The sequence below is a fragment of the Limibacillus halophilus genome (assembly GCF_014191775.1).
GTDB classification, from domain to species: domain Bacteria; phylum Pseudomonadota; class Alphaproteobacteria; order Kiloniellales; family CECT-8803; genus Limibacillus; species Limibacillus halophilus.
Window position 1 is genome coordinate 1 of record NZ_JACHXA010000009.1, and the last position, 56388, is coordinate 56388.

The following is a 56388-nucleotide window of genomic DNA, read 5'->3' on the forward strand; positions in this document are numbered from 1 at the left end:
GTTCGAGAAGAAAGGGCGCGTTCTGAGTTGAAGAGGTTGTAGACGGAGGCATGAACGGCGGCGAATTGCTGCAAACTTCGCATCTGCCTGAAGCGCAGCATAGCTTGCTCCCGTCGTCGGAATCGCAGATGCGAATTCTCAGCGCGATTGCTCAGCCAGCGGCTACATTCCTGTCTGTAGGCATTGCCAATGATCTTCACGATCATCTCGTCCAGGTGCCATCGCCAGAGGCTTGACCGCATGCTCTGGATCCGTCGCTTACGGATCTCGGCTGCGAACATTGGACCGAACCGCTGCCACCAAAAGCGCACGGTCTCGTGGCTGATATTGATGCCGCGCTCGCGCAGAAGATCCTCTACCTTCTGAAGTGAGAGAGGAAACCGAATGCACATCATGACCCGCCAGGCGAATGATCTCGGGGCTGGTCTTGAAGTATCGGAATGGGCTGCGTTTGCTCATGATTTGGCGCTAGAACGTCGCCTTGGGCGCCGCGGTGCTTATTGCTCTGACATCTTCGCGCGTGTGAAAAAAAGTAAAAAAGACCCCAATAGGCCATGAAAGCTGGTACTCCAGTGGGACGAAACGCTTCTTGATTTAGGTTGGTTGTAGAAAATATGTTTAAAAATGCCGCGCTATACTCATTATTAGCTGCTTTGATTTGCGCCTCCCTGGTGTATGTCACGACCAGCGCGATAACCGAAGAGCGATCTTTGGATCGGCAGCGCCAACTCACCAATCAGTTATCGGCGACGCGCGCCAGGATCGAGTTAAGCCTCTTCAACAAGCTCAGCCTGCCGATAGCCCTTGCCAGTTTCGTAAAATCAAACCGCGATTTCACTGAAGCGGAGTTTGAGCGCTTCGCCACCGCTCTAGAGGAGCGTGTCCCAGGCGTTTTGAGCTTGCAGCTGGCGCCTGATGCTGTGGTTACGTACATCACCAACAAGGAACAGAACGCAAAGGCTATCGGACATGATCTGGTTGCCGACCCAAATCGTGTAAAAGAAGTATTGGATTCCATTAGCCGGAACGAGTTCATCGTCGCCGGACCGTTAACGTTGATTCAGGGCGGCAGCGCCATTATCGCCCGGTTGCCAATCTTCCTTGAGGGTGTGACATCACGTACGGGCATAGAGAATTTTTGGGGGTTTGCCACTGTTCTCGTCTCGGCCGATGCTGTTCTAGGCCCGGACCTGCTTGGACGTTTCGAGACAGAGAAATCCGATCCGTTTCGCATCTCTGTTCGCGGCAAGCATGGGCGAGGCGAAAGCGGTGATATGGTGTTTGGCACCGAGGAGGATTGGGATCGCCGCGACGGTTCGCTGGAAATTCTACTGCCGAACGGTTCTTGGGTGATTGGGGGCACATTCCTCGCCCACCCTTCGAACTGGCTCTTACTGATTTTGGCGCCAATGGTTACTGGTGTTGCGGTGTTTATCGGCTTCTACATGACCTTGTCCGCGCAGGAGCGGTTAATTCAAGCCACCAAGGACAACGCGAAACTACAGGCGGAAATGCTGGATCGTGAGAAATCCTTGGCGCTGTCAATGATTTCAAGCGGGGTGGCCCATGAGTTCAATAATCTGTTAATGGCTATCTCCAGCACTGTGGATGTCATCAAGCTGGATGATACCTTGAGCGAGCAAACCCTCGAAGATGTATCGTTGCTAAAAGGCGAGACCAAGCGAGGTCAAAGGCTAACACAGCAGTTGCTGGCCTATAGCCGCGAGATGGAACTCAGCCCGCAAACGGTGAAGCTGAGCCAGCTCATAGCACAAACCCTCATAATGGCGCGCCCAATGGTCGGTGCGAGCATTACGATAGAATTGAAAAGCGATGACGTTTCCGATGACGAAGTCAGGCTTGACGTAGCAGAGTTTAAAGGGGCGCTTCTAAACCTCGTCCGTAATGCTCAGGACGCGATGCCAACGGGTGGTACGATAGCCTTCTCCGTCGCGGGCGCGACTAGGCGCACGACTTCAGGTGATGAGAAGAACGAGAATTGGGTCGAGCTGCTAGTGGTCGATACCGGTGTTGGGATGTCTCAGGAGGTCCTTTCAAACGTTCTCGTGCCTTTCTACACAACAAAAGAGGTAGGAAAGGGTACGGGCCTTGGGCTGCCTATGGTAGCGGGGGTGGTTGAAGCATCGAAGGGTGAGTTGTCGATCAGCAGTATCGAGGGAAAGGGAACAACGATCCGGATTCTATTGCCCGCTGCAACCGCCACCCTGTCATAATCTCCGGGCGCTATGTCAGAGGTGCAATGAACGGGAGCGATTTGAGCCGTTCAAGTGGCACACTGAAGAAGGCTTGTGGTCCGGTGCCCGTGCCGGACGAGGCACAAGAGCAAGCGCAGCCTTAGTTTGAGACGGGTAAATATATGCTCGCGCGCGTGCCTCTGCCGGACTTGCTTTCGATTGTGATAGCACCGTTGTTTGCCTCGGCAATTCGCGACACGATCCCCAAGCCAAGCCCTGCGCCTCTTCCCGCAGCTTTCGTTGTGTAGAAGCTCTCGCGGCAATGTGCCAGCACTTCGGGCGTCATTCCCGTTCCGTTGTCCGACACCGATAGTACAAAATAGTTCGCCTCGGTAAGACCAAGGGATTTCGCGGCGGTCCGACGAAGGGATATCGAGCTGCCTGCCAAAGTGATGTTGCCGTTGTTTGTAGCATCTTCGGCATTGCTGATGAGATAGCTTACTGCCGTTGTCAAACCACTAACATCGACCCGCAACCTCAGGTCACTCCCGGTTGGCTTCGCGTCAAAGGAGTTGCGCTTGATAATAGTCTCCGCGGCGGCGGTGCACGCCTCGAAGAGTTCCTTTGCCGGCAAAGACCGAACATCCGTCGGAGCGTGCCCGATAAATCGCAACAGGCGTTGCGTCAAATCTACTCCGCGCCGTGATTCTTCATGGATCGCTTCGAGATCCTGGAGTGCCTGCTCCCGGTTCCCATCGAGGGTCTCAAGACGAGCCATTTCGACGGTCGAGCGAATTGCCATCAGCAGATTATTGAATTCGTGCGCGGTACCGCTGGACATACTGATTATGGCGTTTTGCTGGCTTTCTATTTTCTTGCGGGCTTGCTCTCTCGCACGCGATGAACTGATTACGAAGACAATCAGCGTGGCGATGGCGCCGAACAGTACGAAACCCAGACCGAGAATGTACTGAAACTTCCTTTTTAGGCCCGAATACAGGGACGTCATTACCTGGCTTTCGAGGAACAAACCGCCAAGCGCCACATTCCGTACCTTCAAGCCCCAGGGCTCCAATTGCGCCCTGAGAGGTTGGAGTTCGGCTATTTTGGGATTTTTTGAGATCGCGACCCGCTCGTTTGAGAGCAGCAGCGCTTCCAAGCCTGAAACAAGGTCGTTGCCGCTCTCGATCTGGCCAATCATCGCAGCGGGTTGGCCCTCATTGAAAATATCAATCCGGCTCCAGAATATGGCGTATCGCTGATAAAGCATACTGCCGGCGCCGCCTTCCACAAGGCGCCCCTTTTCGATCTGACGGATCGTCGAATCGATGGCGCCGACAAGGCGATATAGTTCGATTTCGAGCTGGAACAGGTGGTAGTCGATCCGCTCGTGAGGCGCTTGATTCAACGATCTTTGCGCGCTTGTGATTCCCACACTGATCCAGGCGCCCAGCGAGATGCAAACCACAATGATGATCGCGACTAACGTGTATGTCACTTTTGGCAGTGGCAATGCGGATAGGAGCGCTTGCTTCGTCAAGGAATGACTCTTTCTTTCTAGGTAGACACGAGCCGGCGGATCGGTTGTTTTTTTAGCTCAGGCGTTGCATACAAGCCTGGGTGCGACGCTAAAACCTCGGCACCTGAACGCCATCTTAAAAACAATTAATAAGCTGCTTAGCAGGTAACCTGTCGGTCTTATGTGGCGATGCGACGCACTATGTCGACATCCTCACCACCTCCAATTTTACCTAGATGAAAGGCGCCAGTTTGATGAGTAGTTTTCCTATAGCAGTCCTGCAGCGCCGCCGGGCCTCGAAATCGCCGGCGTTGGCTTTTGCCTTTCTACCCCTTATCGCGTTCCTCGCTGTTGCAGCGTTCACGGTCTCAGCTTCGGCGGAGCAGGTTCTCCTGGAAATTTCGACTGATGAGTCCGGCGACAACCTACGCCGTTACGATAGAGCCGATCTTGCCGCGTTAGAACAGCAGACCATCCGAACGTCGACTGCTTGGACCGATGGTGTGAAGGTGTTCAAAGGGCCCCTCGTCCGTGACCTGCTGACCGCCGAAGAAGAGCAGGCTTTTGAAACTGTTGAGGCGGTTGCAGCCAACGACTATCGGGTTTCTATCCCGATGTCGGATTTTGTTTCCTATGACGTGATTCTTGCTACCGAAATGGACGGCCAAGAATTAACGCTTCGCGACAAAGGGCCTTTGTGGATCGTCTACCCAAGAGACGATTACACTGATTTGAATCAATCCGCTGTCGATGCCCGTTGGGTCTGGCAGCTTGTCCGGCTTGAAATGAACTAGACGCGCTTCATCTGAAGCGAATGGACGGCGTCCGGCTTGGCCCCCCACCATGGCCGGACGCCGTACCGACGCTAGCCTCTTCCAAAAGCGCTCCTGCAAAAGTCAGATGCACCAAATGCCATCTCAGGCTTGCTGGCACCCCGGCCTAGTATTGCGGCTACGCGCCGTCGCGCGGAGTAACTGCAACCCGGGAGCCATGTCTGGCCTATTCGTTGGTCAGAAAAACATATCCCTCGCCGCGCACCGTTCGTACACGCTCGTTGTTGGGATCGAGGATCTTCAACGCCTTGCGAATCCGGTGAATATAAACGTCCAGGGATCGATCATCCGGGTCCAGAATTCTCCCGCGTGCGAACTCATAGAGATGTTCACGACTAACGACTTTGTTGGGGCTGGACATCAGGTAATGCAAAAGTTTGACTTCCCAGTCTGTTAGATCAATGACCGCCCCGTTCTTGCGCGATAACTTTCCTGCAGTTCGATCCAAAGTAATGTCGTCGACCACGATTTCACCGGTCCGCCATTCGCCGGTTGAACCGCTGCGTGAGATGTTTCGACGCAAACGGGCGGCCAATTCCTCCAGATCGAATGGCTTCAGGATGTAGTCGTCGGCACCGGCATCAAGCCCTTTAATCCGGTCTTCTAGATCCGCCCGACCGGTTATCAGCAGGATCGGCTTGTCAGTGAGCTCCCGAAGTACTTGGGTGAGGGCGACACCGTTGCCGTCGGGTAGGTTGATATCCAAAATGAAGGCATCAGGCAGTTCGTCCGAGATTGAGGCGCGGAGCTTGGCTACTTTGTCAAAAGTCGACACCAAATAGCCTTCGCGTTCAAGGTAGCGTTTGACCGACCGAGCGATCTGCTCTTCATCTTCCAGCACCCAAATATACTTCTGCATCCCTGTTTCCTGTCCATCTTGTGATGATCTTGCCAACCTACTTCCCATTATCGATTTTTGCTCATTAGAGCAAACTTCGGCAGATTTGACCCCAGAAAATCCGAGATCGGCCGTGTTGGGAACTGCAATCATCCTATGGTCTTCCATTTTTCTCATGTCTTTGCTTCCGTCGGGTCGACCTTTGCCTGCAAAGGCTTAAACGGTGCTGAACCGTGTGTTTCCACCAGTATTTCCAGGCTTGAAAGTTCGAATGGCTTATCGATCCAAGCGGTGAACGGATCGTCGTAGGCGCAACCATTCCCCAGGTTGTCCGGGCGAGCGCCGGTCATACATATGATAGCCGGCCGGTTGGCGGCGAGATGTTGCTCATGAATGTTCTGCGTCAGGTCTGCGCCCGACATCTGCGGCAGGTCGTAATCTACGAGGATTACGTCAAACGTATCCCGCTGCAGAGTTTGAATCGCAATTGAGGGGGTCTCCGCTTCGGCAACGCGGTACCCGGCACGGGTCAGCCACAGATTGACCGATCGGCGGGTAAGTGGATTGTCGTCGACAATCAACACCGCCGCTTTTTGGTTCGTTTTCACAAAGTGCTCATTTCCAAACATTCTTTGGCCTCTCCAGCTGCGACCCTATGATTCATTTGTCCAGAAGATCGTAAAAAATAGAAAACAAGTAACCTGATTAAGTGTTTTTAATATTCAGATGTTTTTTAATAATAAATCTATAATTCCGCAGGTCTTAGAAAATTATCTACGCGGAGCGATAGAAATAGAGTGGCTAATATTTAAAACAGTTAAAAATTTTCTTCTTATTCCAATGAATGGTCCTTTCTGCGAGCCAAATGGCTGTCGTATCAGAGGAGTAAGAAAATGAATGCAAACTACAAATTCGCAGTTGTCGGAGCCGTTGGGTTTCTGGCTGCTGTAGGTAACGCCGAGGCCGCAGGCGAATTGCGCGGCAACATGGATGTCCTTTTGGACATCGGCACGGGTTGTGCCGTCAACGTCGACACTTCCGGCGGCGAAAACCAGTGGGGCACGGTCGATTTCGGGTCGCAAGCGAGCCTCAGCAATATCATTGATGCGGAATCTTCGGGGACCACATCGGCGAACCAGCTGGAGATGACGTGTAACACGGGTCTTCCCTACGCGATTGGGATCGACTTGGGCCAGAACCAGTCCGGGGCCAACACGCGCCGCATGTCGGGCGTGGTTTCTGGAGAGTTCGTTGCCTACGAGCTTTATCAGGATGCAGCGCATACACAGGTTTGGGGCCAAATTGGCACCGCCGGTGAGCTGCAGTCCACCGGCACAGGCGCAGCGCAAGAGTACGTAGTTCATGGACGTATTCCAAGCGGCCAGACCACGCCGTCAGCGGGATCTTACAAAGATACGGTCCGCGTGACCGTCCGCTGGTAAGCGAAACCGCTCCTATCGAGATCTCGGGTTCGTCACTGGGCGGCCCGAGATTCTCTCCCTTGAGACAAAAATCCCAAACGATGGCTTGAAGTCAAAGCCAGTACGGAGGTTAGGCATGCCGCATGCATTGCACAAAATTCGAAACCTGGCAGTGAAGGTCGCTGGCCTGGGCTTCGGCTGTGTGCTGGCGATGTCAACAGGCTCTCCGGTTGGTCCGGCCTGGGCGCAAACGGCGATGTCGGCGATCGACCTAAAGGCGGAAGTGGTGTCGAGCTGCGCGGTTGCCGGCCCCATCCTTACCGATGGTCAGATTGATTTCGGCCAACTGCACTTCGGCGATCAAAGCGATCTTTCAAACTCGGTAACCACCCAAGGTGGTGGGCAGGACGGTGTGATCACGGTTACCTGTTCGCAGGGACAGGCCTACACGATCCTAATGGACGGCGGGAATAACGCCAATGCGGGGCGCCGGAACATGGTCTTGGACGGCACCTCTGTTGCCTACGATCTCTACACGGATTCAGCGCACAGCAACCTATGGAACGATAGCACGGGAAAGCAGGCTATCGGTAGCGGTGCGCCTGACGATCACGTTGTTTTTGCAAAGACTTATCCGACAACCGCACTGGTTGCCCCTGGTCGTTACAGCGACCGGGTTGGCATCACGGTCAAATGGTGAACGCTATGAAGCAGAATTCAAGCACGGCTTTCAGCGCCCTCTTCTTTGTATCCGCGTTGCTTGCATCGGTCATGGTCTTGATTGGTCGGAGCTCCGCTCAGTCATTGACCGAAACCAAAGAGGTCGTATTCCGGATTCAAGTCGTAGAGGGCTGCGCGTTGGGTGTAGGTGCTACCGATCCCACAAGCCTTGGCCTGATCGACTTTGGACAAGTCAGCGATCTGTCCAATCCGATCGACGCGACCGGTGGGGCAGGAGCAGGTGGTGTTGTCGTCACCTGCACACCAGGCACGGCCTTCACGATGGCGATTGATGCCGGCCTCAATGGGCCGTCGACGGTAGACCGCAAGCTGTTGAACGCCGACATCGGGCAAACGCTTGACTACCAACTGTATTGGGATGCCGGCCGGACGACCGTCTGGGGTGACACACCCGGTCAAAGTGCCGTTGCCGATGGCTCTGAGCAGGTTTTCCCGGTCCATGCGCGCCTAGTGACCTCGGTCACATTGCCGGCGCCCGGAATCTACACCGACAGGGTCCTAGTGACCGTTACATTTTAAGGGGTACGCGATATGTTTGGAATGAATGGAAGTGTGAAGTTTCGGATCAGGATGTTCGTCATCATGGTCCTTACAATGATCACCTTTTGCTATGCCATCTCCCTTGGCAATGCAGCATCCGTGATGATTTCGCCCATCAGCCTGAACATTGGTTCAGAAAAGCCGGCCACGCTGCTGACGCTCAACAACCTTGGCGACAGTGACATTGCAATCCAAGTTCGCATAAAGCGTTGGGTTAGCGGTGGGTTCCAGGACACTCTGGTCGACCAAAGTGAGATCATTGCCAGCCCCCCCTATGTTGTGATCCCGGCCGGCGGTAGGCAGATCGTTCGCCTCGTCGACACCAATCGTGGTCAATCAAGCGATGGTGAGATGCCTTACCGGGTTTTGGTAGATGAGATTCCGCGAAGCGGGGTCGGCGAAGGTTCCGCAGGCAACGTATCCTTTCAAATGCGGTATTCGGTTCCTCTGTTTGTGGGTGGACCGGAGCTCAACGCCGCCGATCCCGAACAGCGTCAGGTTCTGGCAAACGACTTGAGTCGGAATCTGAAAACGACTGTGGTCACCTCAAGCGACGGTCAGCCAGCGTTGAAAGTGTTTAACGGTGGTTCCTATCACGCCCGGATAACAAAGCTCCGTGTTCGGGGTGTGGATGGTCGTGCCGTACCAGTTGCAGAGGGGCTCCTTGGCTACGTGTTGGCGGGTGAAGAAGTTCAGTTCCCTATGCCCTCGGCGATCTCTGCGCTCCGCCCCGGCGCCAGTCTCGTAGCGGAAGTCAATTCCGTCGAACTTCTCCTCATCAATTGATCTGACAACCCAGTTTTTCGGAGGCTTGTGTCTGATGCGTCATTTCTGCCAGGCGATAATCGCGCGGCTCCTCGTGGCTTCCATAACCACAGGAATGGCGTCGCTCAACCATGCACAGGCTTCTGAGGCACCTCAAGCCGCTGAAGCAGCCACGCTCCTTTACCTTGAGTTGGTGGTGAATGAAGTGTCGCTACGAGACCTCGTGGAAGTCAGACGGGACGGCGAAAGCTTGATCGTGACCCTGGGCGACCTGATGCAGGCTGGACTGCTTCTTGAAGGGTCTCCGGATTCCCAGGTAGACGCCAACTCCTTGCCGGGCGTAACGGCCTCCTACGATGTCGAAGGGCAGCGTTTGATGATCCAGGCGGACCCGGACCTTTTGCCAAGACAGACACTCAACAGCCGGAACCGCGTTCAACCGATGCGGGCCGAGCGCGATGCCGGTGGTGTTCTGAGCTATGATCTCTATATGACCGGAGGAACCGAACAGGCCTCCTCCGCAAGCCTTTGGAACGAGGTGCGCGGTTTCAACGACTTCGGTTCGATCTCAACTACGGGAGTGTTTCGTTTTTTCGAGGACTACAAGGGCGAACTGAATCAGGAGTATCTGCGGTACGACACTTACTGGGCCTTGGAAGACCAGGAAAGCATGCTGCAATTCCGGGCTGGTGACCTGGTGACGGGGTCGCAGGTCTGGTCACGGTCACTTCGCTTGGGTGGGTTCCAGATTTCCAAGGACTTCAGTCTGCAACCAAGCCTTATCACCTATCCTTTGCCCGACTTTTCCGGTCAGGCTGTTGTTCCCTCGTCGGTCGATGTCTTCATCAACAGCTCTCAGGTCTATTCCGGGGAGGTCGTTCCGGGACCTTTCGATATTCCATCCAACACGGTGATCAACGGTTTGGGTGACGCCGAAATCGTCGTGACAGACGCTCTCGGTCGTCAGGTCTCCAAAACCATTTCATTCTATGTGTCCAACGAGTTGCTGAGCGAGGGCCTCTTCGATTTCAGCGTCGAAGGTGGGTTTTTGCGTGAGGAGTATGGTCTGAGCTCCTTCACTTATGACACGACGCCTGTTGGTAGCGCGACAATGCGCTACGGGTTGACTGACTGGTTAACCGCCGAGGCACACGTCGAGGGTTCGGAGGATGTGCAGAACGCCGGTGTGGGAGGTGTCGTCAAGCTTGGCAATATGGGCATCATCAACACCTCAATTGCAGCCGGGCGCGGGGACGACCAAGGGCTGCAGCTCGGGTTGGGGTACCAGTTCTCCAGCCGGAACTTCTCAATCGGCGTGCAGCATATTGAGCGGAGCGCTGGTTACTTCGACCTTGGACGGCAGAGCGGGTCTCCCTTGGGTAAACGGTCGACGCAGGTAACGGGCTCGCTCAATTTAGGTAATTTTGGAACGTTTGGCGCGGGTTACTTCCGCGTCGAAGATAACGAGCGTGATCTCTCAGAGATCGTGAATGTTTCGTACAGCCCACGGCTTTGGGAAGGGGTCAACCTCTACGCCTCTGCAAATGCCGACTTGCATGATAGTGAAAGCATGAACGTGTCGGTCGGACTCTCAATTCCACTGGGATCGTACGGCAATAGCTCGGTACGGACCCGATACGCGCGTGACGGCGATTTGTCCTCCACTCTGGCGTACTCGAAATCCGCACCCATCACCGGTGGCCTGGGCGGTGGACTTGCCGGCACATGGGGCGATGAGAAATTCTTTCAAGGTAACCTGAACTGGAAGAGCCGCTTTATCGACACCTACGTAGGAGCCTATGGGGAGCCGTCCGAGCCCGTTGTTTGGGGTGAAGCCCGGGGTTCGCTGGTATTTATGGATGGCGCTGTATTCCCAACCAACCAGATCAGCGATTCCTTCGCTTTGGTTAGCACCAACGGCTATGAGGACGTGCCGGTCTTGTTGGAGAACCAGCTCGTCGGCACCACCGATGACAACGGCCATCTCTTGGTTCCCTGGGTCCAATCCTACAACCGTACAAATCTGTCGATCGACCCGGTTGACCTCCCTGCCGATGTTTCGGTCGAGGAGACTCGCAAGACCATTATGGCGGCCAGACGGAGCGGCGTTCGGACAGAGTTCAACGTGGCGCTTTCACAATCGGCTGTCGTCATCCTGCAGGATTCGACAGGCAAGCCGCTTGATGTCGGAACGGTCGTGAACATGGATGGTGGGGAAGCAAACCTTTACGTCGGCTGGGAGGGGCGCTTGTTCCTGGAACGGGTCGAAGAAGAAACCACACTCTTGGTGCGGCGCAACGACGCTGCCGACTGCAAAGTGGTCATTTCCTATAAGGCTGCGCCCGGAACCATTCCCACCCTTGGGCCTTTTAGTTGTAGCGAATGAGGGAACAGAGATGTCCATTTTTTACCCACGTCTTTTGAAACACCTCTTCCCCTCGCTTCTGATAGCCGTCCTTTGCGGTTTACCGATTGCAGGCTGGATGCTCAATGTCGCTCGTGCTCAGACCGAGGGGGGCGTGCTCGATCTAAATCCGCAGCAACTTCCCGGCCAAACAAGCAGTTTGCGGACGGTTGGCATGTTGGGAGTAGAATTCAAGATCACCCCAACCTGTATCGTCGAACGATTAGAGGAACTGGCATTACCTAAGTTCAGTGCCGAGGTTTCCAGCTATCGTAAGCGACATTCTTTCATCGACGGCTCTCTTTTCGTGGGCTGCACGGACCCCAATTCCTTCCATCTCGTACGCCCGCCTCGCACTGATTCCGGCCAGGGAGCCACCATATCATGGTAAGAAATCCAATCAGCAATCCAGGCCTTGGCGCGATAGTCGCCCTTGTGTTGCTTCTGTTTTCTGCTGGCGCGCGGGCTGAATGTTCTGTGTCCAGTTCGACCCAGGATATCGGCGCGATCCCCTCGGATCAGCTGCAGAACACACAGGTCGATTTTACGCTTTCGACCGGGTTTTCCTGCAACGTCCTGGCAAGTGTGGGCTCGGAGGATCGCATCGAGGCCACGCTTCTGGGATCGACAAACAATCTGGCATTGAACAACGGATCCGGTGGAAGCCTTCCATTCGCGCTGTTTCTCGATTCTGCGCGCAGCCAGCCTTTTAACGTGAACGACACCGTAGCGTTTGGCGGCTCAGAGCTTCTTAGTCTTTTCTCGGCAGCCGGTGGAGCGATTCCAATATATCTGACGACCGCGTTGGGGAACGTGCCCGCCGGCAGCTATAGCGACAGCCTGTCATTGCGTTGGGTGTGGGATGTTTGTGATCTGGGGGGGGCAGGTGATACCTGCGTCACGCGAAGCAGCGGTGACCAAGTTGTCAGCTTGACCATCACGCTGGTTGTATCGCCAGTCTGCGGGATAACCGCCGCCGAGCTTTATGATTTTGGCACGGCAACGCTCATGAGTGCAGTCGACCCCCTGAACGTGCCCATTTCAATCGATTGCACCTTGCAACAGAGCTACAAGCTATATCTTGACGGCGGCGACAATCAGTCCGGAGGCCGGCGGAGAATGGTCGGTGCCGGCGGCAGCGTGAAGTATAATATTTTTGCGCAAGATGGCGTCACACCGGTCGGCCCAAAGGCGAAGGATTCCCTCAGTGGCTTGGGCAGCGGATTCGTTCAGTCCTTCAATCTGCTGGCAAAAGTAGACGCGTCTCAAGGTTCCCTGGCGGCAGGCCTCTATGAAGACAGAGTGCGAATAGTGGTGGAATACTGACTATGTGGGCGGGGACGGTCGCTCTTGGTCGGATACTTTTTCCCAAAGATTAATGTGGGTGGTGTCATGGCTGGACGCTACGAAATCGCCCGACCTTGCTCAAGGTGATTTCTCTGACAGCGCCAACCGTCTCAAAGAGCCTACTGAGACTCGGGCTATATTTTCGGCAGATCTGGGGTCCGCGGTGCGTCTCTGATAGGCCAACCCCTAGGTAACCCGCTGAAAACACGCGGTAATTCAGAGCAATTCCGAAACCTTCGAGAGAGACGGGGGTGAGTGGCGGAGGGGGAGGGATTCGAACCCTCGGTACGCTTTCGCGCACAACGGTTTTCGAGACCGCCCCGTTCAACCGCTCCGGCACCCCTCCGCTGAGATAGGTTGCATTCGAAGAGCGATACCAGGTAATCATCATGCCCTGGCCGAAGCGCCGCGGACACTACCCCAAGCCTTCACCGGCTGCAAGCCGTTGAAAGGGTCATCGGACATCATGAAGATTCTTCGCCAAAATCCGTTGACAGCCTCGGGTCCATGGCTATAGTGCGACGGCCTCACGGGCACTGAGGATTTGGATTTCCTGGTGATGCCCGCGAAAACGGTTTTCTGCACTAATTGAAGAATGATGAACGCCATGTTCGCTGTAGTTAAAACGGGCGGCAAGCAATATAAGGTCGCCAAGAATGATATCGTGGTCGTGGAGAAGCTGGCGGGTGACGCCGGTGCCACGGTCGAACTCGACCAGGTTTTGATGTTGGGTGACGGCGGTAAAGCCACGGTCGGTGCGCCGACTGTCGCCGGTGCGCTTGTGACCGCCGAGGTGGTGGAGCAGACACGCGGCCCGAAGATCACGATCTTCAAGAAGAAGCGCCGCAAGCACTATCAGCGCACGGCGGGTCACCGCCAGGACCTGACGGTGCTGCGTGTGACCGACATCCTGACCGACGGCGCAAAGCCGGCCAAGAAGGCCGCGGCTCCCAAGAAGGCTGAAGCAAAGACTGCGGAAAAGGCCGAGGCCCCCGCGAAAGCTGAGGCTCCCAAGAAAGCCGCGCCCAAGGCGGAGGCCCCTAAGAAGGCGGCTGCCGCTAAGGCTCCGGCCAAGAAGGCCGCTGCGCCGAAGAAGACCACTGCCGCCAAGAAGGCGGCGGACAAGACAAAGGAGTAAGCAGCCATGGCACATAAAAAAGCTGGTGGTAGCTCACGGAACGGTCGTGACTCAGAAGGTCGCCGTCTTGGCGTCAAGAAGTTTGGCGGCGAAGCGGTCCTGGCGGGCAACATCCTGATACGGCAGCGCGGCACCAAGTATCATCCCGGCACCAACGTCGGCATGGGTCGTGATCACACGCTGTTTGCGCTGGTCGAAGGCAAGGTGTCCTTCCACAAGACGCGCGACCGCACCACGATCTCGGTGGAGCCGCAGGCTTAAGCGGACCCCACCGCAGGTGAAAGTTTCGGGGGGAACGGCTTGCCGTTCCCCCCTTTTTGTTATGGATGATTATGAAGTTCCTCGATCAAGCCAAGATTTACCTGAAGTCCGGCGACGGCGGAAACGGCTGTGTGGCGTTCCGGCGCGAGAAGTTTGTCGAGTTCGGCGGACCTAACGGCGGCAACGGCGGCCGCGGGGGCGACGTGGTTTTTGAGGCGGTGGAAGGACTCAACACCCTGATCGACTTTCGTTACCGCCAGCACTTCAAAGCCGAACGCGGGCATCACGGCCGCGGCAAGGATATGACAGGCGCCGACGGCAAGGAGATGTTGATCGCAGTTCCCGTCGGCACCCAAATTCTTGACGAGGATAAGGAAACCTTGATCGCCGACCTGACCGAGATTGGTCAGCGGGTGACGATCTGTCGCGGCGGTGACGGTGGCTTCGGTAACGCCCATTTCAAGTCGGCGACCAACCGCGCGCCGCGTCGGCACGACCCGGGTTATCCTGGTGAGGAGCGTTGGGTCTGGTTGCGCCTGAAGCTGATTGCCGATGCTGGACTGATCGGGTTGCCCAATGCCGGCAAGTCGACTTTCCTTTCGGTTGTTAGCGCGGCCAAACCCAAAATCGCCGATTATCCCTTCACTACGCTTCACCCGAATTTGGGCGTGGTGGATTTGGATGGCGTGCAGCGGATCATTCTTGCCGATATTCCCGGCCTGATTGAAGGTGCGCATGAAGGCCAGGGCCTGGGCGACCGGTTTCTTGGCCACATCGAACGCTGTGGCGTCTTGCTGCATCTCGTGGATGGTACGGCTGAGCCCGACGCCATTACAGAGGCTTATCACACGGTCCGCGGTGAATTAGCCGCCTATGCGGCGGAATTGGCCGACAAGCCGGAAGTGTTGGTTTTGAACAAGGTCGATGCATTGGACGACGCGGCCATCAAGGAACGTCAAGCTACTCTGAGCAGGGCAGCCAATGGGGCGCAGGTCCGGCTTTGTTCCGGTGTTAGCCACAAGGGCGTCAAGGACGTACTCGGCGCGCTCTGGAAAATCATTGAAGTCGATCGCCGGGAGCGGCGGGAGGCGGCGCTGAGCGCAGCCGATGAAGCCGGGGCGAAAGGCAAAACTTTCGGTGGCGAGGTTGGAGACTGGCAACCATGAGCCAGCGCCTGTCGGACTCCAGACGGGTAGTGATCAAGATCGGCTCGTCCTTGTTGGTCGAGGAGAAGAGCGGCGCCATCCGACGTGGCTGGCTGGAAGCATTGGCCGACGACGTCGCGGATTTGCGGTCTCAAGGCGCCGAGGTTCTGTTGGTTTCCTCCGGAGCCATTGCGGTCGGACGGCGGCACTTGGGTTTGACCGCCCGGCCACCCAAGCTTGAAGAAAAGCAAGCGGCGGCGGCGACCGGGCAGGTGCGCTTGGCACACGCCTATCAAGAGGCATTGGCCCGCCATGCAATCACTGTCGCTCAAGTTCTTCTGACCTTGGGCGATACGGAGGAGCGCCGCCGTCATCTCAATGCGCGCAACACTCTGGGCACCTTGTTGCGCCTAGGCGCGGTGCCGGTTATCAACGAGAACGATACCGTGGCGACGGCGGAGATACGCTTCGGCGACAATGACCGTCTGGCGGCAAGAGTCGCGGCTATGATGAACGCCGACACACTGGTGTTGCTCTCCGATATCGATGGTCTCTACGACTCCGATCCACGCAGCAATCAGGACGCCAGGCACCTACCCGAAATTGCGGAAATTTCGCCTGAGATTGAAGCAATGGCGGGCGCTGCCCCCGTGGGTTATTCCTCCGGCGGTATGATCACCAAATTGGCGGCAGCGCGCATTGCGACCGCGGCTGGGTGCCGGATGGTCATTGCCGATGGTCGGCACGAAAATCCTTTGCGCAAGCTCCGCGACGGCGCTCGTTGTAGCTGGTTCCTCTCCGCCGTGGAGCCTTTGACGGCGCGCAAACGTTGGATAGCCGGAAGCCTGAGTGCATCGGGGCGCATAATCGTGGATGCGGGCGCGGCCGGCGCACTGCGACGCGGCAAGAGCCTACTACCGGCTGGTGTGATTGCCGTTGAGGGCGCGTTCCAACGAGGTGACGCGGTGCTGGTCTGTGATGCGCAGGGGCAGGAACTGGCGCGCGGCTTGGTCGCCTATGGCTCGGAAGACGCAGCACGCCTCAAAGGTCACAAGAGCCGTGAAATCGAAAGCCTGCTCGGCTACCGTGGGCGCGAAGAGCTGATCCACCGTGACGACTTGGTGGTGAGCTGAGGAGTGATGGCGATGAAAGCGGAAGTGTTTCCTGACCAGGATGATCTGCGCCGGTCAATGATGGCGCTCGGCAAGGCAGCGAAATCGGCGGCGGGCATTCTGGCGCAATCCAGTGACGCTCAACGCAATGCCGGCCTGTTGGCCGCTGCAGCCGCACTGCGCGCGCGCCAGAACGAGATCCTGGCTGCAAACGGCGCAGACATGGCCGAAGCCCGCGAGAAAGGTTTGACCGAGGCGCTTTTGGATCGCCTTGAGCTCAATCCCCAGCGCGTGGAGGCGATGGCGGTTGGTTTGGAGGAAATTGCCAAGCTCCCCGATCCGCTCAATCGTGTTCTGGAATCGACGACACGTCCCAACGGCCTGCGAATCGAGAAAGTGTCGGTTCCTTTGGGCGTCATTGGGATTATCTACGAGAGCCGCCCGAACGTGACAGCCGATGCCGGTGCACTCTGCCTGAAGGCCGGTAACGCGGCGATTCTGCGTGGCGGCTCGGAGTCCGCGCGATCATCCGCCGCAATTCTTGAAGCTTTGCAGAATGGCCTGGTAGCCGCTGGCTTGCCCGAATCGGCGATCCAGCGCCCGCCGACCAGCGACAGGGAGGCCGTCGGTATTCTGCTGAAGATGAGCGACAGCGTCGATGTGATCATACCGCGTGGTGGGCGCGGTTTGATCGAGAGGGTGATGAATGAAAGCCGGGTTCCGGTGCTGGCCCATCTGGATGGTCTCTGTCACACCTATATCCATGCCGCCGCTGATCTGGACAAGGCCCGCGCCATCGCCCTTAACGCAAAAATGCGGCGCACGGGTATTTGCGGTGCAACCGAGACGCTGCTTGTCGATCGTGCCGCCGTTGCCAGCCACTTGCAGCCGGTTCTCCGCGATTTGGCCGAGGCCGGTTGCGAGCTGCGGGGTGATGAATCGGTGCGCGCGTTGGTGCCTGATGTGAAGGCGGCCACTGACGCCGATTGGGATACTGAGTACCTCGCACCAATCCTCTCGGTCAGGGTTGTCGATGATCTGGTCGAGGCCGTTGCACACATCAATCGCCATGGGTCACATCACACCGAGTGTATCGTGACCGAGGATGCAGCAGCGGCACAGCGCTTCATGGCCGAGGTCGACGCCGGTATCGTCCTGCACAACGCCTCGACCCAGTTTGCCGATGGCGGTGAGTTTGGCATGGGGGCCGAGATTGGCATATCGACGGGCAAGCTGCATGCCCGTGGGCCGGTCGGAGCCCAACAGCTCACCAGTACGAAATACCGCGTGCATGGCAGTGGCCAGGTTCGCCCCTAGTCAATGACGCACCACCCAACAGCGTGGCGCTTGACCCCTCGCCAACTCGCAGAGGCGCTTGGCGGACGACTCCCGCCGCCGGGTGCCCGGATTGGGCTTTTGGGCGGCTCGTTCAACCCGGCCCATGAAGCACACCGCGAACTGTCCATGGCTGCACTGCGACGCCTGGGTTTGGATGAGGTCTGGTGGCTGGTGAGTCCGCAAAACCCGCTAAAGCCCCAACAGGGCATGGCCCAGTTGGCGCGTCGCCGAGCCTCGGCCGAACGGAAGGCCAGTCATCCGGCCATCCGGGTGACGACCTTGGAAAGTCAGCTTGGAACCATTTATACCGCCGAGACGCTGGCGGTGCTTAAGGCCTTGTTTCCGCGTGTTCGCTTTGTCTGGCTGATGGGTGCCGACAACCTCTGCCAGATTGATCGATGGCAGGATTGGGAAGCAATCTTTCAGTCGCTTCCCGTTGCGGTTTTCGACCGTCCGCCCTATTCTATAAGAGCGACGTTAGCCAAGGCGGCTCAGCGGTTTGCCAAGTTTCGTCTGCCCGAGAAATCGGCCGGGCTATTGGTGACCACCCAGCCTCCGGCCTGGGTTTATGTTCATGGCCGGAAGAATCCGCTCTCGGCGACGCGCATTCGCGCTATCCATCCCGACTGGCCGGGATGAAGGTGCAAAAGAGCGCAAACGACGGAGGTGCAGTCATAGGCGCAAAGAGTGAAACGAACGGAGGTCAGGCGCAGGTCGCCGCGCTTCCGAGCAGTGAAGAAATCCTCCAGCTTGTGGAGGGCTCCCTGGATGACGATAAGGCCGAAGACCTCATTGTTATCGATCTCTCCGGAAAAACCAGCATTGCCGACTACATGGTGATCGCATCGGGCCGCTCCACGGTCCAGGTCGGTGCCATGGCTGAGCATCTGCGCGAGAAGTTGAAGAAGCGCAAACTCTCAGTGGCAGTGGAAGGCGCGGGACGCAGCGATTGGGTCCTGATCGACGCTGGCGATATCATCGTTCACCTGTTCCGACCGGAAGTACGTGCATTCTACAATCTTGAGAAGATGTGGGGCAGTGACGTACTGGAAACCGCGGGCCAGGCCTGAACGATCCTGAGATTAGCCCAGAACCGGGCACCGGGGATGGAAGGACCTGACTGGCACCGGGTAGGCGAGTGCTGGAGCAGGCGGTGAGAATCTTGAAATTGGGCCGAGGTCTCGGGAGGGCGACGTGCGCATCACATTGGCCGCTGTTGGGCGGATGAAGCGCAGTGAACTGGCGCCAGCCTACGATGACTACGCCAAGCGTCTTTCCTGGCCGCTTACCCTCAAGGAAGTCGAAGAAAAACGGCCCTTGCCCGCCGAGCAATTGATGGTGGCGGAAGGCGCTGCCCTGTTGTCGAGCTTGCCTGCGGACGCTTACGTCATCGCACTGGAGCGCAGCGGCAAGAACATCTCGAGTGAGGCCTTCGCGGCGTTATTGCAAGGCCTGCAGGACGAGGGCCGCCGGGAGGTGGCCTTTGTGATCGGCGGTGCCGATGGCCTGTCGGCAGAAGTCATCGAGAGGTCCGACTTCAAACTGTCCTTTGGCGCGATGGTTTTGCCCCACATGCTGGCGCGCACGCTTTTGGTGGAGCAGTTGTTTCGCGCTCAAACGATATTGGCGGGCCACCCTTATCACCGTGGCGTCTAAGGCTGCGACAGACGGCATGCAATCCCATATAATATCGACCGGAATCCCACGCACAATTGCTGCGTCCAAGGAGGCCGCGTCGAGAGATATGCTGAGAGCCATGCCGCAATGAGGCCTTACTGCCCGGTTATTCTGCTTGCAACCCTGTTGGTCGGTAGCCCGGCTGCAGGGCAGCAGGCCGCGCTGAATGGCGACCAGGCGCCGACAGCGCTGATGGAGGTCGAAAAGGCCTTGGAAGCGGACCGCGAGAAATCTGAGGCTTTGAGTCTTAAAGCAAAGGAATTGCAATCCGAGATGCAGGCTATCCGCGCCAAGTTGGTTGATGGTGCTCACAGGGCGCAAGAGTTGGAGTCGGAGTTGTCTCGGATCGAGCAAACTTTGACGGTTCTCGAAGTCGAGGAGGCACGCGCGAGGGTGAACCTCAGGCAGCGCCGTCAGCAGATGGCCCGCATCATCCAGGGACTACAGCGTATGGCGCTACTGCCAAAGGAAAGTTTGTTGCTGGGCCCGGGATCGCCGGTTGACTTGGCGCGCGGAAATCTGGTGCTTCAGGCCGCACTCCCCCGGATTGAGGAGGAAGCGCGCGACCTTCGGACCGACCTTTCCGATCTAGCGGTGTTGCGCGGCCAGATCGAAACACAAAAACGAGACCTGCTGGCGACCGAGGTTGCGCTGGCGAAAGAACGTGATGGCCTTTCACAATTGCTTGAACGAAAGGTTGAGTTGGAAGCGGCGACGGGCGAGGAACTCGCGGCTTCGCGGGCTCATGCGCAGGCTCTGTCGCAAAAAGCCGCCGACCTTCGTGACTTGATTGCCCGCCTTGAGAGAGAGCGGTTGTTGGCCAGCATCACCCTGCCAGCGATCAAACCGGATGTGCCGCCGCCGCCCTCACCCGCGACGACACCGGCCTCTGTCACGCCGCCGGCGCCCAGCCAGACTGCCGATGGAACGGCGGAAAACATGGCTCCGGCTGTAGAAGAGCCCGCACAGACAGCGCTGTTGGCGCCCTCTGCAATGCCCGAGGATGTGCGTCCCTTTCCCGACAACCCTGGCAGTCTCGTCATTCCTGCACGCGGACACCTGCGTTACCGGTTTGGCGCCGCCTTGCCGCAATCCAAAGCAGGCGGTAATGCCAAGGGGCTCTATCTGGAGACACGACCTGGCGCGCAGGTTGTCGCACCCTATGACGGTAAAGTAGTCTACGCCCAGAATTTCAGGGGCTATGGGCTTATCTTGATCATCGAGCATTCCGGGCAATATCATAGCTTGCTGTCGGGCTTCGAGCGGATCGATGCCATTGAAGGACAGTGGGTCTTGGCCGGAGAGCCGGTTGGCGTGATGGGCGATCCCGGTACCGGCAATCCAGAGCTTTATCTGGAGTTGCGGCGTGACGGGCGGCCGATCGATCCCTTACCCTGGCTGGCCCAGGAAAAAGAAAAGGTAAAAAGCTGATGCTAAGGAAGCTTCTCCCCGCCCTCTTGCTGCTGTTGCTCTTGGCACCGGGCGTCCTCCACGCGCAGAGCTCCAAGTCGGATACTTATGAACAACTGAAGCTGTTCGGCGACGTATTCGAGCGGGTTCGTTCCTCATATGTCGAGGAAGTCACCGACAAGGAACTTGTCGAAGCCGCGATCAACGGCATGCTGTCATCGCTCGACCCGCACTCGAGTTATCTCGACGCCGATTCCTTCGGCGACATGCAGGTACAGACGAAGGGGGCATTTGGGGGTCTAGGGATCGAGGTCACGATGGAAAACGGCTTCGTCAAGGTGGTTTCGCCCATCGACGATACGCCAGCCTTTCGGGCAGGTGTTGAAGCCGGCGACTTGATTACTCACCTGGACAGCGAGCCGGTTTTGGGATTGAACCTCTCCGATGCGGTTGACCGGATGCGGGGCGAAGTCGGAAGTGACATCGTACTGACGATCCGCCGCGGCGACCAGGAACCCTTCGACATTACCATCACCCGCGATGTGATCCGTATTCAGTCGGTCCGCAGCCGCGTCGAAGGCAACATCGGCTATATCCGCGTGACGGCGTTCAACGAACAGACGTCCCCCGGCCTCGATAAGGCCATTGCCGATTTGAAGAAAGAGCTGGGCGACAAGGTGATCGGTTGGGTCGTGGATCTTCGAAATAATCCCGGAGGTTTGCTGAATCAGGCCATCGCGGTCACCGATGCGTTCTTGGATAAGGGTGAGATCGTGTCGACGCGCGCGCGCGATCCGGAGGAAACCTATCGCTTCAATGCAGAGCCCGGGGACATGGTGAACGGACAGCCGCTGATCGTGCTTATCAACGGCGGCTCCGCATCGGCCTCGGAGATTGTCGCGGGCGCGCTCCAGGACCACGGCCGCGCGATTATCATGGGCACTCAGTCATTCGGCAAGGGCTCGGTGCAAACGATCATACCGCTGCCCGGGCACGGGGCTATGCGTCTGACGACCTCGCGTTACTACACACCGTCGGGCCAGTCGATACAGGCGACCGGCATCGTGCCGGACATAGAAGTGAAGCAAGCCAGGCTCGAGGAGATCGACGCCGGCAGCCGTCGCCGCGAGGCTGATCTGCGCGGTGCGCTAACCAACGGAGATGAGGCAGGGGCGCCGGCGACTGAAGAAGAAGGAGCACCCGCTCCGGAAGCACAGGAAGCTCCGAGCGAGGGCGAAGAGGCCGCACCGGCGGCAGCCTCTAGCAGCGACTACCAGCTTTCTCGTGCCCTTGACCTTCTGCGGGGCCTGGCTTTGTTCAAGGAGCGGGCGGCGAATTAAGCCGATTGTTCCGACACATTCGGGAGAGGGTCGGTCAATCCAGGCCCTCTCCCGCCGGTGATTGATAAGAGAAGGCGGGAGATATCAGCGTCAACCATGAGCTACGACCCTGAAGCAACACGAAGACTCACGGACGAAGAGATCGAGCGGCTGGAATATCGTCTGGGTGTGGGCGTCATGCTGCTTAACGCCGAAGGCAAGGTGTTCGTGGCCCAGCGTTGCGATATGAAGAGTGAAGCCTGGCAAATGCCCCAAGGTGGCATCGACAAGGACGAAGATCCCTTGCAGGCCGCGTTTCGTGAACTGGAGGAGGAGATCGGCACAGCCAGCGCCGAGCCACTCGCTGAAAGTCACGAGTGGATCACCTATGATTTACCTGTTGATCTGATACCCAAGCTTTGGAAAGGCCGCTATCGCGGGCAAAAACAGAAATGGTTTGCCATGCGTTTTACCGGGAGCGACGCAGAGATCAATTTGGAGACCGGTGACCCGGAGTTCAACGATTGGCGCTGGGTCAATCACGTTCAACTCCCGGACCTGATCGTGCCGTTCAAGCAGGACCTTTACAAGCGCGTGCTTGCGGCCTTTTCGCACCTGCTACAGCCCTAAAAATCAGCCCTGATTAACGAGCCGGCAGGCATAAAAACCGTCTAGTCCCCCCAACTCTTGAAGGTGGCCGGGCAGGCTTTGCAGATCGCCGGCGGCGGTGATCAAGTTCTCCAATCCCGGAAGTTCTTCAGGTTGGATCGACTTGCGCGCGAAATCGCTCCTTTCAGCCAGAAACGAGTCTACGAGCTGCGGTCCTTCCTCCGGCTGCAGCGAACAGACCGCATAAACCAGCGTACCGCCGGGGGCGAGGAGCTTGGCGGCTCGCACGAGCAGCTTTTGCTGTAACGTTACGATCTTGGCGATATCACTCGGCCTGCGTAGCCAGGCAATATCCGGGTGCCGCCTCAAGGTGCCGGTGGCCGAGCAGGGTGCGTCTAGCAGGATGGCATCGGCCTGTTCCACAGGCGTCCACGCACTTGCGTCCGCTTGCACGACAGTAGCCGTCAAGGACAAGCGACCGAGGTTCTCCCTGAGGACCGCCAGACGCTTTGCGTCTTGATCGAGCGCGGTGACCACAGCGCCGGCCAGGATGAGTTGAGCTGTCTTGCCGCCAGGCGCCGCGCAGAGATCGAACACCCGCTGGCCGCTCAGGTCACCCAGCAAACGAGCGGGAAGCGCCGCCGCCGCATCCTGGACCCACCAAGCGCCTTCGGCGAAGCCGGGCAAGGCGGAAATCTCGCCGCTGCCGCCGGTCAAGCGCAGACTGCCGCCGGGCAGGATGGTGGCGCCAAGTCGGTTGGCCCAGGCCTCGGGGTCCTCCTTGACACTGATGTCCAAGGGGGGATCTTCCATTTGAACGGCCATGATGTGCCGGGTCATGGCTTCGCCATAAGCCGACGCCCACGACGACCAGAGCCAGGACGGCAGGTTGAGACGGGCGGCGTCCTGGTCGGCCAACAGTCTCTCTTTCTCTCGTTCGAGACGGCGGAGCACCGCATTGGCTAGGCCCCGAAACGGGCTCAGCTTTCCATCAGCCAGGGCGACGGTTTCGCTAACCGCCGCATGGGCGGGCACGGCCATGAAGAGAATTTGTACCGCACCCAGGCGCAACAGGGCTCGCAAGTCGGCTTGACGGGGTTTTAATGGTTTGTCCAGGCAAGCCCCTAGGGCATTGTCGATCTGACCGAGCCGCCGCAAGGTCGTCGCGACCATCTGGCGCACGAAGCCGCGGTCGCGAGTCTCAAGCTGACCGAGGGCAACGTTTCCAGCGAGCAGGCGGTCCAAAGGTTGCCCACGCTCCAGACAATCGATGAGCAGGCGTAACGCGAGCGCTCTGCTGTTAGCCTTCGCCAAATTCTCGGTCCCTTCGTGCGGGTGTCGGGGGCGAGTTGCTTGTGCCGCTAGGGGCAGCAACCCAGAGGTGCTGCATTCTCTCCGACAAAGCGTATCAGTCAAGGTCCTGGGCAAGCGCGCTGCGGACCTCCTCGGAGATCTGAGTCATGTGATGGTAGTTCGGATGGCTAAAACCGATGATAACTTCGGCGCCGGGTTGCTTGAAGGCCGTTGCCTGTGTGTCGGTTAGATCGAAATGCAGAAAGTGAACGGAAGACGCTTTGCCATCAGCGGTCGTTCGCTCCACGTCTTCCTCCGGGCGGGCGGTCACTTCCTCGCCGTTCACACGCAGGAAGGCTTTCAGCTCAATGCCGCCCAGTTTGCCGAGCAAACGCTTGCGGCGCTCGGCGTCGTCAATCTCGAACATGACGGTTGCAACAAGTTCACGGCCTTGTGGTATCAAGGGGTTGTAGGCGGACAGCTCGTCCGCAATCTGCGCCTCACCGCCACGCTCGATATAGAGCATTTCGTGAATCTGATTCCACATCGTCTCGTAGTTTTCGAAGTACCAGGTCGCGACGGGGCCAACTTCCACGCGGCGGTTGCGTTTTAAAGCAACGAGGTCGCGGCGGCGCTCTTTGCGCTGACTTTCATAGATGTCCATCGGCAGGATGTCCTGGCGCGATATCTCACGATTCTGGCGGGCCATTGGTATCAGTACTCCTTGATCTTGAGCGCGGCACTCGGCCGCGCTGTGCATTCACAGCCCGTATGCCCGGGCAAAGAGTTCAATCGGGTGACTGGCCAGCTCGATCTTTGGCCTCTCCGTCAACCCCAGGCGGTCTATTCCCTGCTGCAGATGCTCTCCGGCAAGAGGGCATTCGCTGGCCAAAAAGGTCTTGTTTTCCTTGGCGGCTTGGCGTGCGGCGGGTTTACCGACTTTCAGAGCGGTTTCGAAATTCTGCTTCATGACGCCCCAGGAGCCGCCGTGTCCCGAGCAGCGTGCAATCACACCCACATCTGCCTCGGGAATGAGTCGCATCATTTCAGCGGCTTTAGCACCCATGTTCTGCGCCCGAGCATGGCAGGCCAGATGAAGCGCCACACCGCCCGGCAGGGGCTTCAGACCCTCGGCAAGGCCCTCCTTTCCGGCAATCTCCACGATGTACTCTGAGAGGTCGCGCGTGGCGCGGGACAAGGTTGCTACGCCCTCGTCGGCAGGCAGGATCAACGGCCACTCGAACTTCAACATCAACGCGCAAGAAGGGATCAGTGCGATCACGTCATAGCCCTTGGCAATCCATGAGCCCAATTCAGCCGATACATGCCTGGCTTTCTCGCTGACTTTCGGAAAGTCGCCTTGCTCGAGTTGCGGCATGCCGCAGCATCCAGGGTAGACCACCTCGGTTTCGACACCGTTGTGCGCCAAGACTTTACGTGCCGCGATACCAATTTCCGGGTTGTTATAGTTGGCGAAACAAGTCGCATAAATCACAGCCTTGCGACCATACGCAGGCGCTTCCTTGTTGACCTCCGGCACCTCGCTTTTGGCGCGTAAGGTGAGTGTTTTGCCGTGGAACTTAGGCAGGGCCGCTTCCCGATGAACCCCGGCCACCTTTTCGATTAACGGCCTTGTCAGCTTGTTCTCGGTACGACTTGCCCAATTGGCGAGTCCCGGCACCTTCGCAGCCAACTTTCCGTTGCGGTCCGTCTTGGTGATCTCCGCTTCCAAGCCGTCCTTGTGTTTGCCAAGCTTTCGCTCCGCATAGCGGTAGCGCAGCATCAGGTGAGGGAAGTCGATGTTGAACTCGTGCGGCGGCACGTAGGGGCAAGACACCATGAAGCACATGTCACAGAGCGTGCAGGCATCCACCACCGGCTTATAAGCTGCGCGATCGACGCTATCGAGTTCACCGCTTTCCGATTCGTCTATCAGGTCGAACAGCTTGGGGAAGGAATCACAAAGATTGAAACAGCGGCGACAGCCATGGCAGATATCGAAAACACGCTCCATCTCGTCGTTGAGCGCTTCCCAATCTGTAAAAGCCGGATCTTCCCAGTTCAACGGATAGCGCGTCGGCGCATTGAGACTGCCTTCACTCATGATTCCCTATCTCCCTCTTGATCGGACTCAAGCGTACCGGAACCGTATGTGTCGCGATCATCAGCGGTGAGTGCGATTTACCGGCTGCAGGCGTGGGCTGCCGTAGTGCACCGCCCGCAGAAGGGGGTGCAGCCGGGCGGGTGTCCCCGAAGCGGGGCTCACAGGGACTTTCGTGCCTGGGCCCTGTTTGCTCCGGGGTGCCCGTTCTGTTGCACTGCCAGCGGGCTCAATCTGATTTCTTTTCAGAACCAAGCGCCGCTCGCAGAACCTACCAAAGGTCGCGCCTTTAGAGGGTTTCCAGTGCCTTTTGGAAACGGCCGGCGTGGCTTTTCTCAGCCTTCGCCAAGGTCTCGAACCAATCAGCGATCTCGTCGAAGCCTTCCTCACGCGCGGCGCGGGCCATGCCAGGGTACATATCGGTGTACTCGTGGGTCTCGCCGGCGATAGCCGCCTTCAGGTTGGCCTGGGTTGGGCCGATCGGCTCGCCCGTGGCCGGATCACCGACCTCTTCCAAGAACTGCAGGTGCCCGTGCGCATGTCCGGTTTCGCCTTCAGCCGTGGAGCGGAAGACCGCGGCAACGTCATTGAAACCTTCGATGTCTGCCTTCTGGGCAAAATAGAGGTAGCGGCGGTTGGCCTGGCTTTCACCGGCAAAAGCCTCTTTAAGGTTGGATTCTGTCTTGGTGCCCTTGAGAGACATGGGTTCTCCCTTTCTGTTCAAACCTGTTCTGACAATTCGCCCCTGGGCCAAAGCTCGTCGAATCGGGCCCATTGATTAGGACCCGCGGCTTGATGCCCCGGAGCGCGTTCCCGTAGGGCGGCCCTCCTTGCGCGGCGTGCCTCGCAATTAAAAGCCGACCGTCTTTATAGGTAGAGCCGCTTCACCGGAGAGTCAATAGATTAGAATCACTAAAAACAATCAATTAGCGATCTGTCATAAATCGAATTTTTGGAATTGTAGAGGTGAATCAGGCGCTCTTGCTCTGACCGACGCGAATGATGATATCGACCTGGCGGACGGTCGTACCGTCAGGCGCTTCCGGCAATTTGGCAATCTCGATGGCGGCGCCCGGGATATCCTTGAGTTCACCACGTTCTTCGATAAAGAAGTGGTGATGGTCGCTGGTGTTGGTGTCGAAATAGGACCGACCGGGATCAACCATCACTTCGCGCAACAAACCGGCAGTCGTGAACTGATGGAGCGTGTTGTATACGGTCGCCAAAGACACACCCACACCCGCATCCATCGCTTGGCAGTGCAGTTGTTCGGCGGTGGTGTGGCGATCGCCTTGAGCGAACAGCAGACGAGCAAGCGCCAAGCGCTGTTTGGTCGGTCGAAGACCGGCGCTCTTGAGTTGCTCAATCAGATGACTATAGGGGCGTGCCTGTAACATGTCCTTCATATAGGCTAGATTGAGAATAAATTAAAGAGGCAACGCCAATACCTTCAGAAGATTTCTAGAATGTCTATAAAGGAAAGTCGCAAGACTTGCGTTTGCACGCCTTAAGAGCCAAGTTCACCTTTGCGTTGTTTGCTTCAAGCCTTACTATAAAGCCGCGCTTGGACACTCGCGCCGGAGGCGGTGGATCGATATTCATTGCCTTTGTTCTGGATGAAAAGACGCTAATTGGGGGATTCCTTGACAAGCCCACAGGAACCGAGAGCCAAGAATAGTTACAGCTATGATGATTTGATCGCCTGCGGGCACGGTCAATTGTTTGGGCCAGGGAATGCCAGGCTCCCCCTGCCGCCTATGCTGATGTTTGATCGCATTACCAGAATTTCTGACCAGGGCGGTGCTTTTGCCAAGGGCGAAATCGAGGCAGAACTTGATGTCAATCCGGACCTCTGGTTCTTCAAGTGCCATTTTGAGAGTGATCCGGTGATGCCCGGATGCCTGGGGCTCGATGCACTGTGGCAGCTAGTCGGATTTTTCCTGGGCTGGATGGGAGCGCCCGGCAAAGGGCGGGCGTTAGGCCTTGGCGAATTGAAGTTTAGCGGCGAAGTACTGCCGACGGCAAAATTAGTGCGTTACCGCTTGGACTTGAAGCGCGTGATCATCCGCAAGTTGGTGATGGGTATCGCCGACGGTGCTTTGGAAGTGGATGGCAAAACCGTCTATGAGGCTAAGGATCTGCGCGTCGGTCTGTTTACCGCGGGTCAGGGTGCCTGATCAGGTGCTATTTAGAACGAAGTGATTTCGGAGGAATGCCATGCGTCGCGTGGTCGTCACAGGGCTGGGAGTTGTCTCCAGCATCGGCAACAACAAGCAGGAAGTCACCGAATCTCTCCGCAAAGGGCGCTCGGGGATTGTGTTCGCCGAGGAATACGCCGAGCGGGGTTTTCGCAGCCATGTTCATGGTGCACCCACGATAAATCTGGATGACCATGTAGATCGCCGTGTCCGACGGTTCATGGGTGACGGTGCAGCCTATAACTACGTTGCGGCCCTTGAGGCAATCGCTGATTCAGGTTTAAGCGAGAGCGTGATCAGCAACGAACGAACCGGTTTGATTGCCGGTTCGGGGGGACCCTCGACTTCCAATCAAGTCGACGCGGCCGATATCGCGCGCGAAAAGGGTGTTAAGCGCATGGGCCCCTACATGGTGCCGCGCTGTATGTCCTCGACAAATTCGGCGAATCTCTCCACGGCGCTCAAGATCAAGGGTCTGAGCTATTCCATTTCTTCTGCCTGTTCTACCAGTGCCCACTGTATCGGCAACGCTGCGGAGTTGATTCAATGGGGTAAACAGGACGTCATGTTGGCGGGCGGCGGCGAGGAACTGCATTGGACGCTCTCCATGCTGTTCGATTCAATGGGCGCGCTATCCAGCAAATACAACGACACGCCCCAAAAAGCTTCCCGGCCCTATGACGCCAATCGGGACGGCTTCGTCATAGCGGGCGGCGGCGGCATTGTGATCTTGGAAGAGCTGGAGCATGCCAAGGCACGCGGGGCAAAGATCTACGGCGAATTGGTCGGTTACGGCGCGACCTCGGACGGCGTTGATATGGTTGCGCCCTCGGGTGAGGGCGCCGTGCGTTGCATGCGTCAGGCCATTTCCACAATCGGCAACGCGCGAGTCGATTACATCAATGCGCATGGCACCTCCACGCCGGCGGGCGACATCACCGAGTTGAATGCGGTTCGGGAGGTGTTCGGCACGGATCAGCCAAAACTGTCTTCCACGAAATCCCTCACGGGGCACGCCCAAGGGGCCGCTGGTGTAACGGAGGCCATTTACTCGCTGCTGATGATGGAAGGCGGCTTCATAGCCCCTTCGATCAACATAGAAACCCCTGATGAAGGAGCGGCCGGAATGCCAATCGTGACGAGCACGGAAGAGAACGCGAAGCTCGATTGCGTGCTGTCGAATTCATTTGGGTTCGGTGGGACCAATGCCTGCCTGGTGTTCAGCCGCTACGACAGCTGATTGACGAGGTCCAGAGTGGGCGTCAAGACCAAGACGCAAAAGAGAAGTGAGGAACATGACTGAAGCGCCTTCCTACCCCAAGGGTCAGTTGATGAGTGGCAAGCGTGGGCTGATCATGGGGGTTGCCAATGATCACTCCATCGCCTGGGGTATCGCGCAGGCCTTGGCGGCGCAGGGAGCGGAGTTGGCCTTTACCTATCAGGGTGAATCCTTTGGGCGCCGCGTTCAGCCGTTGGCCGAGAGTGTTGGGGCGACCATCCTGGAACCTTGTGATGTCGACCGTCAGGAAGACATCGACCGCGTGTTCAAGCGTCTTGAAGAGGCATGGGGCGAGATCGATTTCGTACTTCATGCGGTGGCCTATTCCGATAAGAACGAGTTGAACGGGCTCTACCTCAATACGACGCGCGACAACTTCCGTCACACTATGGCGATCTCCTGCTATTCCTTCACAGCGGTCGCGCGCGCAGCCGCCCCCCTGATGAAGGCCGGTGGCAGTCTCCTGACCCTGACCTATTTGGGCGCGGAAAGGGTAACGCCTAACTACAACGTGATGGGTGTGGCAAAGGCGGCTTTGGAAGCCAGCGTTCGGTATCTCGCGGTCGATCTGGGAGACCAGAACGTACGTGTCAACGCCTTGTCGGCGGGGCCGATGCGCACGCTGGCGGGGTCGGCCATCGGCGCGGCGCGCTTCGTTTACCGCTGGACCGGAAATCAGGCGCCGCTGCACCGTAACCCACAGCTTGCCGAGGTCGGCCGTTCCGGTCTCTATCTGTTGTCGGGTCTATCGGCAGGCGTCACCGGCGAGGTTCATCACGTCGACTGTGGCTACCATGCCGTGGGCATACCCAACCCCAAACGGATGGACAGTCCTTCCAGCAAAGAGTGATACCGGCATTACTCGCTTGATTTTGCGGCTTCGCCGATGGCCGTTACGTGGTCGGTGAAAACGCTGTCCACCTCCATATTCCAGAGCGCACGGGCGCGGTCGGGATCGTTGACCGTATAGGTCAGCACGCGCAGTCCGAGAGCCTTTGCCTCATCGACCAAGGCGGGCGTTGCCGAGCGCTGGTCAAGGTGTAGCGAGAAGGCACCCAAACGATCGGCGGCCCTGCGCCAGTCCGCATCGGGTGTATCCCTGAAGTCGATCAGAACGCCGCGAGGCCACTCGGGCATGACGTCAGCAGCGACCGCCAGGGCTTGCCAATCAAAGCTGGACAGCAAGGGCGGCGTATCATGGCCCCAATGCCCGCGCAGCGTATCGATGGTGCGCCGCGCGGTTTCGGTAGCCCTTCCCGGCGTCGGTTTGATCTCCACGTTGGCCAGCAAGCCGGCCTTGCCCAAGACCGCCAGCGTTTCCTCAAGCGACGGGATCGCAGTAGCCAGCGTGGCGTTTACTTCTTGAAGCTCAGCAAAGTCTGTTTCAGCCATGTCGCGATCAACGCCCGCGATACGGCGGAGGTTGTCATCGTGATGCACAACGGGCACCCCGTCGGCAGTCAGCATGACATCGAACTCAACCCAACTCGCCCCCAACTCTGCGGCTTTGCGGAAAGCCTCCAGGCTGTTTTCCGGTGCGTCGGCGGAAGCCCCCCGGTGGGCGATGAAGGGCGGTAGGGTCAGCATGGGAAACTCCCGTTTAAATCGAATGTGGAATGCAGATGGTAAAACGAATCTTAGAAGTGCGGTTCGACACATCAACAGAAAAAGGGCGCGTCCCGGAACAGGACACGCCCTTTCGTCTTAGCTACTTAGGGGAAGGCCTCAGGAGGCGCTTTCTTCCTTCGGCTCCAGGTCCTCGCCGGTTTCCTGGTTGACGCGCTTCATCGACAACTTGACCTTACCGCGGTCATCGATGCCGATGCACTTCACGTACACTTCCTCGCCTTCCTTGACCACGTCGGTCGTCTGGTTGACGCGCTCCGGCTTCAATTCGGAGATATGCACCAGACCGTCGCGCTGCCCCATGAAGTTCACGAAAGCACCGAAATCGACGGTCTTCACGACCTTGCCACGATAGACCGTGCCGACTTCCGGCTCGGCCACGATGGAACGAATCCAGTCGATGGCCGCCTGGCCCTTGACGCTGTCGACAGCGGCGACCTTAACGGTGCCGTCATCCTCGATGTCGATCTTGGCGCCGGTCACTTCCGTGATCTCACGGATAACCTTACCGCCGGTGCCGATGATGTCGCGGATCTTGTCGCGCGGCACGTTGATCACTGTGATGCGCGGCGCATAGTCGGACACGCCTTCGCGGCTGGACTGCATGGCCTTGGACATTTCACCCAGGATATGCACGCGACCCGCACGGGCCTGCTCCAGAGCAATCTTCATGATCTCCGGTGTGATGGAGGTGATCTTGATATCCATCTGCAAGGCGGTGACGCCATCTTCGGATCCAGCAACCTTGAAGTCCATATCGCCAAGGTGATCTTCGTCACCCAGGATATCGGACAGGACGGCGAACTCCTCGCCTTCCTTGATCAGACCCATGGCGATACCGGCGCAGGGACGCTTGAGCGGTACGCCCGCATCCATCAGAGCCAGGGAGGAACCGCATACGGTTGCCATCGAAGACGATCCGTTCGATTCCGTGATCTCGGAGACCACGCGAAGCGTGTAGGGGAAGTCTTCCTTCGCCGGCAGCAGGGGATGAATGGCGCGCCAAGCAAGCTTTCCATGCCCGATCTCGCGGCGGCCCGGGCCGCGCATGAAACCGGCTTCACCGACCGAGTAGGGCGGGAAGTTGTAGTGCAGCATGAAGTTCTCGCGGTATTCGCCTTCCAGCGCGTCGATGATCTGCTCATCAGAGCCGGTGCCGAGCGTTGAGGCAACCAGTGCCTGCGTCTCGCCGCGGGTAAAGAGTGCGGAACCGTGGGTGCGGGGAAGGATGCCAACTTCCGACACGATAGGGCGGACATCCGAAAGGCCTCGGCCGTCGATGCGCTTCTTCGTCTTCAGCACATTGCCACGAACGATGTCGCTTTCCAGGGACTTGAAGACCCCCGGGAACACGGCCAGCATTTCCTCGCGCTCAGCCAAGGTCTCAAGTGCGGCTGCCTTGACTTCGGCAACCTTGTCCTGACGGGCCTGCTTATCGGGTTCGCTGTAAGCCGCGGCCAATTTCTTGCCGAAAGCGCCTTCCAGCTCCTTGCGCAGAGCCTCGACTTCGGCAGGTTGTTCCGGAACGTCGCGGGGCTCCTTGGCGGCCAGTTCGGCCAACTCAATGATGGCGTTGATCACCGCCTGCATTTCCTGGTGGCCGTAGTTGACGGCGCCCAGCATGATTTCCTCGGAAAGCTCTTTGGCCTCCGATTCCACCATCAGCACACCTTCAGCGGTGCCTGCAACCACGAGATCAAGGTCGCTCTCTGCGATCTCGGCGACGCGGGGGTTGAGGATGTACTCACCATCCTTGTAACCGACGCGGGCGGCCGCGATCGGGCCGAGGAAAGGCAGACCGGAGATGGTTAGCGCAGCACTTGCGCCGATCATGGCGACCACATCGGGGTCGTTCTCCAGGTCGTGGCTAAGCACTGTGCAGATGACTTGGGTCTCGTTCTTGTAACCCTTGGCGAACAATGGGCGGATCGGACGGTCGATCAGACGCGATACCAGGGTATCTTTTTCTGTCGGGCGCCCTTCACGCTTGAAGAAGCCGCCGGGAATCTTGCCCGTGGCGAAATACTTCTCCTGGTAGTTGACCGTCAGCGGGAAGAAATCAATCCCGGCCTTCGGTGTTTTTGCGCCAACGGCGGTGCAGAGCACGACCGTGTCGCCGTAGCGGGCCAAGACTGCCCCGTCTGCCTGACGGGCAATGCGCCCGGTTTCCAGACTGAGGGTGCGTCCGCCCCACTCAATTTCCTTACGGTAGATTTCGAACATCAGTGGTTCATCCTTACTGGTTCCGGCCGGAACAAGAAAACCGGACCCGCGAAAGAAGCGCTGCCAATGCTATTTTCAAGCGGCGCTGCTTGCGTCGGCCCGGTCGTTGAAATCCGCACTCCGGCCGTTGGCGCGAATTCCTGCATCAATGCATGGTTCAGGGTCATAGTCCGGGCAACGTCCCTTGACGCCGCAACGGGTTTGTCCCCGAGGAAAAAAGAAAGGGAGCTGACCGCAGCCGTCCGCTTGCGCAAATTCCCTGCGGGGATTGCACACTTGGTCGACGAAACGATCACGCTCCCGATCATGTTTGCCGCTTAGCGGCGCAGTCCCAGACGCTCGATCAGGCTCGCGTAGCGGCCGTGATCCTTGCGCTTCAGATAGTCCAACAGGCGGCGGCGCTGACCAACCATGATCAGAAGGCCGCGGCGTGAATGGAAATCCTTGTTATGCGACTGCAAGTGTCCGGTCAGGTTCTTGATCCGCTCGCTCAGGATGGCGACCTGGACTTCGGGTGACCCGGTGTCGTTGGCCTGTTGGGCGAACTCGTTGATCAGTTCCTGTTTACGTTCGGCGGTAATAGACATACTTCATCCGTCCTTCGACATCGCTAAAGATTTAAGACACGGACCGGACTTAAAGCGCCCGCTTCATACCGTGCCAAAGCCACCGGTTTGCCTCCTGCCAGGGCACAGACCACCTCGCCTTCGTCCAACTCCAGCGACGCGATCCGCTCCCGATGAAGACGAGAGAGGAGGGATACCGGCTGCCCTCGTCTGAGGCTTAGCGCCTCACCTTCCGATAGGGCCAGAGCCGGGATGTCGTCCAGCGCGGTCTCAATCGGAAGCAGTTGCTCGAAGGCGGCGGGACTATGCCCCATCGCCTCCAGGGAATCCAGGGAAATCGCACGTTCCTCAGTGAAGGAGCCGACAGCCAGGCGGCGCAATTCCGTTACGTGGGCAAAGGTGCCCGCAGCCAGCCCGATGTCGCGCGCGAGCGCTCGCATATAGGTGCCTTTGCCGCAAGCGACCTCGAAAACCGCGTGGTCGGCATCGGGCATGGCGACAAGCGACAGCTCAAAGATCTCCACGCGACGTGCTTTCAGTTCGAAGACCTCGCCTTCGCGCGCCAGATCGTATGCCCGCTCGCCGGCAACCTTGATGGCGGAAAAGCGAGGCGGCGTCTGCTCGATTTCGCCAAGGAACCGGGGCAGTAACGCCTCTATCTCGGCTTTCGTCGGGCGGTTGTCGCTTTCTTGCGTGACACTGCCCTCGGTATCGTCGCTCGTCGTCGCCTGTCCCCAACGCAGCTTGAACCGGTATCGTTTGCCGCATTCCATCGCATAGGGAACGGTTTTGGTCGCCTCTCCGAGGGCGATGGGCAGGATGCCGGTTGCCAGGGGATCCAGCGTGCCGCCATGCCCGGCTTTCTGAGCGTTGAAGAGCCGTTTGATCCGGCTGACTGCTTGGGTCGAGGTGAGAGCGAGGGGCTTGTCCAAAACGAGCCAGCCGTTGACCGGGTCCCCTTTGCGCTTACGCGCCATCATCCCGGTTCTCCTCAGGGTCAGGTGCGTCGTCGCCGGCCTCCCGGTTTGCCAGATCATGCGCGGCCTTTCCGCCTTTCAAGAGGCGGTTGATGCGCGCGGCTTCCTCGAAGGAGCGGTCCGCCTCGAAAGAAAGGCGTGGAACCGTGCGCAGGGTAACCTCGCGGGCCAACAAGCCACGCAGGTATGGCGCTGCTCGCTTCAAGGCCGTAACGACGTCATCCAACTCCTCGCCGCCCAGTGGGGTGACGAAGGCGGTGGCGGCCCGTAGATCGGGGCTGAGGCGCACCTCGCTCACGGTAATAACGCGCCCGACAAGTGCGGGGTCGCGGAAGTCCGCGTTCATGAGAATGCGCGCCAGCGCGTGGCGAATTTCCTCGCCAACACGAAGCTGGCGCTGACTTGGCGGTTTAACTGTCATACCGAATGTCCGGTTTCCTGCCTGGTCTCGCGAGGTTCGGGAGAAAGCGGCGCGCCTTAAAGTTCGCGCTGCTTCTCCTCGATCTCGTAGCACTCGATCACATCGCCGACCTGGATGTCGTTGTAGTTCTCGAAGGCCATGCCGCATTCGTAACCGGATTTGACCTCCTTGACCTCGTCCTTGAAGCGACGCAGCGTCTTCAGGTTGCCATCGTGCACGACCACGTCGTCACGCAGCAGCCTGACCTTGCAGCCACGCTTCACGACACCGTCGGTGATCATGCAGCCTGCAACCTTACCGACCTTGGTAATGTTGAAGACCTCGCGGATTGCTGCATAACCCAGGAACTTCTCTGCCTGTTCCGGATCGAGTAGGCCACTAAGCGCGGCCTTCATCTCGTCCACCACGTTGTAAATGATGGAGTAGTAGCGGATGTCCACGCCATCGCGCCGGGCCGCATCACGGGCCTGGGCATTCGCGCGAACGTTGAAGGCGATGACGATCGCATCGGAAGCGCGTGCCAAGGTGATGTCGGATTCGTTGACACCACCAACACCGGCATGAAGGACCCGCACGCGAGCCTCGTCGGTGCCAACCTTGTTGAGTGCTTGAACGATGGCTTCTTGGGAGCCCTGAACGTCGGATTTGACGACGACCGAGAGTTCCTTGATCTCACCTTCTTTGATCTTCGAGAGCATCTGCTCCAGACTGCCGCGACCCGAACGGGCCATGTCGGATTGGCGTTTTGCCTCCGAGCGGAACTCCGAAATCTCGCGTGCCTTGGTTTCATCCTCGACAACCACGAAGTCGTCGCCCGCATGGGGGGTGCCCTGCAAACCCGTGACCTCGACCGGGATCGACGGACCCGCCTCTTCGACACGCTCGCCACGGTCGTTGATCAGGGCGCGAACGCGACCCCATTCGTTACCCGTGACGAATACGTCGCCCATCCTCAGGGTTCCGCGCTGGACCAGGACGGTCGCAACGGAGCCACGCCCCTGCTCCAACCTTGCCTCGACCACCACGCCCTCAGCGGCGCGCAGTGCGTTGGCTTTCAGTTCGAGAATTTCCGCCTGAAGCTGGATAGCTTCCTCCAGATCGGGCAGCCCTTCGCGGGTTTTGGCCGAAACCGGAATGGCGATGATTTCACCGCCCATTTCCTCGACCACCAGATCATGGCTCAGGAGCTCTTGCTTGACGCGGTCGGGGTTTGCTTCGGGTTTGTCCATCTTGTTGATGGCGACAATGATCGGCACCTGTGCCGCCTTGGCGTGATTAATGGCCTCCACGGTTTGTTCCATGATGCCGTCATCGGCGGCCACCACCAACACCACGATGTCGGTCACGTTGGCGCCGCGTGCGCGCATCTCGGTAAAGGCGGCGTGGCCCGGCGTATCGATAAAGGTGATCGACTGTCCGGACGCAAGGTGTACCTGATAGGCGCCGATATGCTGCGTAATGCCACCGGCTTCCTGGGCCACCACGTCACTGGCGCGCAAGGCGTCCAGGAGCGACGTCTTACCGTGGTCGACGTGGCCCATGACGGTCACGACCGGTGCGCGGGGCTCCAGGTTGGAATCGTCATCTGGGTCGCCGCGCATGCCGATTTCCACGTCGGAGTCGGAAACACGGCGCAGTTTATGGCCGAACTCCTCGACCACCAACTCGGCGGTGTCGGCATCAATGGTCTGGTTGATGGTTACCATCACGCCCAATTTCATGAGCGTTTTGACGACTTCGCCGCCCCGTTCCGCCATACGATTCGCCAGTTCCTGAACGGTGATCGTTTCCGGCACCACGACCTCGCGAATAACCTTGCGGGCGGGCTGTGAAGCCATCTGCTCACGTAAACGCTGCTTCTCGCGCTCGCGCTGACGACGCAAAGAGGCGAGTGAGCGTTGGCGTTCCTGTTCGCCTTCACCTTCCAGGGCGCGGCTGATCGTCAGCTTGCCACGCCGACGGTCGTCGGGCGTCCGCCGTGTTGTCGGTGCTTTGGGAAGAGCGGCTTTGCGCTTGACGCGCCCGCCCATTTCCTCCGCCAGATCGGCAATGCTGTCTTCGCCTTCGGGGCGCTCCTTGTCGCGCCGCCGGCGGGCCGTGGCTTCCTCGTGGGTTTCTCCAGGGAAGACTTCAAGCGCGGCTTCGGCGCCATCGGCCGGCGTGGCGTCCTCGACGGGTTCCGGCTGCGGCTCCTCGCCGCGGGCGCGCGCCTCGGCTTCCTTTTCCTTTCGGCGCGCCTCGGCTTCGGCTTCAAGCTCGGCGCGTGCTTCTTCCTCAGCCAGCCTGCGCGCGTCCTCTTCTGCCTTGCGCTTGGCTTCTTCCTTGGCACGCTCCTTCTCTTCGATGCTGCGGCGCGCGTCCTCTTCTGCCTTGCGCTTGGCCTCTTCCTCGCTCCGCTTCTTTGCTTCCTCGACGACGCGCATGCGCACCTGGCGCTCCTGGCCAGTCAAGTGGGAGTCGTCTTCGGGAATTACAGTCGGAGCCTCGGTTTCCTCGCTTGTGCGGCGGCCGCGCAGTTCGATGCTCGGCTTTGCCGCAGCGGCCCGCGCCTCTGCCGGATTTGGCTGAGCACTGCGCGATCGCTTGACTTCCACCTGGACGGTCTTGCTGCGACCATGACTGAAGCTCTGGCGAACCTGACCGGCGTCCAGAGTTTTCTTCAGTTCGAGCCGCCCACTGCCGCTGAGGCTGAGAGGCTTTTTCGGCGTCTTCTCTTTGCTTTCGCTCATCTCTTCCCGTGTCTTTCCATCAGAGCGTCGGACCCATCGTTGGTCCTGCTCATAAATTCTTCAAATCTCGCGGCTTCCCGCCGCAACTTCGTTGCCAGACCGCCTGGCGCCAGGGCAACGTGCACCGACGTATCCCGGCCAAAGGCTTTACCCAATTCGGCGGCGGTGAAGATCTGAAAGATCCGCAGTCCTTCGCCGATTGCCTTGGCTAGGCCAATCATCCGTTTGCGGCCGCCTTCCGAAGCATCGCTAGCTTCCAACAAGACGGCAACGCGACCACTTCCCAGCCAACTCCGAACCTTCTCCTGACCGGCCACGGCCTCGCCCGCGCGGCGCGCCAGCGCTATGGAGTCCAAACAGCGTTGCCGCATCAGCGCTTCAACCTGATCCGCCAAATCTTCAGGCACACGCACGGTACTCTTTGCCGCTTTGGCAAAAAGTCGCCTGCGTTGCGCATGCGCAATCATATCGCGTTGCGGCGCAATCCACAAACCGCGCCCAGGCAAACGCTCACTCAAGTCCGGCACCAACAGGCCGTCGGGGTCGACGACCAGACGGATCAGCGCTTCCTTGGGCCGACGTTTGCCGCTGGCCAAACATCTCCGAATCGCCTCGGAGCGCGGCGCGCGGCGCGGCTCCGATTCGCGCATCGACTCCCCGACACCCCTTTGTGGGATCTCATCGGTCTTGTCTGCCTGTCGATCATCCTTAGGACTGGCGGTCAGGTTTTGTCCTCCTCGCTGGCATCCTTTTCGGCCACGTCTTCGTCGGCCGCTTCCGCAGGGGCTGCATCCTCGTCATCGAACCAATGAGCCCGTGCCTGCATGATCATGGCGTCAGCCTCTTCCGGTGTCGGAGCCTGATCGCCAAGAATCTCAATCAACTCGTCGCTTGCGAGATCACCGAGGTCATCCAGCGTTTTGACGCCTTCGTCACCGAGCTTTACCAGCATCGACGCCGTCAGACCTTCAAAGGCGGCGAGTTCGTCGCTGACGCCTAGTTCCTTGCGGCGGGACTCGGCCTTGCGGCTCTGTTCTTCCAGATAATTGTTGGCGCGCAGCCTCAGTTCTTCGGAGATATCCTCGTCGAAGCCCTCGATCCCAGCCAGATCGTCGGTAGCGACAAAGGCAACCTCCTCAACCGATGTGAAACCCTCTGCGACCAAGAGGTGCGCAATGACGTCGTCAACGTCCAAGGCTTCCATGAAGAGTTGAGAGCGCTGCCGGAACTCTTCTTGACGGCGTTTGCTTTCCTCCTCCTCAGTCAGGATATCGATATCCCACCCGGTGAGCTGAGCCGCCAGTCGGACGTTCTGCCCGCGCCGGCCGATCGCCAGGGAAAGCTGCTCGTCGGGAACCACAACTTCGATCTGCCCGGCATCTTCGTCAAGCACGACCTTGCTGACCTCGGCCGGTTGAAGTGCGTTCACAACAAAGGTAGCGGGGTCGGGCGACCAGGGAATGATATCGATTTTCTCGCCCTGAAGTTCGCCGACAACGGCCTGGACTCGGCTGCCGCGCATACCCACGCAGGCACCGACAGGGTCGATTGAGGTGTCATTGCTGATGACTGCAATCTTTGCGCGGCTACCGGGGTCGCGGGCCACGGCCTTCACCTCGATAATGCCGTCGTAAATCTCCGGCACTTCCTGGGCAAAAAGCTTGGCCATAAACTCGGGCCGGGCGCGAGACAGGAGAATCTGTGGTCCCCGCTGCTCGGAGCGCACGTCGAAGATATAGGCGCGCAGGCGATCACCGTTGCGGAAGGCTTCGCGCGGGATCGACTCGTCGCGGCGCATAACCGCCTCCGCGCGCCCAAGGTCGACAGTGACGTTGCCGAACTCGGTCCGCTTGACGATACCGTTGACGACTTCGCCGACGCGGTCCTTGTATTCCTCGAACTGGCGTGCCCGTTCAGCCTCCCGGACCTTCTGGACGATAACCTGTTTGGCGGTCTGGGCGGCGATTCGGCCAAGGTCGATGGGGGGCAGATCGTCCGTCAGGAACTCACCGACCTGAACATCGGGATTCCGCACCTTCGCGTCGGCCAGCAGAATCTGTGTGACCTCGTTCTCGATCGTTTCGACGACCTCGCGGAACCGCCGCAGGCGAATCTCGCCGGACTTGCGGTCGATTTCCGCACGCACATCGTGCTCATGCCCGTACTTGGCCCGCCCGGCCTTGGAGATGGCCTGTTCCATGGCCTCCAAGACTTCTTCTCGGTCGATGCTTTTTTCCCGGGCGACCGCCTCGGCCACCTGCAGGAGCTCGGTCTTAAATGCCGTTGCCGTTTCCATCCTCTCGCCTCTTTCTCATGCAAGGGTGCGGTTCAATCCGCATCCTGCGAAAACTGTTCGGCTTCTTTCTGCATGGCCTCGATCAAGGCGTCGGTAAGCAGAAGCTTGGCCTTCCTCAAACCGGCAAAGGGGAGCTTCACCACGCCCTCGGCCGTTTCCACAACAATCTCAGTTCCTTCAACGCCCATGAGTCTGCCGGACACACGCTTGTGTCCATCTATGGACTGTTCCATCTCGATGCGCGCTTCAAACCCGGCGAAACGCGCAAAATCACCAAGCCGCGTCAAAGGGCGGTCCAGTCCCGGGGAGGAAACCTCCAGCGTAAACTCGCTGTCGATCGGATCCTCGACATCCAGAATTGCGCTGGTAGCGCGGCTTACGGCAGCGCAGTCCTCGACATCAATCATGGCGCCGTCCTTACGGTCGACCATGATCTGCAGGGTTGGCGAACCCCGACCGGATAGCAGCACCCGGACGATCTCGTAACCCATATCTTCCAGCGTCGGGGCAATCAGCTTCTCGACAACACGAGCCCGGCCCTCACTCGTCTTGGAGGGCAGGTTGTCTTCCTGTTGATCGCCGCTGCTGCTTTCGGCCACTTAACAATACTCCGTTCCGGTCGCCATCGCTGGTTTCGGGTTCCAGAAATAAAAAAAGCGGGCCGGTGGCCCACCATTTTTCAATAACTCAACGACCTAGATCATCAAGTTCTATGGCATGGAGCGAAAAATAGCGACGCTGCGCAGTTTTCTCAAGTGCTTTCTCGCATTTTGGCGCGCCGGGTAAAACGCAGGTAAACAGGCTGGCGTCCTGCAGCCAGCGCCTTTTCCTCGTAACGGGTCGGCGGCCAATCGTCACTACGCCGACGCCAGTCCGCTGGCTTCTCAACATTCCAATCAAACCAAGGGTGGTTTGTTGCGGCTGCCAGAATCCAGCGACGATAAGAGGGGTCGTCGGTTGCGATCCTTAACTCGGCCCCAGTCTTGAGGAGTTCCGCAAGACGGTCGAGCGTTTGTTTTTGCACGATCCTACGTTTGTTGTGCTTGGCCTTTGGCCAGGGGTCGGGGAACAGGATGAATGCCCGATCAATGGTTTGCTCCGGTAGCCGGTCGAGAAGATCGCGGGCATCGCCTTTATGGATACGCACATTCTTGAGGTTGGCATCCTCCACTAGCTTCAGAAGGTTGCCCACGCCGTTGATGAAGAACTCGGCGCCGATGATGCCGACATTCGGATTTTGTCCGGCTTGCCAGGCCAGGTGCTCACCGCCGCCGAAGCCGATTTCCAACCAAAGTGCCGCGGGGGTGGGGACGAATTGTCCTGTAGGGTCGCCGGCGGCGGCTTCAAGATTCAATTCAAGCTGCGGCAGCAGGGTATCGAGCAGCCGTTGGCGCGCTGCGCGGATAGGCCTACCCTTGCGGCGTCCATGCAGGGACCGCCGAGGCCTTTGGGTTTTCTCTCCGTCAGGGGGGGCGGCGCACATGGTCTCAGGCGTTAAAAGCCTGCTTCAATGCCTCCACGAGGTCAGTGCGCTCCCAGGAGAATCCGCCATCGACGTCGGGTGACCGTCCAAAATGGCCATAGGCGGCGGTACGCGCATAGATCGGACGGTTTAGCCCGAGATGCTCGCGGATACCGCGCGGCCTTAGATCGACGAGCTCCCGCAATGTCTTCGCGAGCTTGTCCTCATTCACTTCATTCGTGCCGTGGGTTTCAACGAAAAGGCTCAAGGGTTCGGCAACGCCGATTGCGTAGGAGAGCTGGATCAGGCAGCGCTGAGAAAGCCCGGCCGCCACCACGTTCTTAGCCAGATAGCGAGCCGCATAGGCTGCCGAACGGTCCACCTTGGTCGGATCTTTCCCGGAGAAGGCGCCGCCGCCGTGCGGTGCGGCTCCACCATAGGTGTCGACAATGATCTTGCGTCCGGTCAGGCCGGCATCACCATCGGGACCACCGATAACGAAACGACCGGTCGGATTGACGTAGAAGTCTTCCTCGGCGCACATCCAGCCGTTGGGCAGTACGTTCATGACATGAGGGCGAACGATCTCGCGCACTTCTTCCTGTGTCAGGCTTTCGCCGTGCTGGGTGGAAACCACAACCTTGGTAGCGCGCACCGGCTTGCCGTCGTGGTATTCCAGCGTGACCTGGCTCTTGGCGTCCGGGCCCAGATGCGGTTCTGCGCCGGAATGCCGGGCTTCGGCGAGCGATTTCAGTATATTGTGGGAAAAGTGAATGGGGGCGGGCATCAGCGCTTCGGTTTCATCGCAGGCATAGCCAAACATGATCCCCTGATCGCCGGCGCCTTCGTCCTTGTTGCCTTTGGCATCGACGCCTATCGCGATGTCCCTGGACTGCTCGTGGATGTGGTTTTCCACCGACGCGTTCATCCAGTGGAATCCATCCTGTTCGTAGCCGATTTCCTTGACCGCCTTGCGCGCCACATCCTCAATCAGGTCGCGGGTGACGCTGGCAGGACCGCGTACCTCGCCTGCCAGAACGATACGGTTTGTCGTGCAGAGCGTTTCCACGGCGACACGCGCTTCTGGCTCGTGGCCAATGTATGTGTCCACGATGGCGTCGGAGATTCGATCAGAAACCTTATCGGGATGGCCTTCGGAAACTGATTCGCTCGTGAACTGATAGATACCCTTGCGCACGGTTATTCCCCCGATTGCGATTTGCCGATTTCCTGAAGCGGGTTCTGCCTGGATTGCGGAGCCACGCGTGCGCGCACGCAAACAAAGGCGTGCGCGAAAAACGCCGCATCCTGTGGTTTGACGAGCGGGGCGTCAAGTCCTCTTAGAATCCTCGCCGGTATTTGCATCGGATGCCGCGCTGTTGAGCTTAGCGATCGCCCTTGCGAGGTCGATTAGACCGCGGCGCAGTTCTGTGGATGGAATTTGCCGGAAAGCGCCTAGAAGTTCGGCAAGTTCCTTCGATTCCGTTCGGTCGGCTTCATAGCTCACCGGCTCATCATGCCAAGCGTGGTGGCTTGTGCCTGACTGCGCTCTGACTTGCCCCGGCATATCCTCGAAGAAGAAGTTGAGCTCGACGTTCAAAGCCAGACAAATGTCGTAAAGTCGGCTCGCGCTGATCCGGTTGATACCTCTTTCATATTTCTGAACTTGCTGGAAACTGACGCCTAGGATTTCCGCAAGCCGTTCCTGGCTGAAACCGCGCTCTACCCGTCGCATAAAGAGACGGTTTCCGACATGCCGGTCGATAGGATTACCGGCAACGCGTGATCCTTTGCGGCGGGTTCCGGCCACCGCCTCATTCTGCGGGACTTCAGCGAAAAGCACGTCTTCTGGAACGGCCAATAGGTTGGCCAGTGCCTTTTGGAGTGTTGCGTCCGGTAGATACAGACCGTTTTCGATTCGCCGGAGTTCTCGAAGAGAAATCTGCAAAGCGTTGGCAGCTTCTTTTTGAGTAAGACCAATCTTGCGGCGGCTTTGCCATAAGGTATCGGCCGTCGCCGCGTAAGGACCCATTGCGGATCCACGCATCTTTCGTGATGTCATATCCCTATTTCGCCCCCAAGGTGCTTCTTCTAGCGGTACCGCTCGTTTGGTCTTGGCGGCACCTAGGCGGAGCATATCATGATATGCACGCAAGGGAAGTCTTGTGGGCATTGGACACCAGTGTGGCCTGCCAAAAGAAAGAGGCGCCGGTTACCGGCGCCTCTTAATACCTAAGGGTCAAAAAGAATCGAAAGCCGTTACTCGGCATCCTCCGCCTTGGCCAGCGCCTTTGTCATCTCGAACAAGCGCCTGCGAACCTGCTGATCGGTAATACGGTAGTATGCCCGCACCAGCTCAAGCGTTTCCCGCCGGGCCATCGGATCCTTTTCATAGGGATGCGGCTCATCGGGGTTGTCGCTGGTTAGTAGCTGGCTCGGCGACTTCCGCGCCGTGTCTTCCGGCATATCGTCGAAGAAAAACCCGATGGGTACGTCCAGAATGCGCGCGATATCAAAGAGCCGGCTGGATCCGATGCGATTTGCGCCTCGCTCATATTTTTGTACCTGCTGGAATGTGAGGCCGATTGCCTCACCCAGTTTCTCCTGGCTCATTCCCAATAGAGTGCGGCGCAGTCTTACCCGCGCACCTACATGCATATCGATTGGATTTGGGCCGCCCGGTCCAATGGCTTTCCCCGGTTTACGTCCTCGCGGCATTAGGTCGCCTCCTGATTGTCGGTTGTTCTACAGTCCAATATTCACTCAATTGATGGGAAAATCCATACACAATCTATGATTGGGTAGGACTAACTTTGTACTCCTTCACAGGATCCGTCGGAGCAACAATACAAGCAAGTAGAAAAACCCCAATAAAAACATGGATGTATAGTGATTAATCTTTGAAAACAACGTGGGGTGCTGCAAGGGACGGGCGAGACCCACATCCAAGACGCCGCTGCGTCCAAGCGGCAGTTTTCCCAAAAAACGACCATAGGAGTCGATGGAGGCGGAGATTCCTCCGTTGGCGGCCCGCACCACGGGAAGGCCCTCTTCGACCGCCCGCAGGCGGGCCGCGGCAAGGTGTTGATAGGGGCCGGACGAGAGTCCGAACCAGTTATCGTTTGTGAGGTTCAAAAGCCATTGCGGCCGGGCTGCACTTGCTTTTGGCGTGACGGCGCCGGGAAAAATGATCTCGTAACAAATCAAGGCTGAGTAAGGTGGCAGCCCGGGGATTTCCATAAGACTTACCCCGGGGCCTGCATTGAAATCCGCCCGACCGGCGGTCAACTTCGTTGCTCCGAGGATGCTCCGGAACGGAACATACTCGCCAAAGGGGACGAGGTGAGCCTTGTCGTAGGCGCTGACCTGCCGCCCGTTGCCGTCGAATGCAAATAGACTGTTCCAAAATCTGATGCTGCCGTCATCGGCGTCTTCACCACGCGGTGCGCCGGTAATGACCGCACCGCCCGGCGGCGCCAGATCGGACAGGGCTTGCTGCAACCCTTCCGCGCGATCTAGCAGGAACGGCACCGCTGTTTCCGACCATATTATGTGCGTGACCGTGTCGTACCCTGGACCTCGGCTCATCCTCAACTGTTGCCGCACATGCTCGGCCCGCAAGGCCTGATCCCACTTGCTTTCCTGCGGAATATCCGGTTGCACCAGACGCAAGCGGACCGAAGGCACCAGGTCGTCCTCGGTGTCAGGTGCGCCCGTAATTCTGATGCCGGCATAAAGACCGGACGTCATTAGGAAAAGGATCGCCAGCACAGCGGGGGCAAAGCGCTGCCGTGGGGAGGCCCGGTCACCAATCGCCGCAGGCGCGCTGGCAGCAAACACGGTAAACAGCGACAAGCCCCAAACGCCGATTAGTGCTGCCGGTTGCAGCGTCGTAGCCGAAAAGGCCCAGACGCTACCTATTAGGTTCCATGGAAAGCCGGTCAGCAGCCACGCGCGAAGCAGTTCCGCAACAAGCCAAGCAATAGCCAACACGGCGATTCTTTGTGGACCGCCCCAGAAATACCGCCTGGAAATCCAAAGGGTGAGAGCGACGAACAGGCCAAGACCCAAGGAAAGGCCCAAGACGGCGAAGGGGCCGACCACCCCGAAGCGATCCGCCTCGACGAAGAATGCGATCGTGACCCAGTAGAGGCCCGCCAGGAAGAATCCGAGAGCAAAAGCCCAAGCGCGCAAGAATGCGGCCCAGCCGCGTCCGGCACCATCCAGCAGCCACGTAAGCCCGGTAAAGGCGGGCAATAGCAATGGCACGGCGTACAGCGGGGGCAGCGCACCGACAGCCAACAGGCCCAGCAGGAACGAGAGGCAAAGGGCCCGCCATCGCCCCAGACCGGCCGTTCTTGCCGACAGTGCTTGAAAAAAGCCGACCGGGGCCGAAGAAGATACGGCCTTACCTTGCATCGCCGTCATTTGTCGTGGGTTTGGGCAGAATGTTGTGTACGCGCAGCCGCTTGATACGCCGGGGGTCGGCTTCCAGAACCTCGAAACTGATTCCTGACGGGTGGGAAACCAATTCGCCGCGCGCCGGAACATGTCCCGCCAGGGAAACGACCAGCCCTCCCAGTGTATCGATATCTTCCTCCCGCTCTTCCTCGGTCAGGATCGGGCCAGTCTGGCTTTCAAACTCTTCGATATCCATGCGTGCGTCGACCACCAGATTGCCGTCGGGTCGTCGGATCAGACGCGGTGCGCTTGCAACGTCGTGCTCGTCTTCGATCTCACCGACGATTTCCTCGACCAGATCCTCGATCGTCACTAAGCCGTCGATACCGCCATACTCGTCCACGACCATTGCCATGTGAACACGGCTGAGTCGCATATCCAGCAATAGATCTAAAACCCGCATAGAGGGCGCGATGATTAGCACCTCCCGGGCAATTCCGGTCAGGCGCTTGCGTTTACTCTGGTTGGCCAGGACATCCTTTATGTGTACGAAGCCGATGACCTCGTCCAAGGTCTCCCGATAAACAGGTAAGCGAGAGTGGCCCTTTTCAGCCATCAGCTTCAACAGTGAGTCGAGGCTGGTGCCGGCCTCGACCGCCACGATATCCGCCCGCGGAACCATAACATCGTAGGCCGTCAGGTGCCGAAGCTTCAGCGTGTTCAGCAGCATGACTCTTTCGTGGTCGCTTATGGGGGTGTCGTCTTCGCCACTGCTATGCAGTTCGCTTTCCTCGAGTATCGTTTCGATGGATTCGCGCAGTGTCGAATCACCGTTGCGTAGCCCCAGGAATCCGCGAATTTTTGCGCGCAGGCGCTGCCAAGTCGTGAGACCGTTCGAGTTGCCGTTCTGTTGACCGGAGCTGGGACCGCAGTCTGCGCTGCGCGGACTACAGTCGCGAAACCGCTTAAACGAATCCGGATCGCTGCCGTCAGTCATCACATCACATTCCTTGCCGCCAGGGCCGCAGGCTCAGACTCGTCCAGGTAGGGGTCGGACACGCCCAGTCGCGCCAGTATGCGGCGCTCCAAGCTTTCCATTGCCGTCGCTTCTTCGGGTGCTTCGTGATCGTGACCCAGAAGATGCAAGGTTCCGTGCACCACGAGATGCAGGAAATGGTCGCGCAACGCCTTACCATCGGCGGCGGCTTCGCGCTGCAATGTATCCAGCGAAAGGACGATGTCGCCAAGCAGCAGCGGCCCTGCGCCCAGTGGCATACTCGGTGGTGCATCCTGGGCGTGGAGGTCGAATTGCGGAAAGGACAGCACGTTCGTGGGTTGGTCCTTGCCTCGGTAACGGGCGTTGAGATCCTGCAGGAAGGGGTCATCTGCCAAACAGATGCAAATTTCCGCAGCGACCTGCTGGCTGTCCGATATCCGTTGCTCGGTCCGGAGCGTCTCCGTCACCGCCTGTTTGGCGTCCTCTTCGACAGAACCAATCTTTGCCTGCCAGTCACCGCTATGGAACACGATGTCCAGTTCCAGGAGCACGGGGCTGTCGATACTACTATCAGGGTCGTCGTTCATTACCGTTTCAAAAGACCGCTTCTTCAGGGCTTTAGTTCCCTATCGAAGAGATCGCCTTCATTTTGTGGGTCACCCGCGTCTCGGGCTTGATAGGCCTGTACGATGCGGGTCACCAGATTGTGGCGCACGACGTCTTGATCCGTGAACTGAACGAAGGACACGCCTTTTAGCCCAGCCAGCAAACCCGCGGCGTCGCGTAACCCCGATGGCGTGCCGCTTGGCAGGTCGATCTGGGTCATGTCGCCCGTGACCGCCATACGGCTATGTTCACCCATTCGGGTCAAGAACATCTTCATCTGCACCGGTGTCGTATTCTGCGCTTCATCAAGGATGACGAAGGCATTCGACAAAGTGCGCCCCCGCATAAATGCGAGCGGCGCGATTTCAATTTCGTGTGCGGCCATTCGTCTTTCAACCTGTTCGGCGGGCAGCAGGTCGAAAAGCGCGTCGTAAAGCGGCCGCAAGTAAGGGTCGACCTTCTCCTTTAAGTCGCCTGGAAGGAAGCCGAGACGCTCTCCTGCCTCGACGGCCGGTCGGGAAAGAATGATGCGATCCACCGACCCCTGAAGCAGACAATCAACCGCCATGGCAACGGCAAGGTAGGTCTTGCCTGTGCCCGCAGGCCCTATGGCGAACACGAGCTCATGCCGGCGGAGTGCTTCCAGATAGGTGCGTTGACCGGGTGAGCGTGCGGTGATGGTGCGCTTGCGGGTGCGGATGACGGCCTCGTCGCTTTCCGCTGTCGGGACGGCGGCGATTCCGATGTCGTTTGAAGGATCGCCTCCCGGTGCCGCGGATAATCTTGCCGCCGCATCCACTTCGGCGGGTGACACCTCCAGCCCGCGTTGTAGGCGCTCCCAAAGAGCACGCAATGCCCGCCCGGCCCGCTCGACCGCTTCACTCTCGCCGGATACGGCGATGCGATTTCCCCGACTGACCAGGGTCACGCCCAGATGTTCTTCCAAGCGTGCCAGATTCTCGTCGTGGCGCCCGAATAGCATCGGGACGAGCTGATTGTCGTCGAATTGGAGGAGGAGCGGCCGTTCTGCGTCGACCGAAGCGCGTCTGCCGGAAAGACTCACGCTGTTCGTATCTCCCTGGATGGCGCGGCCATATCATGGTCGCTGGTGAAGATATCCGTCTGAACCCGTCCCGAGAGCGAATTGGCGTGTGCCCCTTCGATCTCAACCTGGACAATTTTCCCCAACAGGCGATCGGGCGCCTGAACATGGACCGATTGCATATGTGGGCTGCGCCCAACCAATTGGCCTGGAAATTTTCCCTTCCGCTCAAGCAGAAGCGGTACTACGCGGCCTACGCTGCCCTGATTGAACGCCAGCTGTTGGGCGTTCAGCAACTGTTGCAACATGGCTAGGCGTTCCGCTTTCACAGTTTCATCCACCTGGTCCTCGACAGCCGCCGCCGGCGTGCCCGGGCGCGGGCTGTACTTGAACGAATAAGCCTGAGCGTATCCGACTTCCGTGACAAGTTTGAGCGTGTCGGCGAAATCCTGGTCTCGTTCGCCGGGGAAGCCAACGATGAAATCCGATGAAAGGGCGATATCCGGCCGAGCGCCGCGCAGACGGTCTATGATCCGTAAATAGTCCTCGGCAGTATGACGCCGGTTCATGGCGTCTAAAATGCGATCCGACCCAGACTGGACAGGCAGGTGAAGGAACGGCATCAGCGCATCAAGGTCGCGGTGGGCCTCAATCAGTTCATCGTCCATGTCGCGAGGATGCGAGGTGGTATAGCGCAGACGGGCCAATCCGTCGATCTCGGCCAGGGCGCGCAGCAAACGGCCGAGTCCCCATGTCTTGCCGTCCGGCCCCTCACCATGGAATGCGTTCACATTCTGCCCCAGGAGCGTGATCTCCGCCGCACCGGTCGCCACCATTTTCTTCGCTTCGTCCAAAAGGCTGCTTACCGGTCGGGAAAACTCGGCCCCGCGGGTGTAGGGTACGACGCAAAAGGTGCAAAACTTATCGCAACCTTCCTGAATGGTCAGGAAGGCCGCAGCACCCTGGCTCGCAGCCTCTTCGGGCAACGCATCGAACTTACTTTCGGCCGGGAAATCAGTGTCCACCAAGCCGCTCGCACCGGATACGCGCCCCAACACACGGGTCACCATCTCCGGCAAGCGGTGATACGTTTGCGGCCCGAACACCAGATCGACCTGTGGCGCGCGGCGAAGCATCTCCTCGCCTTCAGCTTGAGCGACGCACCCGGCGACGCCCAGCAACAGGCGTCCGCCCTCTTGTGTTCGTTTTTCCTGTAACTGCCTCAAGCGCCCCAATTCCGAATACACCTTTTCGGCGGCCTTCTCTCGAATATGGCAGGTGTTGAGGATGATCATGTCGGCATCATCGGCTTGTTCCGTAGGCCGGTAGCCGAGTGGCGCCAATACATCCGCCATGCGCACGGAATCGTACACGTTCATTTGGCAGCCGTAGGTCTTGATGAAAAGTTTTTTGGTCACGTTTGCCTCTTTACCTCCAGGCTTCGGCTCTGGCGAAGCTCCAGGGGTGCTTTATTGGCAGTCGAGGCGCTGCGGATCAAGGCTGGTCCCGATTCCTTTTCAAGTGACTCTGTTGACAAGATTAGCACTCCACGGGTCCCGGCGCCACTTTACTGATGCATTTCAATCAGGTGCCCTCGGTCACCGGCGTTTCGCCGCCGCCCGCGGGCGCTGCCGCCAAATCCTGGTGATGTTGCGGGCGCCCGGCGAGTGCGCTGGCAACGCCTTCGCTTACCTTCCGATAACAATGATCCGCAAGGGCCTTGCGTGTGCCATAGGCTTCTAGCGTGACCGGCGGGTGGAACTGTACGACGACGGTCACTCGGCCAAGGCCCAGTGCCTGCCACAGGTGACTGCCGAGCTCCATGTCGCCATACCATGCGTAAAAGGGGCGAAGCGCCCGCCCCATAGGCATACCGTCCAGATGCGTGTAGGCGATCGATACGGGCTGCACCGTCAAAGGCTCGCCGCGCGGTTTCAACGTGGCGACGGCGAAAAGTGCGGACTTGAAGGGGAGAACGCCGTTGCCGTCGCTACTGGTGCCTTCAGGAAACAGAATCAGATTGTCGCCGCTTTCCAGCCGACCGCCGATGGAGTCCCGATGGTTGGCGGCTTGACCTCGCTTGCGCTCGACAAAAACCGAACGCTGTAGTTTTGCGAGCCAGCCGAAGAAGGGCCAGCGGGCGACTTCCGCCTTGGCCACGAAGGAGGCCTTGACCAATGATCCAAGTATGTTGATGTCGAAATAGGATATGTGGTTGCAAACGAAGAGCGTCGGCTGGCTCCGAGAGATGCGGCCTCTGCGTTGTATGCGTATTCCGATCAGACGGCAGACCCGCTTGTGGTACCAAAAAGGAAGGTTGCGCTGCAGCGGAAGGTTGAAGGTCACGGCGATGAGTTGCACGGCCATCAATGGCAAGGTTAGGCCGGCGAAGACCAAGAGCCGGAAAAAAGATAGCGTGGGCGAGAAAAGGGTGCGTTCCATGAGGGTTCAGGCTTTGCCGGTCTCTTCTCGTGGCGAGTAGTGCTTCAAGTAGCGTTCTGTTACTAAATCGGTTTTCACGATAATGCAGACGTCAGTGGTATTGAATTCATGGTCGACCACGGCTCCATCACCGACAAATGCGCCGAGACGGAGATACCCTTTGATCAGGGGCGGCAGGGAAACCAGCGCCCGGCGCCGGTCCAGATCGCCTATGGCTAAACGGTTCATGTCGACAAAACGGTCCTTCACGGCGCGTGTTCGCAGGGCCGGCGGCGCAAGATGATGGTGATAGAGATAGGATAGCTGCTGGGTCATCTCATCAGGGTTGGTGCCATGCAGGCTGGCACAGCCGAACATAACCTCGATATCGTAGTAATGGACATATTCGGCGATTCCTCGCCACAACATCTGCATGATTGGTCCCGTACGATACTCCTTGGCGACGCAAGAACGTCCAAGCTCCAAGACCTCGCCCGGATACTTGAGGAGCGGCGCGATATCGTACTCGCCGCTGGTGTAAAAGCTGCCGGCCCGCGCCGCGCCCGCCCGCCGCATCAACCGGTAGGTGCCGACGACGGCCTCCGCGCCCTTGCCTAGTCCCGCGTCCATGACAAGCACGTGGTCGCAAAAGGGGTCAAATCGGTCAAATTCGCGGCCTGTCCGCCGCATTTCTTCCGTCGGTTTTGCATGCATTTCGTCGCAAAACACACGATAGCGTAGCGCCTGGGCGGCCTCGACCTCCTCTTGCGTCTCAGCAAGACGGATAGACAGGTCTCCAGTCCTGACGTCGATGGGTTTTGTTCCTTTGCTTTCCACAGCAACCATCTATCTGTCCTTTTGCGAAGCTTCCGCTTCCCGTTCCGGTACCCCGCGCCTACGGCTTGCCCGCCTTGCGGCAAGCGCTCGCGACTGTGGGTGAATGTCTGTTTCCGGCACGCCAACGTCCGTCACTTCGGATCCTTCAGCTTAACACCCAGAAGTTCCAACCGATGACCGATCAGCCTGTATCCCAGAGACCGGGCGACGGCTTCCTGCAATTTCTCAATCTCTTCGTTGGTGAATTCTATGACTTCACCGCTATTCATATCGATCAAATGATCATGGTGCTCTTCCGGCCGCTCTTCATAACGCGCCCGACCGTCGCCAAAATCGTGGCGGTCGAGAATGTTGGCTTCCTCGAATAGCTTCACGGTCCGATAGACCGTAGCGATAGAGATCTTCGGATCGATCTTGATGGCGCGTTGATAAAGAAGCTCGACGTCCGGATGGTCGTCCGATTCCGACAGCGCACGCGCGATGATGCGCCGCTGCTCGGTCATCTTGAGTCCCTTTTTTGCGCAAAGACGTTCTAGCCGCGAAGGCATGCGCTGTGACGACTCCCTGATTGCCTACTTTTTTCCCGGGCCACTATAACCGATAGGGCGCGGCGAGCCTACTGCCGATCAACGGCGCAGTAGGTCTTCGGCCCGTCAGATCACGTCCATAGTGATCAACGCAAGCCGAAGGAGCCAGCGACCGCATACCTATAAGCAGCGCTTTGCTTATGACCTCAGGGTCAACCGCGGCGATTGCGTGTTCCCAAACCGATCTGCTTGGCCAGCTTACTGCGCTGCTTGGCGTAGTTGGGGGCAACCATCGGATAATCCGCCGGCAAACCCCATTTTTCCCGGTACTCTTCGGGTGACATGTTGTAAGCCGTTTTCAGATGGCGCTTAAGCATTTTCAGCTTCTTCCCATCTTCCAAGCAAACGATGTAATCCGGCGTAATCGAGCGCTTGACAGGTACCGCAGGTGCCGGCCTTTCCTCTTGCGCCGGCGCAACGCCGCCGAGAACTGAAAGAGTCTGATAAACTTCCCTGATAACTTGGGGCAGATCCGATAGCGCCACCGAATTATTCGATACGTGGGCCGCTACGATGTTGCTGGTCAGGGCCAGAATATCAGTGTTTTTTGCGTTGTCGTTCATTTTGAATGCAGTCCCCAGTTTTATAGAATTGCCTGCATATATAGAGACGTACTGTTAATACGCAAGACCATTTTGTTTAAATATTATTTGATAATTGGGAGTAGTTAGAGGAGAGGCGCTTTTTTCTGTAGTTTTTGTAATAAACTACAAGCTGTATTTCTATAAACGTTCCTCTTCGATATGAAGTCGTAATAGCAAAGCGTCTTCGTTTGAGTTTTCTGTTCGGTAGTAACGCGGACGCGTTCCAACGGGAACAAATCCGATCTTCCTGTATAGTCCTATCGCCGCGTCATTGCTTGCCGCAACTTCAAGCACGACCGTATTGAATTTTCGTTGTTGAGCATCTTCGAGCAAGGCCGCGAGGAGCCTTGAGCCGTGTCCTAACCGGCGGCTGCCAGCCGTAACCCCGAAGGTTAGAATCTCAACTTCGTTCAGCGTTTGCCGCGCTAGCAAGAACGCGCAGGGTTGGGTTTGGTTGTCGAGTAGGAGCCATCCGAAGGTGCCGGGGTGAGAAATCAAGCTGACACAGTCGGCCACGCTCCAGGGTGATTGCGGAAAGACAGCCTGTTGCAGGTCGGAAAGGATGGCTGCGTGAAGGCCGTCAAGGCGCTGCAACCCGGCTTGTGCTCTTGCAGCGGTCATTTTTCCGTTTTCCGGGGGTCTTTCGACGGCAGCGTCACATCCGGGGAACGCAGATAAAGCGGCGCTGGTTGTGTCTTGCCATTGTTTGTCGAATACCGGGTTGCTGCCAACCGCGCCAGGATCACGGCCTGGCAGTAGGACGGCGCAGCTGACCTTCGGATGTCGAAGGGATGGCGGTCGAGCGCGGGCTCTGCTTGGTCGCAGCCACTACCTGTGATCAATAGAGGCATGGCTGGAAGCTGTGCGACCAACGTTTCCGAGGACGCCGAGAAGGGATTGCCCATCGGTATCAGGTTTTCGTCGAAAAGCTGCGCGAAGAAATCCCGGCGTTTGGCATCTATCAAAATCAGAAGCGCCCGGTCGCGCCGTTCGGCTGGCGTGGTGGCGGCAGCCAACACCTCAAGGCTGGATGCGCCGATCTGCGGCAGGCCAAGCGCAAGGCCGTAGCCGCGCGCCGTAGCAAGGCCGATGCGTACGCCGGTAAAGGCTCCTGGGCCGGTCGTGACCGCCAGAGCGTCAAGCTGGTCATGCGAAAGCTTTGCCGTTTCCAACACGGTCTCGATCATGGGCACGAGGCGTTCGGCTTGCCCGCGTTCCATAAGCTGCTGCTCTGCCGCCAGAATCCGGTCGCCCTCCAGGACCGCCGCGGCACAGGAGTTGCCGGAAGTGTCAAAGGCTAGAATGCGGAGGTTGTCGGCCATGGATGATCCATCGAAGGGCGGGAGAGAACGCTAAGCAGAGGCGTCAAAGAACATTGCAAGCCTCGTCGAACTCCAGGCGTGGGCCTCTCGGATGCAGCTTGTCTTTGTCACCATAACCGAGGTTGCAAATGAAGTTCGACTTGAAGGGGCGATTGGGAAAGAATTCTGCATCCAATGTCTTGTTGTTGAAGCCCGACATGGGGCCGCAATCCAGCCCCAAAGCGCGTGCTGCCAAGATGAAATACCCGCCTTGGAGCGAGCTGTTTCGAAACGCAGTATCGCGAATAAGATCGTCCTTGCCGAGAAAGCTGGAGCGGAGGTCGCGATGTGGAAACAGTCGGGGGAACTGGTCATAGAATGCCATGTCCTGTGCCAGAATCGCGGTGGCCGGAGCCGCCATCGTTTTATCCACGTTGCCCGCTGAAAGGTGTGGCCGCAACCGCTCCTTGGCCTCCACACTCTTTATGTAGACGATTCGAAGCGGGCTGCAATTTGCGCTTGTGGGTCCCCAACGGAGCAAATCATAGATATCTCGAAGCGTCCCATCGCTGACCGGCTTGTCGAGCCAAGCCGTGTAGGTCCGCGCATTACGGAACAACAGGTCGAGCCCCGTATCGGTAAGTGTTTCAGCCATGTGGAGGCTCCCTCTTGGTTAATGAACATCGGATCGCAAGCCAAACTGCGAGCCGATGTTAACACGCCGGGATTCGATCAGGCTGTTTGATCCGGTGCCGGGGAGGGGGCGCTCAGGGAACGGCGCGAACTTCGACCACCTCTGGGATGTAGTGACGAAGCATATTCTCAATTCCCATCTTCAGCGTGGCTGTAGAACTGGGGCAACCCTGGCAAGCGCCTTGCATGGTCAAAGAAACGACCCCGTTTTCGAAGCTGCGGAAGATGATATCGCCGCCATCCTGTGCAACAGCCGGTCGGACCCGTGTGTTCAGCAGTTCCTTGATCTGTCCGACCACTTCATCATCTTCGCCCGCGTCGCTGTCAGCCGCGTCGGCATCTGCGGCGGTCTCTAGGATTACTGGGCGTCCCGCGGTGAAGTGCTCCATGACGATGCCCAGGATAGCGGGCTTTAGCAGGTACCACTCCCGATCATCGGCTTTGGTGATAGAAATGAAATCCGCGCCCAGGAAAACACCCTCGACACCCTCGACTTGAAACAAGCGCTGGGCCAGGGGTGACCGTTCGGCCGCAGCCAAGTCGCGAAAATCAACGGTACCTTCCACCATGACCGCGCGCCCGGGCAGGAACTTCAGCGTTGCTGGGTTAGGGGTCTGTTCGGTCTGGATGAACATCGTCTCGGAAACTCCTAGAAATCAACTGGCCGCGCAAAACCGCGTCAAGCGTCACTGCTTGGCTGGAATGCCTAAAATGGGATGAAACGTCCTCAACTTCAACACTTCTGAGTTTGGGGTCTTTTGTCGTGCTCGGCGGCTGTTACAGCGGGCTAGGTAATAGACGCCAATTCCTCCTCGGTCAGATTGTCCGGAACCAGCGTCAAGGGAACCCGGAGGCGGCTGAGGAACTTGCCGGTAAGGGCGCTGACCAGTGGCCCTGGGCCGCTGCCGCTCGTGCTGGCCGCCAAAACCAAAATCGAGATGCTGGGATCCTCGTCTAGCAAGGCCAGCAGTTCATCGCGGCGGTTGCCGTCGCGCAAGTACAGGATCGGCATTTGGTTGGTGAGTTTCTGTACCTCTCCCGCCCAGCGCTGCAAGCGCTTTTCCGCCTCCTGCCGAGCTTCATCGCGCATCAGGTTGCCGACCGACATCCAGTGCTGGAATTCGCCGGGTTCGATC

The 56388-nt window shown here is 58.4% G+C and carries 58 protein-coding genes, 1 tRNA gene and 1 pseudogene (1 of these 60 only partly in view); 23 read left to right on the forward strand and 37 right to left on the reverse strand.

Annotation, left to right across the window (positions count from 1 at the left end):
- Positions 1 to 392: DDE-type integrase/transposase/recombinase (locus FHR98_RS13890; protein WP_367575442.1), on the reverse strand; the 392-nt coding region annotated here is incomplete at its 3' end.
- Between the two features lie 318 nt (positions 393 to 710).
- On the opposite strand from FHR98_RS13890, the gene FHR98_RS13895 reads away from it, so the two are divergent.
- Positions 711 to 2234 (forward strand): ATP-binding protein, encoded by a 1524-nt coding sequence (locus FHR98_RS13895; RefSeq protein ID WP_183417336.1) that lies wholly within the window; start codon positions 711 to 713, stop codon positions 2232 to 2234.
- Between the two features lie 121 nt (positions 2235 to 2355).
- Here FHR98_RS13895 and FHR98_RS13900 read toward each other — a convergent pair whose 3' ends face one another.
- Complete coding sequence (locus FHR98_RS13900) at positions 2356 to 3735, reverse strand: sensor histidine kinase (RefSeq protein WP_183417337.1); 1380 nt, start codon at positions 3733 to 3735, stop codon at positions 2356 to 2358.
- 233 nt (positions 3736 to 3968) lie between these two features.
- On the opposite strand from FHR98_RS13900, the gene FHR98_RS13905 reads away from it, so the two are divergent.
- Positions 3969 to 4508, forward strand: coding sequence for a putative pterin-binding protein (locus tag FHR98_RS13905; RefSeq protein ID WP_183417338.1), 540 nt, complete (start codon positions 3969 to 3971; stop codon positions 4506 to 4508).
- A gap of 205 nt (positions 4509 to 4713) precedes the next feature.
- Here the strand turns inward: FHR98_RS13905 and FHR98_RS13910 are convergent, their stop codons facing one another.
- Positions 4714 to 5406, reverse strand: coding sequence for a response regulator transcription factor (locus FHR98_RS13910; protein ID WP_183417339.1), 693 nt, complete (start codon positions 5404 to 5406; stop codon positions 4714 to 4716).
- A 152-nt stretch (positions 5407 to 5558) separates the two neighbouring features.
- Entirely contained in the window at positions 5559 to 6014 is a 456-nt protein-coding gene (locus FHR98_RS13915) for a response regulator (protein WP_183417340.1), read from the reverse strand.
- A gap of 264 nt (positions 6015 to 6278) precedes the next feature.
- On the opposite strand from FHR98_RS13915, the gene FHR98_RS13920 reads away from it, so the two are divergent.
- The 7 genes from FHR98_RS13920 (at position 6279) to FHR98_RS13950 (ending at position 12582) form a co-directional block, all read left to right on the forward strand.
- Positions 6279 to 6827 carry a Csu type fimbrial protein gene (locus FHR98_RS13920; RefSeq protein WP_183417341.1) on the forward strand — a complete coding sequence of 183 codons (549 nt, stop codon included), beginning with the start codon at positions 6279 to 6281 and terminating at the stop codon, positions 6825 to 6827.
- Positions 6828 to 6942: 115 nt separating this feature from the next.
- The gene (locus FHR98_RS13925; protein WP_183417342.1) at positions 6943 to 7506 is read left to right on the forward strand and encodes a Csu type fimbrial protein; all 564 of its coding nucleotides are present in this window, start codon (positions 6943 to 6945) and stop codon (positions 7504 to 7506) included.
- A gap of 5 nt (positions 7507 to 7511) precedes the next feature.
- Positions 7512 to 8066 (forward strand): Csu type fimbrial protein, encoded by a 555-nt coding sequence (locus FHR98_RS13930; protein ID WP_183417343.1) that lies wholly within the window; start codon positions 7512 to 7514, stop codon positions 8064 to 8066.
- Between the two features lie 12 nt (positions 8067 to 8078).
- Positions 8079 to 8873, forward strand: coding sequence for a fimbrial biogenesis chaperone (locus FHR98_RS13935; protein ID WP_183417344.1), 795 nt, complete (start codon positions 8079 to 8081; stop codon positions 8871 to 8873).
- Between the two features lie 34 nt (positions 8874 to 8907).
- Positions 8908 to 11238 (forward strand): fimbria/pilus outer membrane usher protein, encoded by a 2331-nt coding sequence (locus FHR98_RS13940; protein ID WP_183417345.1) that lies wholly within the window; start codon positions 8908 to 8910, stop codon positions 11236 to 11238.
- A gap of 10 nt (positions 11239 to 11248) precedes the next feature.
- Complete coding sequence (locus FHR98_RS13945; RefSeq protein WP_183417346.1) at positions 11249 to 11647, forward strand: hypothetical protein; 399 nt, start codon at positions 11249 to 11251, stop codon at positions 11645 to 11647.
- Positions 11641 to 12582, forward strand: coding sequence for a Csu type fimbrial protein (locus FHR98_RS13950; RefSeq protein ID WP_183417347.1), 942 nt, complete (start codon positions 11641 to 11643; stop codon positions 12580 to 12582). The genes FHR98_RS13945 and FHR98_RS13950 overlap by 7 nt, the downstream gene beginning before the upstream one ends.
- A gap of 277 nt (positions 12583 to 12859) precedes the next feature.
- On the opposite strand, the gene FHR98_RS13955 is transcribed toward FHR98_RS13950, so the two are convergent.
- Positions 12860 to 12949, reverse strand: a tRNA-Ser gene (locus tag FHR98_RS13955).
- A gap of 261 nt (positions 12950 to 13210) precedes the next feature.
- On the opposite strand from FHR98_RS13955, the pseudogene rplU reads away from it, so the two are divergent.
- The 11 genes and pseudogenes from rplU to FHR98_RS14010 form a co-directional block, all read left to right on the forward strand.
- Positions 13211 to 13513: pseudogene (gene rplU / locus FHR98_RS16805) on the forward strand (50S ribosomal protein L21); the annotation flags it as partial.
- A 234-nt stretch (positions 13514 to 13747) separates the two neighbouring features.
- Positions 13748 to 14002 (forward strand): 50S ribosomal protein L27, encoded by a 255-nt coding sequence (gene rpmA, locus FHR98_RS13965; RefSeq protein ID WP_183417349.1) that lies wholly within the window; start codon positions 13748 to 13750, stop codon positions 14000 to 14002.
- A 71-nt stretch (positions 14003 to 14073) separates the two neighbouring features.
- Positions 14074 to 15168 (forward strand): GTPase ObgE, encoded by a 1095-nt coding sequence (gene obgE / locus FHR98_RS13970; protein ID WP_183417350.1) that lies wholly within the window; start codon positions 14074 to 14076, stop codon positions 15166 to 15168.
- Positions 15165 to 16280 carry a glutamate 5-kinase gene (proB, locus tag FHR98_RS13975; protein ID WP_183417351.1) on the forward strand — a complete coding sequence of 372 codons (1116 nt, stop codon included), beginning with the start codon at positions 15165 to 15167 and terminating at the stop codon, positions 16278 to 16280. The genes obgE and proB overlap by 4 nt, the downstream gene beginning before the upstream one ends.
- A 12-nt stretch (positions 16281 to 16292) precedes the next feature.
- Complete coding sequence (locus FHR98_RS13980) at positions 16293 to 17576, forward strand: glutamate-5-semialdehyde dehydrogenase (protein WP_183417352.1); 1284 nt, start codon at positions 16293 to 16295, stop codon at positions 17574 to 17576.
- A 3-nt stretch (positions 17577 to 17579) separates the two neighbouring features.
- Positions 17580 to 18236, forward strand: a complete 657-nt coding sequence (locus FHR98_RS13985) for a nicotinate-nucleotide adenylyltransferase (RefSeq protein ID WP_183417353.1) — start codon at positions 17580 to 17582, stop codon at positions 18234 to 18236.
- A gap of 2 nt (positions 18237 to 18238) precedes the next feature.
- Positions 18239 to 18667, forward strand: coding sequence for a ribosome silencing factor (gene rsfS / locus FHR98_RS13990; RefSeq protein ID WP_322091264.1), 429 nt, complete (start codon positions 18239 to 18241; stop codon positions 18665 to 18667).
- Positions 18668 to 18791: 124 nt separating this feature from the next.
- A complete protein-coding gene (locus FHR98_RS13995; protein ID WP_183417355.1) occupies positions 18792 to 19253 on the forward strand; it encodes a 23S rRNA (pseudouridine(1915)-N(3))-methyltransferase RlmH in 462 nt (153 codons plus the stop codon).
- Positions 19254 to 19361: 108 nt separating this feature from the next.
- Positions 19362 to 20705, forward strand: a complete 1344-nt coding sequence (locus FHR98_RS14000) for a murein hydrolase activator EnvC family protein (RefSeq protein WP_183417356.1) — start codon at positions 19362 to 19364, stop codon at positions 20703 to 20705.
- Positions 20705 to 22024 (forward strand): S41 family peptidase, encoded by a 1320-nt coding sequence (locus FHR98_RS14005; protein WP_183417357.1) that lies wholly within the window; start codon positions 20705 to 20707, stop codon positions 22022 to 22024. Before FHR98_RS14000 ends, FHR98_RS14005 begins: the two co-directional genes overlap by 1 nt.
- A gap of 96 nt (positions 22025 to 22120) precedes the next feature.
- Positions 22121 to 22633, forward strand: coding sequence for an RNA pyrophosphohydrolase (locus tag FHR98_RS14010; protein WP_183417358.1), 513 nt, complete (start codon positions 22121 to 22123; stop codon positions 22631 to 22633).
- Positions 22634 to 22636: 3 nt separating this feature from the next.
- Here the strand turns inward: FHR98_RS14010 and rsmB are convergent, their stop codons facing one another.
- The 5 genes from rsmB to irrA all read right to left on the reverse strand — a co-directional run bounded on the left by rsmB (position 22637) and on the right by irrA (position 27403).
- Complete coding sequence (gene rsmB / locus FHR98_RS14015) at positions 22637 to 23926, reverse strand: 16S rRNA (cytosine(967)-C(5))-methyltransferase RsmB (RefSeq protein ID WP_183417359.1); 1290 nt, start codon at positions 23924 to 23926, stop codon at positions 22637 to 22639.
- A gap of 94 nt (positions 23927 to 24020) precedes the next feature.
- Positions 24021 to 24614 carry a DUF3501 family protein gene (locus tag FHR98_RS14020; RefSeq protein ID WP_183417360.1) on the reverse strand — a complete coding sequence of 198 codons (594 nt, stop codon included), beginning with the start codon at positions 24612 to 24614 and terminating at the stop codon, positions 24021 to 24023.
- A gap of 51 nt (positions 24615 to 24665) precedes the next feature.
- Positions 24666 to 26009, reverse strand: a complete 1344-nt coding sequence (locus tag FHR98_RS14025) for a heterodisulfide reductase-related iron-sulfur binding cluster (RefSeq protein WP_183417361.1) — start codon at positions 26007 to 26009, stop codon at positions 24666 to 24668.
- A gap of 286 nt (positions 26010 to 26295) precedes the next feature.
- Positions 26296 to 26709 (reverse strand): rubrerythrin family protein, encoded by a 414-nt coding sequence (locus tag FHR98_RS14030; protein ID WP_183417362.1) that lies wholly within the window; start codon positions 26707 to 26709, stop codon positions 26296 to 26298.
- Positions 26710 to 26977: 268 nt separating this feature from the next.
- A complete protein-coding gene (gene irrA, locus FHR98_RS14035; RefSeq protein ID WP_183417363.1) occupies positions 26978 to 27403 on the reverse strand; it encodes an iron response transcriptional regulator IrrA in 426 nt (141 codons plus the stop codon).
- 246 nt (positions 27404 to 27649) lie between these two features.
- On the opposite strand from irrA, the gene fabA reads away from it, so the two are divergent.
- The 3 genes from fabA to FHR98_RS14050 are packed head-to-tail and all read left to right on the forward strand — an operon-like array spanning position 27650 to position 30333.
- Complete coding sequence (fabA, locus tag FHR98_RS14040; RefSeq protein WP_183417364.1) at positions 27650 to 28183, forward strand: 3-hydroxyacyl-[acyl-carrier-protein] dehydratase FabA; 534 nt, start codon at positions 27650 to 27652, stop codon at positions 28181 to 28183.
- 40 nt (positions 28184 to 28223) lie between these two features.
- Positions 28224 to 29444, forward strand: a complete 1221-nt coding sequence (gene fabB / locus FHR98_RS14045; protein WP_183417365.1) for a beta-ketoacyl-ACP synthase I — start codon at positions 28224 to 28226, stop codon at positions 29442 to 29444.
- 55 nt (positions 29445 to 29499) lie between these two features.
- Positions 29500 to 30333, forward strand: coding sequence for an enoyl-ACP reductase FabI (locus FHR98_RS14050; protein ID WP_221205914.1), 834 nt, complete (start codon positions 29500 to 29502; stop codon positions 30331 to 30333).
- Positions 30334 to 30341: 8 nt separating this feature from the next.
- Here the strand turns inward: FHR98_RS14050 and FHR98_RS14055 are convergent, their stop codons facing one another.
- The 27 genes from FHR98_RS14055 to FHR98_RS14185 all read right to left on the reverse strand — a co-directional run.
- Entirely contained in the window at positions 30342 to 31070 is a 729-nt protein-coding gene (locus FHR98_RS14055) for a glycerophosphodiester phosphodiesterase family protein (RefSeq protein WP_183417366.1), read from the reverse strand.
- Positions 31071 to 31208: 138 nt separating this feature from the next.
- Positions 31209 to 33332, reverse strand: a complete 2124-nt coding sequence (pnp, locus tag FHR98_RS14060) for a polyribonucleotide nucleotidyltransferase (protein ID WP_183417367.1) — start codon at positions 33330 to 33332, stop codon at positions 31209 to 31211.
- Positions 33333 to 33649: 317 nt separating this feature from the next.
- Entirely contained in the window at positions 33650 to 33919 is a 270-nt protein-coding gene (gene rpsO / locus FHR98_RS14065) for a 30S ribosomal protein S15 (RefSeq protein WP_183417368.1), read from the reverse strand.
- A gap of 23 nt (positions 33920 to 33942) precedes the next feature.
- Complete coding sequence (truB, locus tag FHR98_RS14070; protein WP_183417489.1) at positions 33943 to 34875, reverse strand: tRNA pseudouridine(55) synthase TruB; 933 nt, start codon at positions 34873 to 34875, stop codon at positions 33943 to 33945.
- Positions 34865 to 35296, reverse strand: a complete 432-nt coding sequence (gene rbfA / locus FHR98_RS14075) for a 30S ribosome-binding factor RbfA (protein ID WP_183417369.1) — start codon at positions 35294 to 35296, stop codon at positions 34865 to 34867. The genes truB and rbfA overlap by 11 nt, the downstream gene beginning before the upstream one ends.
- Before the next feature lie 56 nt (positions 35297 to 35352).
- Positions 35353 to 38025 carry a translation initiation factor IF-2 gene (gene infB / locus FHR98_RS14080; RefSeq protein ID WP_183417370.1) on the reverse strand — a complete coding sequence of 891 codons (2673 nt, stop codon included), beginning with the start codon at positions 38023 to 38025 and terminating at the stop codon, positions 35353 to 35355.
- Positions 38022 to 38675: an RNA-binding protein gene (locus FHR98_RS14085; RefSeq protein WP_183417371.1), complete on the reverse strand. Its 654-nt coding sequence runs from the start codon at positions 38673 to 38675 to the stop codon at positions 38022 to 38024. Before FHR98_RS14085 ends, infB begins: the two co-directional genes overlap by 4 nt.
- 71 nt (positions 38676 to 38746) lie before the next feature.
- On the reverse strand, positions 38747 to 40321 hold the full coding sequence (nusA, locus tag FHR98_RS14090) for a transcription termination factor NusA (protein WP_183417372.1): 1575 nt from the start codon (positions 40319 to 40321) through the stop codon (positions 38747 to 38749).
- A gap of 32 nt (positions 40322 to 40353) precedes the next feature.
- The gene (rimP, locus tag FHR98_RS14095) at positions 40354 to 40920 is read right to left on the reverse strand and encodes a ribosome maturation factor RimP (protein WP_322091265.1); all 567 of its coding nucleotides are present in this window, start codon (positions 40918 to 40920) and stop codon (positions 40354 to 40356) included.
- Between the two features lie 152 nt (positions 40921 to 41072).
- On the reverse strand, positions 41073 to 41804 hold the full coding sequence (gene trmB, locus FHR98_RS14100; protein WP_183417373.1) for a tRNA (guanosine(46)-N7)-methyltransferase TrmB: 732 nt from the start codon (positions 41802 to 41804) through the stop codon (positions 41073 to 41075).
- 4 nt (positions 41805 to 41808) lie between these two features.
- Positions 41809 to 42981: a methionine adenosyltransferase gene (gene metK, locus FHR98_RS14105; RefSeq protein WP_183417374.1), complete on the reverse strand. Its 1173-nt coding sequence runs from the start codon at positions 42979 to 42981 to the stop codon at positions 41809 to 41811.
- A 132-nt stretch (positions 42982 to 43113) separates the two neighbouring features.
- Positions 43114 to 43845, reverse strand: a complete 732-nt coding sequence (locus FHR98_RS16810) for a helix-turn-helix domain-containing protein (protein ID WP_183417375.1) — start codon at positions 43843 to 43845, stop codon at positions 43114 to 43116.
- Between the two features lie 197 nt (positions 43846 to 44042).
- Complete coding sequence (locus tag FHR98_RS14115; RefSeq protein WP_183417376.1) at positions 44043 to 44501, reverse strand: helix-turn-helix domain-containing protein; 459 nt, start codon at positions 44499 to 44501, stop codon at positions 44043 to 44045.
- Between the two features lie 105 nt (positions 44502 to 44606).
- Positions 44607 to 46211: an apolipoprotein N-acyltransferase gene (lnt, locus tag FHR98_RS14120; RefSeq protein WP_183417377.1), complete on the reverse strand. Its 1605-nt coding sequence runs from the start codon at positions 46209 to 46211 to the stop codon at positions 44607 to 44609.
- Complete coding sequence (locus FHR98_RS14125; protein WP_183417378.1) at positions 46192 to 47181, reverse strand: hemolysin family protein; 990 nt, start codon at positions 47179 to 47181, stop codon at positions 46192 to 46194. The genes lnt and FHR98_RS14125 overlap by 20 nt, the downstream gene beginning before the upstream one ends.
- Positions 47181 to 47768 carry an rRNA maturation RNase YbeY gene (gene ybeY, locus FHR98_RS14130; protein ID WP_183417379.1) on the reverse strand — a complete coding sequence of 196 codons (588 nt, stop codon included), beginning with the start codon at positions 47766 to 47768 and terminating at the stop codon, positions 47181 to 47183. The genes FHR98_RS14125 and ybeY overlap by 1 nt, the downstream gene beginning before the upstream one ends.
- A 23-nt stretch (positions 47769 to 47791) precedes the next feature.
- A complete protein-coding gene (locus FHR98_RS14135) occupies positions 47792 to 48850 on the reverse strand; it encodes a PhoH family protein (RefSeq protein ID WP_437126640.1) in 1059 nt (352 codons plus the stop codon).
- Positions 48847 to 50247, reverse strand: coding sequence for a tRNA (N6-isopentenyl adenosine(37)-C2)-methylthiotransferase MiaB (gene miaB / locus FHR98_RS14140; RefSeq protein ID WP_183417380.1), 1401 nt, complete (start codon positions 50245 to 50247; stop codon positions 48847 to 48849). Before miaB ends, FHR98_RS14135 begins: the two co-directional genes overlap by 4 nt.
- A 166-nt stretch (positions 50248 to 50413) precedes the next feature.
- Positions 50414 to 51271: a lysophospholipid acyltransferase family protein gene (locus FHR98_RS14145; protein ID WP_183417381.1), complete on the reverse strand. Its 858-nt coding sequence runs from the start codon at positions 51269 to 51271 to the stop codon at positions 50414 to 50416.
- A 6-nt stretch (positions 51272 to 51277) separates the two neighbouring features.
- Positions 51278 to 52096 (reverse strand): GNAT family N-acetyltransferase, encoded by an 819-nt coding sequence (locus FHR98_RS14150; RefSeq protein ID WP_183417382.1) that lies wholly within the window; start codon positions 52094 to 52096, stop codon positions 51278 to 51280.
- 122 nt (positions 52097 to 52218) lie between these two features.
- Entirely contained in the window at positions 52219 to 52635 is a 417-nt protein-coding gene (locus FHR98_RS14155) for a Fur family transcriptional regulator (RefSeq protein ID WP_183417383.1), read from the reverse strand.
- 191 nt (positions 52636 to 52826) lie between these two features.
- Positions 52827 to 53237, reverse strand: coding sequence for a Ros/MucR family transcriptional regulator (locus FHR98_RS14160; protein ID WP_183417384.1), 411 nt, complete (start codon positions 53235 to 53237; stop codon positions 52827 to 52829).
- A 159-nt stretch (positions 53238 to 53396) separates the two neighbouring features.
- A complete protein-coding gene (locus tag FHR98_RS14165) occupies positions 53397 to 53879 on the reverse strand; it encodes a GNAT family N-acetyltransferase (protein WP_183417385.1) in 483 nt (160 codons plus the stop codon).
- Positions 53876 to 54580 carry a tRNA (adenosine(37)-N6)-threonylcarbamoyltransferase complex dimerization subunit type 1 TsaB gene (tsaB, locus tag FHR98_RS14170; RefSeq protein ID WP_183417386.1) on the reverse strand — a complete coding sequence of 235 codons (705 nt, stop codon included), beginning with the start codon at positions 54578 to 54580 and terminating at the stop codon, positions 53876 to 53878. Before tsaB ends, FHR98_RS14165 begins: the two co-directional genes overlap by 4 nt.
- Before the next feature lie 43 nt (positions 54581 to 54623).
- On the reverse strand, positions 54624 to 55214 hold the full coding sequence (locus tag FHR98_RS14175; protein ID WP_183417387.1) for a malonic semialdehyde reductase: 591 nt from the start codon (positions 55212 to 55214) through the stop codon (positions 54624 to 54626).
- A gap of 112 nt (positions 55215 to 55326) precedes the next feature.
- Positions 55327 to 55887, reverse strand: a complete 561-nt coding sequence (locus FHR98_RS14180; RefSeq protein WP_183417388.1) for a NifU family protein — start codon at positions 55885 to 55887, stop codon at positions 55327 to 55329.
- A 152-nt stretch (positions 55888 to 56039) separates the two neighbouring features.
- Positions 56040 to 56388: the 3' portion of a universal stress protein gene (locus tag FHR98_RS14185; protein ID WP_183417389.1), read on the reverse strand. It continues 167 nt past the right edge of the window; the window shows 349 of its 516 coding nt (coding positions 168-516); its start codon lies beyond the right edge, outside the window; it ends in the stop codon at positions 56040 to 56042.

Excerpts from the sequence above, each read along its gene's own strand:
- FHR98_RS13905 (WP_183417338.1), top strand. The coding sequence starts at position 3,969 with ATGAGTAGTTTTCCTATAGCAGTCCTGCAGCGCCGCCGGGCCTCGAAA.
- FHR98_RS13910 (WP_183417339.1), bottom strand. The coding sequence starts at position 5,406 with ATGCAGAAGTATATTTGGGTGCTGGAAGATGAAGAGCAGATCGCTCGG.
- FHR98_RS13915 (WP_183417340.1), bottom strand. The coding sequence starts at position 6,014 with ATGTTTGGAAATGAGCACTTTGTGAAAACGAACCAAAAAGCGGCGGTG.
- FHR98_RS13920 (WP_183417341.1), top strand. The coding sequence starts at position 6,279 with ATGAATGCAAACTACAAATTCGCAGTTGTCGGAGCCGTTGGGTTTCTG.
- FHR98_RS13925 (WP_183417342.1), top strand. The coding sequence starts at position 6,943 with ATGCCGCATGCATTGCACAAAATTCGAAACCTGGCAGTGAAGGTCGCT.
- FHR98_RS13930 (WP_183417343.1), top strand. The coding sequence starts at position 7,512 with ATGAAGCAGAATTCAAGCACGGCTTTCAGCGCCCTCTTCTTTGTATCC.
- FHR98_RS13935 (WP_183417344.1), top strand. The coding sequence starts at position 8,079 with ATGTTTGGAATGAATGGAAGTGTGAAGTTTCGGATCAGGATGTTCGTC.
- FHR98_RS13940 (WP_183417345.1), top strand. The coding sequence starts at position 8,908 with ATGCGTCATTTCTGCCAGGCGATAATCGCGCGGCTCCTCGTGGCTTCC.
- FHR98_RS13945 (WP_183417346.1), top strand. The coding sequence starts at position 11,249 with ATGTCCATTTTTTACCCACGTCTTTTGAAACACCTCTTCCCCTCGCTT.
- FHR98_RS13950 (WP_183417347.1), top strand. The coding sequence starts at position 11,641 with ATGGTAAGAAATCCAATCAGCAATCCAGGCCTTGGCGCGATAGTCGCC.
- rpmA (WP_183417349.1), top strand. The coding sequence starts at position 13,748 with ATGGCACATAAAAAAGCTGGTGGTAGCTCACGGAACGGTCGTGACTCA.
- obgE (WP_183417350.1), top strand. The coding sequence starts at position 14,074 with ATGAAGTTCCTCGATCAAGCCAAGATTTACCTGAAGTCCGGCGACGGC.
- proB (WP_183417351.1), top strand. The coding sequence starts at position 15,165 with ATGAGCCAGCGCCTGTCGGACTCCAGACGGGTAGTGATCAAGATCGGC.
- FHR98_RS13980 (WP_183417352.1), top strand. The coding sequence starts at position 16,293 with ATGAAAGCGGAAGTGTTTCCTGACCAGGATGATCTGCGCCGGTCAATG.
- FHR98_RS13985 (WP_183417353.1), top strand. The coding sequence starts at position 17,580 with ATGACGCACCACCCAACAGCGTGGCGCTTGACCCCTCGCCAACTCGCA.
- FHR98_RS14000 (WP_183417356.1), top strand. The coding sequence starts at position 19,362 with ATGAGGCCTTACTGCCCGGTTATTCTGCTTGCAACCCTGTTGGTCGGT.
- FHR98_RS14005 (WP_183417357.1), top strand. The coding sequence starts at position 20,705 with ATGCTAAGGAAGCTTCTCCCCGCCCTCTTGCTGCTGTTGCTCTTGGCA.
- FHR98_RS14010 (WP_183417358.1), top strand. The coding sequence starts at position 22,121 with ATGAGCTACGACCCTGAAGCAACACGAAGACTCACGGACGAAGAGATC.
- FHR98_RS14020 (WP_183417360.1), bottom strand. The coding sequence starts at position 24,614 with ATGGCCCGCCAGAATCGTGAGATATCGCGCCAGGACATCCTGCCGATG.
- FHR98_RS14025 (WP_183417361.1), bottom strand. The coding sequence starts at position 26,009 with ATGAGTGAAGGCAGTCTCAATGCGCCGACGCGCTATCCGTTGAACTGG.
- FHR98_RS14030 (WP_183417362.1), bottom strand. The coding sequence starts at position 26,709 with ATGTCTCTCAAGGGCACCAAGACAGAATCCAACCTTAAAGAGGCTTTT.
- irrA (WP_183417363.1), bottom strand. The coding sequence starts at position 27,403 with ATGTTACAGGCACGCCCCTATAGTCATCTGATTGAGCAACTCAAGAGC.
- fabB (WP_183417365.1), top strand. The coding sequence starts at position 28,224 with ATGCGTCGCGTGGTCGTCACAGGGCTGGGAGTTGTCTCCAGCATCGGC.
- FHR98_RS14050 (WP_221205914.1), top strand. The coding sequence starts at position 29,500 with ATGACTGAAGCGCCTTCCTACCCCAAGGGTCAGTTGATGAGTGGCAAG.
- FHR98_RS14055 (WP_183417366.1), bottom strand. The coding sequence starts at position 31,070 with ATGCTGACCCTACCGCCCTTCATCGCCCACCGGGGGGCTTCCGCCGAC.
- pnp (WP_183417367.1), bottom strand. The coding sequence starts at position 33,332 with ATGTTCGAAATCTACCGTAAGGAAATTGAGTGGGGCGGACGCACCCTC.
- rpsO (WP_183417368.1), bottom strand. The coding sequence starts at position 33,919 with ATGTCTATTACCGCCGAACGTAAACAGGAACTGATCAACGAGTTCGCC.
- truB (WP_183417489.1), bottom strand. The coding sequence starts at position 34,875 with ATGGCGCGTAAGCGCAAAGGGGACCCGGTCAACGGCTGGCTCGTTTTG.
- rbfA (WP_183417369.1), bottom strand. The coding sequence starts at position 35,296 with ATGACAGTTAAACCGCCAAGTCAGCGCCAGCTTCGTGTTGGCGAGGAA.
- infB (WP_183417370.1), bottom strand. The coding sequence starts at position 38,025 with ATGAGCGAAAGCAAAGAGAAGACGCCGAAAAAGCCTCTCAGCCTCAGC.
- FHR98_RS14085 (WP_183417371.1), bottom strand. The coding sequence starts at position 38,675 with ATGCGCGAATCGGAGCCGCGCCGCGCGCCGCGCTCCGAGGCGATTCGG.
- nusA (WP_183417372.1), bottom strand. The coding sequence starts at position 40,321 with ATGGAAACGGCAACGGCATTTAAGACCGAGCTCCTGCAGGTGGCCGAG.
- trmB (WP_183417373.1), bottom strand. The coding sequence starts at position 41,804 with ATGTGCGCCGCCCCCCCTGACGGAGAGAAAACCCAAAGGCCTCGGCGG.
- FHR98_RS16810 (WP_183417375.1), bottom strand. The coding sequence starts at position 43,845 with ATGACATCACGAAAGATGCGTGGATCCGCAATGGGTCCTTACGCGGCG.
- FHR98_RS14115 (WP_183417376.1), bottom strand. The coding sequence starts at position 44,501 with ATGCCGCGAGGACGTAAACCGGGGAAAGCCATTGGACCGGGCGGCCCA.
- lnt (WP_183417377.1), bottom strand. The coding sequence starts at position 46,211 with ATGACGGCGATGCAAGGTAAGGCCGTATCTTCTTCGGCCCCGGTCGGC.
- FHR98_RS14125 (WP_183417378.1), bottom strand. The coding sequence starts at position 47,181 with ATGACTGACGGCAGCGATCCGGATTCGTTTAAGCGGTTTCGCGACTGT.
- ybeY (WP_183417379.1), bottom strand. The coding sequence starts at position 47,768 with ATGAACGACGACCCTGATAGTAGTATCGACAGCCCCGTGCTCCTGGAA.
- FHR98_RS14145 (WP_183417381.1), bottom strand. The coding sequence starts at position 51,271 with ATGGAACGCACCCTTTTCTCGCCCACGCTATCTTTTTTCCGGCTCTTG.
- FHR98_RS14150 (WP_183417382.1), bottom strand. The coding sequence starts at position 52,096 with ATGGTTGCTGTGGAAAGCAAAGGAACAAAACCCATCGACGTCAGGACT.
- FHR98_RS14155 (WP_183417383.1), bottom strand. The coding sequence starts at position 52,635 with ATGCCTTCGCGGCTAGAACGTCTTTGCGCAAAAAAGGGACTCAAGATG.
- FHR98_RS14160 (WP_183417384.1), bottom strand. The coding sequence starts at position 53,237 with ATGAACGACAACGCAAAAAACACTGATATTCTGGCCCTGACCAGCAAC.
- FHR98_RS14165 (WP_183417385.1), bottom strand. The coding sequence starts at position 53,879 with ATGACCGCTGCAAGAGCACAAGCCGGGTTGCAGCGCCTTGACGGCCTT.
- tsaB (WP_183417386.1), bottom strand. The coding sequence starts at position 54,580 with ATGGCCGACAACCTCCGCATTCTAGCCTTTGACACTTCCGGCAACTCC.
- FHR98_RS14175 (WP_183417387.1), bottom strand. The coding sequence starts at position 55,214 with ATGGCTGAAACACTTACCGATACGGGGCTCGACCTGTTGTTCCGTAAT.
- FHR98_RS14180 (WP_183417388.1), bottom strand. The coding sequence starts at position 55,887 with ATGTTCATCCAGACCGAACAGACCCCTAACCCAGCAACGCTGAAGTTC.